The 57,269-nt window shown below is 51.3% G+C and carries 56 protein-coding genes (2 of these 56 only partly in view); 31 read left to right on the top strand and 25 right to left on the bottom strand.

Going from position 1 to position 57,269, the window contains the following annotated elements; translation table 11 throughout:
* The 4 genes in view from G482_RS0105565 to G482_RS0105580 are tightly spaced (at most 30 nt apart) and all read right to left on the bottom strand, a layout consistent with a single transcriptional unit that may run on beyond the window.
* On the bottom strand, positions 1 to 313 hold the 5' portion of the coding sequence (locus G482_RS0105565) for a YaiI/YqxD family protein (RefSeq protein WP_051258753.1). The gene continues 185 nt to the left of window position 1, outside the view; 313 of the gene's 498 nt are visible here — the first part of the coding sequence; the start codon lies at positions 311 to 313; the stop codon falls past the left edge of the window.
* Between the two features lie 9 nt (positions 314 to 322).
* Positions 323 to 1,207 (bottom strand): patatin-like phospholipase family protein, encoded by an 885-nt coding sequence (locus G482_RS17430; protein WP_034619066.1) that lies wholly within the window; start codon positions 1,205 to 1,207, stop codon positions 323 to 325.
* 14 nt (positions 1,208 to 1,221) lie between these two features.
* Positions 1,222 to 1,950: a tRNA (N6-threonylcarbamoyladenosine(37)-N6)-methyltransferase TrmO gene (gene tsaA, locus G482_RS0105575; protein ID WP_051258754.1), complete on the bottom strand. Its 729-nt coding sequence runs from the start codon at positions 1,948 to 1,950 to the stop codon at positions 1,222 to 1,224.
* 30 nt (positions 1,951 to 1,980) lie between these two features.
* Positions 1,981 to 3,300 carry a sodium-dependent transporter gene (locus G482_RS0105580; protein ID WP_028449215.1) on the bottom strand — a complete coding sequence of 440 codons (1,320 nt, stop codon included), beginning with the start codon at positions 3,298 to 3,300 and terminating at the stop codon, positions 1,981 to 1,983.
* A gap of 246 nt (positions 3,301 to 3,546) precedes the next feature.
* Between G482_RS0105580 and argJ the strand changes: the two genes are divergently transcribed.
* Together argJ and G482_RS19465 are read left to right on the top strand one after the other, a co-directional pair.
* Positions 3,547 to 4,788, top strand: coding sequence for a bifunctional glutamate N-acetyltransferase/amino-acid acetyltransferase ArgJ (gene argJ / locus G482_RS0105585; protein ID WP_028449216.1), 1,242 nt, complete (start codon positions 3,547 to 3,549; stop codon positions 4,786 to 4,788).
* A gap of 252 nt (positions 4,789 to 5,040) precedes the next feature.
* On the top strand, positions 5,041 to 7,440 hold the full coding sequence (locus tag G482_RS19465) for a GAF domain-containing sensor histidine kinase (protein WP_051258755.1): 2,400 nt from the start codon (positions 5,041 to 5,043) through the stop codon (positions 7,438 to 7,440).
* 465 nt (positions 7,441 to 7,905) lie between these two features.
* Here the strand turns inward: G482_RS19465 and G482_RS0105600 are convergent, their stop codons facing one another.
* The gene (locus G482_RS0105600; protein WP_028449218.1) at positions 7,906 to 8,334 is read right to left on the bottom strand and encodes a hypothetical protein; all 429 of its coding nucleotides are present in this window, start codon (positions 8,332 to 8,334) and stop codon (positions 7,906 to 7,908) included.
* A gap of 81 nt (positions 8,335 to 8,415) precedes the next feature.
* On the opposite strand from G482_RS0105600, the gene G482_RS0105605 reads away from it, so the two are divergent.
* From G482_RS0105605 to G482_RS0105615, 3 genes are read left to right on the top strand one after another with little or no spacing between them, the layout of a single operon-like run.
* Positions 8,416 to 9,372, top strand: coding sequence for a Nudix family hydrolase (locus tag G482_RS0105605; RefSeq protein WP_028449219.1), 957 nt, complete (start codon positions 8,416 to 8,418; stop codon positions 9,370 to 9,372).
* Positions 9,369 to 9,818 carry a hypothetical protein gene (locus tag G482_RS19470; RefSeq protein ID WP_051258757.1) on the top strand — a complete coding sequence of 150 codons (450 nt, stop codon included), beginning with the start codon at positions 9,369 to 9,371 and terminating at the stop codon, positions 9,816 to 9,818. Before G482_RS0105605 ends, G482_RS19470 begins: the two co-directional genes overlap by 4 nt.
* 38 nt (positions 9,819 to 9,856) lie before the next feature.
* A complete protein-coding gene (locus tag G482_RS0105615; RefSeq protein ID WP_028449220.1) occupies positions 9,857 to 10,333 on the top strand; it encodes a DUF4124 domain-containing protein in 477 nt (158 codons plus the stop codon).
* Between the two features lie 33 nt (positions 10,334 to 10,366).
* Here the strand turns inward: G482_RS0105615 and G482_RS0105620 are convergent, their stop codons facing one another.
* Positions 10,367 to 11,050 (bottom strand): lipid-binding SYLF domain-containing protein, encoded by a 684-nt coding sequence (locus G482_RS0105620; protein ID WP_169721052.1) that lies wholly within the window; start codon positions 11,048 to 11,050, stop codon positions 10,367 to 10,369.
* A gap of 195 nt (positions 11,051 to 11,245) precedes the next feature.
* Between G482_RS0105620 and xth the strand changes: the two genes are divergently transcribed.
* From xth to G482_RS0105635, 3 genes are all read left to right on the top strand, one after another.
* Positions 11,246 to 12,013, top strand: coding sequence for an exodeoxyribonuclease III (gene xth / locus G482_RS0105625; protein WP_028449222.1), 768 nt, complete (start codon positions 11,246 to 11,248; stop codon positions 12,011 to 12,013).
* Between the two features lie 7 nt (positions 12,014 to 12,020).
* The gene (locus G482_RS0105630; protein ID WP_028449223.1) at positions 12,021 to 12,689 is read left to right on the top strand and encodes a Crp/Fnr family transcriptional regulator; all 669 of its coding nucleotides are present in this window, start codon (positions 12,021 to 12,023) and stop codon (positions 12,687 to 12,689) included.
* Positions 12,690 to 13,011: 322 nt separating this feature from the next.
* A complete protein-coding gene (locus G482_RS0105635) occupies positions 13,012 to 13,494 on the top strand; it encodes a YHS domain-containing (seleno)protein (RefSeq protein WP_034619002.1) in 483 nt (160 codons plus the stop codon).
* Between the two features lie 6 nt (positions 13,495 to 13,500).
* Here the strand turns inward: G482_RS0105635 and glmS are convergent, their stop codons facing one another.
* Positions 13,501 to 15,336, bottom strand: coding sequence for a glutamine--fructose-6-phosphate transaminase (isomerizing) (gene glmS / locus G482_RS0105640; RefSeq protein WP_028449225.1), 1,836 nt, complete (start codon positions 15,334 to 15,336; stop codon positions 13,501 to 13,503).
* A gap of 189 nt (positions 15,337 to 15,525) precedes the next feature.
* Here glmS and G482_RS0105645 point away from each other — a divergent pair, with 189 nt between their 5' ends.
* A complete protein-coding gene (locus tag G482_RS0105645; RefSeq protein WP_028449226.1) occupies positions 15,526 to 15,825 on the top strand; it encodes a hypothetical protein in 300 nt (99 codons plus the stop codon).
* A gap of 108 nt (positions 15,826 to 15,933) precedes the next feature.
* Positions 15,934 to 17,043, top strand: coding sequence for an AI-2E family transporter (locus tag G482_RS0105650; RefSeq protein WP_051258759.1), 1,110 nt, complete (start codon positions 15,934 to 15,936; stop codon positions 17,041 to 17,043).
* A gap of 115 nt (positions 17,044 to 17,158) precedes the next feature.
* On the opposite strand, the gene G482_RS17445 is transcribed toward G482_RS0105650, so the two are convergent.
* Together G482_RS17445 and G482_RS0105660 are read right to left on the bottom strand one after the other, a co-directional pair.
* Positions 17,159 to 18,772, bottom strand: coding sequence for a methyl-accepting chemotaxis protein (locus G482_RS17445; RefSeq protein ID WP_051258760.1), 1,614 nt, complete (start codon positions 18,770 to 18,772; stop codon positions 17,159 to 17,161).
* Between the two features lie 344 nt (positions 18,773 to 19,116).
* Complete coding sequence (locus G482_RS0105660; protein ID WP_028449228.1) at positions 19,117 to 19,956, bottom strand: PhzF family phenazine biosynthesis protein; 840 nt, start codon at positions 19,954 to 19,956, stop codon at positions 19,117 to 19,119.
* Positions 19,957 to 20,062: 106 nt separating this feature from the next.
* On the opposite strand from G482_RS0105660, the gene ppc reads away from it, so the two are divergent.
* From ppc to G482_RS0105760, 21 genes are all read left to right on the top strand, one after another.
* Positions 20,063 to 22,819 carry a phosphoenolpyruvate carboxylase gene (ppc, locus tag G482_RS0105665; protein WP_034619003.1) on the top strand — a complete coding sequence of 919 codons (2,757 nt, stop codon included), beginning with the start codon at positions 20,063 to 20,065 and terminating at the stop codon, positions 22,817 to 22,819.
* A gap of 31 nt (positions 22,820 to 22,850) precedes the next feature.
* Positions 22,851 to 23,333: a hypothetical protein gene (locus G482_RS0105670; protein ID WP_156905353.1), complete on the top strand. Its 483-nt coding sequence runs from the start codon at positions 22,851 to 22,853 to the stop codon at positions 23,331 to 23,333.
* Between the two features lie 113 nt (positions 23,334 to 23,446).
* Positions 23,447 to 24,460, top strand: a complete 1,014-nt coding sequence (gene murB, locus G482_RS0105675; RefSeq protein ID WP_034619004.1) for a UDP-N-acetylmuramate dehydrogenase — start codon at positions 23,447 to 23,449, stop codon at positions 24,458 to 24,460.
* 142 nt (positions 24,461 to 24,602) lie between these two features.
* Positions 24,603 to 25,802, top strand: a complete 1,200-nt coding sequence (locus G482_RS0105680) for a porin family protein (protein WP_156905354.1) — start codon at positions 24,603 to 24,605, stop codon at positions 25,800 to 25,802.
* A gap of 72 nt (positions 25,803 to 25,874) precedes the next feature.
* Complete coding sequence (locus G482_RS17450) at positions 25,875 to 26,246, top strand: PEP-CTERM sorting domain-containing protein (RefSeq protein WP_034619005.1); 372 nt, start codon at positions 25,875 to 25,877, stop codon at positions 26,244 to 26,246.
* Between the two features lie 3 nt (positions 26,247 to 26,249).
* A complete protein-coding gene (locus G482_RS0105685) occupies positions 26,250 to 27,728 on the top strand; it encodes an undecaprenyl-phosphate glucose phosphotransferase (protein WP_276324777.1) in 1,479 nt (492 codons plus the stop codon).
* 14 nt (positions 27,729 to 27,742) lie between these two features.
* Positions 27,743 to 28,633, top strand: coding sequence for an EpsD family peptidyl-prolyl cis-trans isomerase (locus G482_RS0105690; RefSeq protein WP_028449234.1), 891 nt, complete (start codon positions 27,743 to 27,745; stop codon positions 28,631 to 28,633).
* Complete coding sequence (locus tag G482_RS0105695; protein ID WP_034619007.1) at positions 28,633 to 29,430, top strand: SLBB domain-containing protein; 798 nt, start codon at positions 28,633 to 28,635, stop codon at positions 29,428 to 29,430. Before G482_RS0105690 ends, G482_RS0105695 begins: the two co-directional genes overlap by 1 nt.
* Positions 29,431 to 29,442: 12 nt before the next feature.
* The gene (gene epsF, locus G482_RS17455; protein WP_084414468.1) at positions 29,443 to 30,825 is read left to right on the top strand and encodes a chain length determinant protein EpsF; all 1,383 of its coding nucleotides are present in this window, start codon (positions 29,443 to 29,445) and stop codon (positions 30,823 to 30,825) included.
* Complete coding sequence (locus tag G482_RS0105705) at positions 30,822 to 31,658, top strand: cyclic di-GMP-binding domain-containing protein, MshE-related (protein ID WP_028449236.1); 837 nt, start codon at positions 30,822 to 30,824, stop codon at positions 31,656 to 31,658. Before epsF ends, G482_RS0105705 begins: the two co-directional genes overlap by 4 nt.
* 6 nt (positions 31,659 to 31,664) lie before the next feature.
* Positions 31,665 to 32,528 carry an exosortase B gene (gene xrtB / locus G482_RS0105710; protein ID WP_028449237.1) on the top strand — a complete coding sequence of 288 codons (864 nt, stop codon included), beginning with the start codon at positions 31,665 to 31,667 and terminating at the stop codon, positions 32,526 to 32,528.
* Complete coding sequence (gene epsI, locus G482_RS0105715) at positions 32,525 to 33,217, top strand: exosortase-associated protein EpsI, B-type (protein ID WP_028449238.1); 693 nt, start codon at positions 32,525 to 32,527, stop codon at positions 33,215 to 33,217. Before xrtB ends, epsI begins: the two co-directional genes overlap by 4 nt.
* Positions 33,217 to 34,455, top strand: coding sequence for a hypothetical protein (locus G482_RS0105720; protein ID WP_028449239.1), 1,239 nt, complete (start codon positions 33,217 to 33,219; stop codon positions 34,453 to 34,455). The genes epsI and G482_RS0105720 overlap by 1 nt, the downstream gene beginning before the upstream one ends.
* Positions 34,448 to 35,767: a flippase gene (locus G482_RS0105725; RefSeq protein WP_028449240.1), complete on the top strand. Its 1,320-nt coding sequence runs from the start codon at positions 34,448 to 34,450 to the stop codon at positions 35,765 to 35,767. Before G482_RS0105720 ends, G482_RS0105725 begins: the two co-directional genes overlap by 8 nt.
* A 7-nt stretch (positions 35,768 to 35,774) precedes the next feature.
* Positions 35,775 to 36,728 carry a glycosyltransferase family 2 protein gene (locus tag G482_RS19475; RefSeq protein WP_051258762.1) on the top strand — a complete coding sequence of 318 codons (954 nt, stop codon included), beginning with the start codon at positions 35,775 to 35,777 and terminating at the stop codon, positions 36,726 to 36,728.
* 27 nt (positions 36,729 to 36,755) lie between these two features.
* On the top strand, positions 36,756 to 37,850 hold the full coding sequence (locus G482_RS20015) for a glycosyltransferase (protein ID WP_245575258.1): 1,095 nt from the start codon (positions 36,756 to 36,758) through the stop codon (positions 37,848 to 37,850).
* Between the two features lie 258 nt (positions 37,851 to 38,108).
* Positions 38,109 to 38,351: an LbetaH domain-containing protein gene (locus tag G482_RS20020; protein ID WP_084414473.1), complete on the top strand. Its 243-nt coding sequence runs from the start codon at positions 38,109 to 38,111 to the stop codon at positions 38,349 to 38,351.
* 108 nt (positions 38,352 to 38,459) lie between these two features.
* Entirely contained in the window at positions 38,460 to 39,509 is a 1,050-nt protein-coding gene (locus G482_RS0105750; protein ID WP_028449244.1) for a glycosyltransferase family 4 protein, read from the top strand.
* 39 nt (positions 39,510 to 39,548) lie between these two features.
* Positions 39,549 to 39,998: a glycosyltransferase family 28 protein gene (locus G482_RS20025; RefSeq protein ID WP_028449245.1), complete on the top strand. Its 450-nt coding sequence runs from the start codon at positions 39,549 to 39,551 to the stop codon at positions 39,996 to 39,998.
* A complete protein-coding gene (locus tag G482_RS20030) occupies positions 39,995 to 40,471 on the top strand; it encodes a glycosyltransferase (protein WP_084414475.1) in 477 nt (158 codons plus the stop codon). Before G482_RS20025 ends, G482_RS20030 begins: the two co-directional genes overlap by 4 nt.
* Before the next feature lie 39 nt (positions 40,472 to 40,510).
* Positions 40,511 to 41,677: a nucleotide sugar dehydrogenase gene (locus G482_RS0105760; RefSeq protein ID WP_028449246.1), complete on the top strand. Its 1,167-nt coding sequence runs from the start codon at positions 40,511 to 40,513 to the stop codon at positions 41,675 to 41,677.
* 44 nt (positions 41,678 to 41,721) lie between these two features.
* Here the strand turns inward: G482_RS0105760 and G482_RS20815 are convergent, their stop codons facing one another.
* The 16 genes from G482_RS20815 to G482_RS0105840 all read right to left on the bottom strand — a co-directional run.
* A complete protein-coding gene (locus tag G482_RS20815; RefSeq protein WP_156905356.1) occupies positions 41,722 to 42,174 on the bottom strand; it encodes an acyltransferase in 453 nt (150 codons plus the stop codon).
* 45 nt (positions 42,175 to 42,219) lie between these two features.
* The gene (locus tag G482_RS0105770) at positions 42,220 to 43,701 is read right to left on the bottom strand and encodes a heparin lyase I family protein (protein ID WP_028449247.1); all 1,482 of its coding nucleotides are present in this window, start codon (positions 43,699 to 43,701) and stop codon (positions 42,220 to 42,222) included.
* An 11-nt stretch (positions 43,702 to 43,712) separates the two neighbouring features.
* Positions 43,713 to 44,630 (bottom strand): hypothetical protein, encoded by a 918-nt coding sequence (locus tag G482_RS0105775; RefSeq protein WP_028449248.1) that lies wholly within the window; start codon positions 44,628 to 44,630, stop codon positions 43,713 to 43,715.
* Between the two features lie 175 nt (positions 44,631 to 44,805).
* A complete protein-coding gene (locus G482_RS0105780; RefSeq protein ID WP_028449249.1) occupies positions 44,806 to 45,297 on the bottom strand; it encodes a membrane protein in 492 nt (163 codons plus the stop codon).
* Positions 45,298 to 45,299: 2 nt separating this feature from the next.
* Complete coding sequence (locus G482_RS0105785) at positions 45,300 to 45,677, bottom strand: type II secretion system protein (RefSeq protein WP_028449250.1); 378 nt, start codon at positions 45,675 to 45,677, stop codon at positions 45,300 to 45,302.
* Complete coding sequence (locus tag G482_RS0105790) at positions 45,667 to 46,137, bottom strand: type II secretion system protein (RefSeq protein ID WP_028449251.1); 471 nt, start codon at positions 46,135 to 46,137, stop codon at positions 45,667 to 45,669. Before G482_RS0105790 ends, G482_RS0105785 begins: the two co-directional genes overlap by 11 nt.
* Complete coding sequence (locus G482_RS17465) at positions 46,137 to 48,125, bottom strand: secretin GspD/PilQ domain-containing protein (RefSeq protein WP_156905357.1); 1,989 nt, start codon at positions 48,123 to 48,125, stop codon at positions 46,137 to 46,139. Before G482_RS17465 ends, G482_RS0105790 begins: the two co-directional genes overlap by 1 nt.
* Complete coding sequence (locus tag G482_RS17470; RefSeq protein WP_034619012.1) at positions 48,122 to 48,673, bottom strand: hypothetical protein; 552 nt, start codon at positions 48,671 to 48,673, stop codon at positions 48,122 to 48,124. Before G482_RS17470 ends, G482_RS17465 begins: the two co-directional genes overlap by 4 nt.
* Positions 48,673 to 49,197 (bottom strand): hypothetical protein, encoded by a 525-nt coding sequence (locus G482_RS0105805; RefSeq protein WP_028449252.1) that lies wholly within the window; start codon positions 49,195 to 49,197, stop codon positions 48,673 to 48,675. Before G482_RS0105805 ends, G482_RS17470 begins: the two co-directional genes overlap by 1 nt.
* Complete coding sequence (locus G482_RS19480) at positions 49,194 to 49,772, bottom strand: hypothetical protein (RefSeq protein WP_028449253.1); 579 nt, start codon at positions 49,770 to 49,772, stop codon at positions 49,194 to 49,196. Before G482_RS19480 ends, G482_RS0105805 begins: the two co-directional genes overlap by 4 nt.
* A complete protein-coding gene (locus G482_RS0105815) occupies positions 49,769 to 50,560 on the bottom strand; it encodes a hypothetical protein (RefSeq protein ID WP_034619013.1) in 792 nt (263 codons plus the stop codon). Before G482_RS0105815 ends, G482_RS19480 begins: the two co-directional genes overlap by 4 nt.
* On the bottom strand, positions 50,541 to 52,199 hold the full coding sequence (locus tag G482_RS0105820) for a GspE/PulE family protein (RefSeq protein WP_028449255.1): 1,659 nt from the start codon (positions 52,197 to 52,199) through the stop codon (positions 50,541 to 50,543). The genes G482_RS0105815 and G482_RS0105820 overlap by 20 nt, the downstream gene beginning before the upstream one ends.
* On the bottom strand, positions 52,196 to 53,374 hold the full coding sequence (locus G482_RS0105825; RefSeq protein ID WP_028449256.1) for a type II secretion system F family protein: 1,179 nt from the start codon (positions 53,372 to 53,374) through the stop codon (positions 52,196 to 52,198). Before G482_RS0105825 ends, G482_RS0105820 begins: the two co-directional genes overlap by 4 nt.
* Before the next feature lie 9 nt (positions 53,375 to 53,383).
* Entirely contained in the window at positions 53,384 to 53,818 is a 435-nt protein-coding gene (gene gspG, locus G482_RS0105830) for a type II secretion system major pseudopilin GspG (protein ID WP_028449257.1), read from the bottom strand.
* 281 nt (positions 53,819 to 54,099) lie between these two features.
* Positions 54,100 to 56,142 (bottom strand): glycosyl hydrolase family 18 protein, encoded by a 2,043-nt coding sequence (locus tag G482_RS0105835; protein ID WP_156905358.1) that lies wholly within the window; start codon positions 56,140 to 56,142, stop codon positions 54,100 to 54,102.
* 585 nt (positions 56,143 to 56,727) lie between these two features.
* Positions 56,728 to 57,269 carry the 3' portion of a superoxide dismutase gene (locus tag G482_RS0105840; protein WP_028449259.1) on the bottom strand. Its footprint extends 52 nt past the window's final position, so the window shows 542 of its 594 coding nt (coding positions 53-594); the start codon falls outside the window, past its right edge; the stop codon is at positions 56,728 to 56,730.

Raw genomic sequence — 57,269 nt, forward strand, 5'->3', positions numbered from 1 at the left:
CCGCCACGCCATGGCCCACCACTTCGGCGGCTAGCGGAATATCGGCGGTAATCACCAAATCGCCGGGCAGGGCTTGGCTGGCGATCCAGTGGTCGGCCTCATCAAAGCCTTGCGCCACTTGCACCGCCCGAATCACTTTGGAAGGCGGTACCCGCAGCAGCTGATTGGCTACCAGCACCGTGGGCAATTGCAAGCGCTCGGCGGCGCGAAAGATGATTTCCTTGATCACCACCGGGCAGGCATCGGCATCGACCCACAGATGCGGTAGGCGAGTATCTGGCGCTAAGGTCTGATCAGTATGGTCTGCTGGCATATACCCTGCTTATTTTCCGGCTTGGCGCTCGGCGATTTTCTTGCGAATCAGCGGCAGGGCGGCCAGCGCCGCTTTTTCGCCTTCGAGAATGGCGACATTTTTCTGATCAAAATCGCTAGGGCCAATTTTGCCTACTTTCGGGGTAATCACCACATCGGCGCGGGCCAGCTCTTGCTCACCCAGTTTTTGCCCCATGATCACAATGGCCTGATTCATCATGCCCAGCGTGCTGGTGGATGATTTGCCGCTGGCTTTGGCCGAAATATCCACTGCAATCACCAGATTAGCACCCAGCTCGCGCGCGGCATCCACCGGCACCGGGCTGACCACGCCGCCATCGACAAATTTGCGGCTGCCAATCACGGTGGGCGCAAAAATACCGGGAATACTGCTGGAGGCGCGCACAGCCTGGCCCACATTGCCCCGGCTAAAGACCACTCGCGCGCCGGTATCCAGATCGGTGGCCACAGCGGCGAAGGGCTTGGGTAATTTTTCAAATGGGCGGTTGCCGATTTGCTGATTCACATAATCTTGCAGCTTTTGGCCTTTCACGAGGCCGCCGCCAAGTAAATTCACATCACGAATCTGGCTTTCATCCAGCGCCACGGCTTTTTCTTGCAGGGCAAAGGCATCCAGCCCGCTGGCATACAGGCTCCCCACCACACTACCGGCGCTAGTACCGGTCACAATATCGACCTTAATGCCATTGGCTTGCAGCATTTTAATCACGCCGATATGGGCAAAGCCCTTGGCTGCACCACCGCCGAGCGCGAGACCGATTTTCACGGGCGCCGGCGTAGGGGCCGGGCTGGGCGCGGGGGCTTTGTCATTGCTCGGGTTGGTGACGCAGGCGGCCAGAAGACCGACGCTGGCACACACGAAGCTACGGCGCATATAAATCAGGATGCTCACAAGGGGTTCTCCAGCAAATCTTGCAGATATTCAACCATGGCCAGCTGCCCATCGCAGCGCCATTTCACATCATATTGATACAACCGCACCCCATATAGCCGCGTCGGGTCGTCGGCATAGGCCGGGCGCGGGTCTTGCGCCAGCACTTCGGTGATCAGCGCGCGCAAATGCGGGAGGGTGCTGGCCGCCAGTTGGGCCTCGGCCTGCGGGCTAAAACTCACCTGCAGTTGCGGCGGCGGGCCGGCCACAAAGCCGCCACGGGCGGCGGGCTGGCTTTCTACAAACGGAATATACGGCTTAATGTCGACAATCGGGGTGCCATTCACCAGGTCGACCCCGGCAAAGCGCAAGGTGACGCCGGCGCTGCAGTCGATATCCACCAACTGCACTAGCGATAAACCCAGCGAATTGGGGCGAAACGGGCTGCGGCTGGCAAACACGCCAACCTTGGCATTGCCACCCAGCCGCGGTGGGCGCACGGTGGGCGACCATTGGCCGGCCACTTCGTGAAAAATAAAGCTCAGCCACACATGGGAAAAATCGGCGAGGCCGCGCACGCATTCGGCGCGGTTATACGGCGGCAACAGCGTGAGGCTGCCGATGGCATGAGGCGCCAAGCTGGGCTGACGCGGTATGCCGAATTTATCGGCAAACGGCGTCGCCAGATAGCCCAGCGGCGAAAGGGTAAAGGTAGTCACGCGCTCATTGTGCCAAACTGCCGGCATTTCAGACAGCGCAGTTTTACCGCTGTGGTGTTACAGACTGTGCCACCAGATAGCGCCGATCACCAGTGGCGAAACCCAAGCACACACCAGTTTGAAGACCGGCAAGATGCGCGCCGAGCCTTCGGCTTGCAGATCGCCCTGTATGCGGGACCAGATCGCCCAGCCGACAAACAGCGCCGACAGCAGCCCGCCGGCTGGCAGCATCAGATTGCTGGTGAGGTAATCCATCAGATCAAACACGGTTTTGCCAAACAGCAGCACATCTTTCATGGCGCCAAACGACAGCGCGGCCGGAATACTGAACACCCACACGCTCACGGCGCTCATCCAGGTGGCTTTGGGGCGGGCGAAGCCGAATTCATCCATCAGAAAGGCTACGATCGGCTCCAAAATCGATACCGATGATGTTAGTGCAGCAAAAATCAGCAACAGGAAAAACGCAATCGCAAAGCCTTGGCCAAACGGCATTTGCGCAAAAATCGCTGGCATGGTGATAAAGGTGAGCCCTGGCCCCGCACCCGGATTCACATTAAAGGCAAAGACTGCCGGCAACACCAACAGCCCGGCCAACAGGCAGGCCAGTGTGGCCAGGGTGGTGATCCACAACGAGGTTTTCGCCAGATTGGTGCCTGGCGCCACATATGAGCCGTAGGCAATCAGCAGCCCCAAGCCGACTGAAAGCGAAAACAGCGCCAGCCCCATCGCGTCGAGCACAATCGCGGCGGTGAGCTGCGAGAAATCGGGTTGCACAAAATAGCGCACGCCTTCCATCGCTCCCGGCAAGGTCAGCGAGCGGCCAATCAAGACCAGCAAGAGGAAAAACAGCATCGGCATCAGCACTTTACTCCAGCGCTCAATGCCTTTTTCCACCCCCAGCAAGACCACCCAGGTGGTGACGCCCAGAAACAGCGTTGTGTAAATGATGGCCTGCAGCGGGTCGGCAATAAAGCGGGTAAACAGCTGCTCTAGCACCGCCACATCGCGGGTAATGGCTTCGCCGGTGGCCGATTGATACAAGTAGGCAAAGGTCCAGCCGCCCACCACCGAATAAAACGACAAAATCAGAAACGAGCACAGCACCGACAAGCGGCCCGCCCACGGCCACAGGCCGCCTTTGAGATTACGAAAAGCGGTGGTCGCGGATTTTTGCGCCGCCCGGCCAATCAGCATTTCGGCCAGCAGCATGCCGATACCCACGGTAAACACGCAGGCTAGATACACCAGCAAAAAGGCGCCGCCGCCATTTTTGCCCGCCATATATGGAAACTTCCAGATCGCTCCCAGGCCCACGGCCGAGCCGGCGGTGGCCAGAATAAAGCCGAGTTTTGAACCCCAATTCGCACGAGACATACAGCACACATCCACAACAAAACAGCCACTTATCCGGCTGGCGGCACGCTTTTGCGCGCCCGATTGATCGGCAATAACTAAGCCCGAGTGTGCCGGATTTGGCGGCTGGCCTCTATTGCGAATAGTTCGTACAGCGAGCCGTGGCGGTGCTTGAGGCTGCACACTGTGTTTTCACGGGCTTTCTTAATTCTGTTAGCGGCTTCGGTTACAATGGCGGCTTTTCTTGCTTACCTTGCTGGAGTGCCCATGCCTGTGAATATCGCCCCCCTGGACCCCGCCGCACTGCATCCGGTTGCCGGTGTTGAAATCGGTATCGCTTCGGCAGGCATTAAAAAACCGGGCCGCAAGGATGTCACCGTGTTTCGCCTGGCGCCAGGCAGCAAAGTGGCCGGGGTGTTTACGCTGAACCGTTTCTGCGCTGCACCCGTACGGCTTTGCCAGCAATACCTGCAGCAGTATACGGCTGGGGGCAAGGAAATCCGGGCGCTGGTGGTCAATACCGGCAATGCCAATGCCGGCACCGGGGTCGATGGTTTGAATCGCGCCACCGCCATTTGCGCTGAGCTGGCCGCCAGCTGGGGCCTGGCCACCGAGCAGGTGTTGCCGTTTTCAACCGGCGTGATCCTAGAGCCACTGCCGAGCGAGAAAATCATCGCTGCACTGCCTGAGGCTACCGCCGATTTGTCGCCCAGCAACTGGGCCGCGGCGGCCAGCGCGATTATGACCACCGACATCGTGCCCAAAGCCAGCAGCAAACAAATCCAGATCGGCGACAAAACCGTCACGATTACTGGCATCGCCAAAGGCTCGGGCATGATTCACCCGAATATGGCCACCATGCTGGGTTATGTGGCAACCGATGCGGCGATTAGCCAGGCGTTGCTGCCGGGCTTACTCAAGCACGCAGCCGATGTATCGTTTAACAGCATTACCGTCGATGGCGATACCAGCACCAATGACTCGTTTATCCTGATCGCCACCGGCCAGGCCGGCCATGCCGAAATCACTGCGGCCGACAGCCCCGAATTTGCCGCGCTGCAGGCGGCAGTAGTGGAAGTGTCGCAGTTTCTGGCACAGGCCATCGTGCGCGATGGTGAGGGCGCCACCAAATTCATCAGCATTAATGTCAGCGGCGGCGCCAGCTACGACGAATGCAAGGCCGTGGGCTATGCGATTGGCCGCTCGCCCCTAGTGAAAACTGCGTTTTTTGCCTCTGACCCTAATCTGGGGCGGATTCTGGCGGCGATTGGCTACGCCGGTATTCAAGATCTGGATGTCGATCAGATCGAAGTGCGGCTCGATGATGTACTGGTGGCCAAAGATGGCGGCCGCCACCCCGATTACCGCGAAGAGCAGGGGCAAGCGGTGATGAACAAAGCCGAGATCGCAATCAATATCAATCTGCAGCGCGGAGCGCACAGCGCCACGGTGTGGAGCTGCGATTTCTCGTACGACTACGTGAAAATCAACGCCGAATATCGCAGCTAAGCTGGCCACGCTGAGTCGGCCTGCCGCCTTGCGTGAGTTGCTCTGCATGCGCTTGGCGGCTAGGCGCTAAGTCGTGCGCCGCGGTGTGATCAAGCAATGTGGATGGGCTTAGTAAAAAGGATACCCGGGTGGGTATCCTTTTTTATTGCTTATTGATGAATGCTTATCAGGCTATACCCCTCTAGGCCTGATTGGGCTGGCCGCTGGGGCGGGGCAGTTCTATAGTGAAGCATATTCTGCGAGATGCGGCGCATGACCCAGCCCACGATTTCATCCTTGCTGCAGCCCATGGTGGCGCAAATCCACCGGCGGGTATTTACCGATCGCTTTGAAGCGTTTAACGATTGCGAGGCCGGTTTTCGCCTCGCGCGGGCGATGCACGATCATGCCGCATTTATCGCCATCGCGATTGATTATGGCTTGGTGATTGATCAGCACGGCTATCCGGATGCCAGCATCAGTATTTTGTATGAAGCGCTACAACTGGCGCAGAGCTATCACCTATTTCATGACGAGGCGCGCCTGCTGAATGTGATTGGCCGCGCGGTCTATACCCGGGCGGAATACCGGCGCGCGATGCAGGCCTGGGCGCATTGCCTGGAAGTGGCGGCGCTGGCCGATGATCAGGTGAGCTGGACGTGGGCCAAGCTGGGCATCGCACAAATCTACGATGCGCTGAATGACAATCACACTGCCGTGATTTTGCTGCGCCAGGCTGAGGCCCGCGGCCGGCCGCTGGGCGACGATATGCTGTTGCTGAATATCTTGCTCAATCTTGGGGTGAATCTGTATCACATCGCCGATCTGCCGGCGGCATTGAGTGTGTATCAGGAATCTTTGCAGCTGGCGGAGCGCCTGCAACATCTGGATGATCTCGGCGAAATTTTATTCCGGATCGCCGAAGTCGAACTGGCGCAGCACAACATCGCTGCGGCTTTACAGAACCTAGATGAAGCGCAACGCATATGCGAGCAATCGCATCATATGTGGGCGCTGGCGAATATTCATGGCGTGCGCGCGCAGGCGCTGGCTGAGCAGGATAAGTTGCAGGAAGCACTGCTGGAAGTCGCGGTCGGGATTGATTACGCCACGCGCTCCGGCTCGGCGCATATTCAAATGCGCTTGCTGGAATTGCAATCCACTTTGGCCGAGCGTAATCAAGACGCCAGCCTCACCTTGGCGGCGTACAAAGCTGCGATGGCGCTGCGCGAGCAGATTAGCCCACATGATTACCGGCAGCAACTCACCGAGCTGGAAGACCTGGCCGGGCTGCGCCCCAGCCCGGGGCGGATCTTGCTGGAGCTGGCCAATCACCCGCAGCTCGAGCATTGCGAGCTAGCGGCGCTGGCGCAGCTCTTGTGCGAAACCGCCTGCCAAATCATGCCCAAGGTCCTGGCCCGCTATGCGGCTTTTGAGCCGGATTTGCAGCAATTTTCGGTGATTTTTGGCCAAGCCGAGTTAGAGCGGCTAGCCTTACCGTCGCGGCTACTCAATAGCCTGCGGCAGGGGGAAATGACGGTGGCACATAATGCGCAACACCATCAGCTGACCTGGGAATGCTATGAGCGTTTGTTTCAGGCACGGCAGGTGTTGTCGGTATTAATCGTGCCCTTGCGGCTGAACGAAAGCCTATATGGCGCGCTGCTGATTGAGCATCCGGGTAGTATTAAAAACTGGTCGGTGGATGAAGTGCAGCAGGCCAATCAGCTGGCGATAATCGGCACCCGGGCGCTGGCCAATATCGAGCGGCAGATTTTTCAGGCCGATATTGCCCGCCTGAATGCCAAGCTGCAGCAGAGCAACACCGAGCTTGAGCAACGGGTGGTGGAGCGCACGCTGGAGTTGCAAAAAGCCATGGCCCACTTGGTTGAGTCTGAAAAATTGGCCTCGCTGGGTAATTTGGTGGCCGGTTTTGCGCATGAACTGAACACCCCCCTGGGCACGACGCTAACCGCTGCGAGTACCTTGCTGGAGAAAAACCGCGAAATTCTGGGGGCGGTGAATGAGGGCGCGATGAAACGCTCGCTGCTGATGCAATATCTGGATGAAAGCAGCATGATCGCTGAGCTGGTTGAGCGCAACGCCCGCCGTGCCAGTAATCTGATTGCCAATCTGAAACAGGTGGCGGTGGATACCGCTTCTAGCAAGCGGCGCGATTTCGATTTGCGCCAAGTGATCGAGGAAACGATCGCCGCGCAGGCCGTTAATTTGCGACATAAAAATGTGCGGATTGAAAATCGGATTCCGGCCGGGCTACAGTTGCTGAGCTACCCCGGCGCGCTAGAGCAAATTATCAGTAACTTTATTCATAACTCCTTGGTGCATGCCTTTACCCCGGAACAGGAAGGGCAGATTGTGCTGGATGGCCGGATGCTGAATGCTCAGCAAATTGAGCTGAGTTATCGCGACAATGGTTGCGGCATCCCCGACGCCATCAAAAAACGGGTGTTTGACCCCTTTTTTACTACCCGTTTTGGACACGGCGGCAGTGGTCTGGGCTTGTATCTGGTGTATTCGCTGGTCAATGGCACTTTGGGTGGCGTGCTAGAGCTGCAAGATGCACCCGCTGGTGGGGTATGGTTTAGCTTGCGCCTGCCGGTGGAAGCTCCGGCCGAGCAAGGGGCGCATGGCAGCCTGTATAGCGGTAGCTGATGCAGTGCTAGCGCTGCAAATGAAAACGGAGCCTCGCGGCTCCGTTGTTACTTCAATCATTCAGGGCTTGTTTTGGCCATACCTACCGATAAGGTTCCGCGATCTCCAATGCGAGATTTCTCTCGTCGTCGTGGTCTAATTTGGCAGGGTTTTTAAAGGCCCGGAACAAGTTCATCAACGCATCGTTGACCGTACTCGCTAAGCCTTCCATGAAGTTGATTCGCATAACGAACTCCTTGAAGGTTTCACTATCTACGTCGCTGATTTTGCTGACAGGTGCCGCCCCGTGTTTCCAACGGGCAGCTCGTTGCAGGAGTGTCGTCTCCTGCCTCGCCAGCACTGCGGTGCCGGCCTGTTGGCACAACCGTACGTGCTGCCGTAACCCCATTGTCACGGCAACGAAACCAATTTAGCACTTCGCCGCAGAGTTATACAAGTAGGGTTTACAGAAAAAACGGCCTTACATCATGCGTTTAGCGGCATGAGCCTAACTGGCGTGCCCTGTAGTGGGCAGCCTAGCGCTTGCAGGCGGGTGCGATTTTCATCGCTGAGTAAACTGGGGGGGAGGCGGACCAAATAATCGGCAAAATTCTGGGCGCTATGCTCGCTCAGGTGAGGAATCAGGTGATCAATAAAAAAGATGCGTGGTGCATCGCACAGACGAGGTGAGAGCTGATTAAGCAAGGTAATCGGGGCGTCGCGCAGAAGATACCAATCCTGTTCATGTACAATCAGCGCATGCAGCAGCGCGCCCCAGCCAAGCTGGCCCACCACCGTTTGTGGTGATACCGCAATAATGCCGCAAACCAGCTCGGGTGCATGCAGCAAGGTATTAAGCTGCGTGAGAGTGCGCTGGCAATTGCTGTGCTGAATTTCAATCAGGTGCCGAAGCATGGCAGGCGTAAAGCTGACGAATTGATACGATCAAAGCATTGCTTATGGTTGGTATTTTGCAAGTTAAATCAGAGATTTTTGATGATGAGCGTTAAGAAAGTCACTCGCGTCGCTGCCGGGATATTAGTACGCCCAGATGGACAGTTTCTACTCTCCAGCCGACCCGCCGGCAAAGTGTACGCAGGCTACTGGGAATTCCCCGGTGGCAAGCTTGAAGAAAACGAAAGCGCTTTGGCTGCGCTACAACGCGAATTGCATGAAGAGCTAGGTATTCGTGTGACTGCTGCGCGCCCCTGGATTTGCCAGCGATTTGAATATCCGCATGCCACGGTGGAATTACGCTTTTTTATCGTCACGGCTTGGGAAGGCGAGTTGCATAGCCGCGAGGCGCAACAGTTTGCTTGGCAGCGGGTAGGGCAGCTGACGCAGTCGCCGATTTTGCCGGCCAATGGCCCAATCCTGCGCGGCTTAGCACTGCCCCAACGTTTGCTGATTTCGCCGGGGGCTACCCTGCCAGCGGCGCAGTGGCTGACGAAGATGGCGCATTATTGGCAAACCGAGCCGGCTTGGCTGGTGCTGCGCGAACCGCAATGCTCGGAGGAAGAGTATCGAGCCTTGTTTACACAACTGCTACAGATACCGCGGCCGCATGGCGGAAAGCTGCTGGTGCACGGCCCGCATGGTGCGAGTTATGCAGGTGAAGCAGATGGTTGGCATTTAACGTCGACACAATTAAGTGCGCTGGATCAGCGCCCGCGTGGCTTTGATTGGATTGGCGCCTCTTGCCACAATGAGTCGCAGCTGGCGGCAGCGAACCAATTAGGGCTTGATTACACCCTTCTTGGGCATGTGGCGAGTACCGCTAGCCACCCGCAGCAGCCTCCACTCGGATGGGAAGAGTTCACTCGCTTACTGGCCTTGGGCTGGGCGGCGCCGTGTTACGCGATTGGTGGGCAAAGAGTGAGCACGCTACCGCAAGCTCACGCAGCCGGCGCGCATGGGGTTGCGGTGCTGCGTGATGCTTGGATTAGCGAATGACAACGCGTAAGCAATGGTTGGCGTTGCTAGTGGCTGCACTGGGCATGATTGGGCTTTATACCTGGCTTGGGCCGCGTAACGTGGCGGCTACGCCATCGATACGCGTGGATTGCCCCAGTCTGGCTAAGGCGTGTGAGGTGCAACGACCCAACTTGCCCCCGATCCGCTTGCAGGTTGTTGGCGGCGTGCCTGCGCAGGGGCAGTTTACTTTGCAACTTTCCGGCGCCCAGCAGGCCGCGAGTGCCAGCTGGCAGATGAGTGGCATGGAAATGGGTCCCAATCGCTATCAGCTACAAGCTCAAAGTGACGGCAGCTTTCGCGCGAGTATGGCTTTACCCATGTGCACCCAGCAGCGCCACGATTGGGTACTGCAGCTGAATATTGATGGGCAGCTCATTGAAGTGCTGACCAGTGTGCCGGGCACTGGGCAAGGCGCAGCAAAATGAGCCACAATCAAGCCTAGGTGTGGATTGGAGTGGGCAAGATGAAACGTGCACTACTACTGTGTTTGCTGGCAGCACCCGCGTTGGCGGGCAAAGTTTACCAATGGCGGGATGCCGATGGCCGGGTGTTTTATTCCGATCAGCCGCCGCCCAGTGTGCAATACACCGAGCGCAAAATCCGCCCCAATACGGTCGGGCAGGCAAGCCGGGCGAGCAGTGTTGATCAGGCTAACAATGAAACACAGGTGGTGTTGTGGGTGAGTGCGAGCTGTGAACCCGCCTGTTCACAAGCGCTAGAACTGCTGGATCGGCGTGGTGTGCAATATGATGTCCGCAATGTGGATCCGGCCAATGAAAAAAGTATGCTGGCTTTTTTCAACGTGGTCGGCACGATGCAGGCCCGCCCGCCTGTGCTGCAATTGGGTAAGGAAGTTTTGAAAGAATTTAATAGCCCGCTCTGGCAAGCCGCCCTGTCCAAGGCGGGCTATGGCATCAAAAATACACCAGCCAAAAAATAAGCCGGGCGCTGAGTGTCAATCCCGGCTAATGGTTTACTGCTGATTTAGCTCTTTGCTCACCGAGTATTTAGACCCTGCGACCGTCGCTTCGGCCATCAAGCCATTTTCGGTAATCTGATAGATATAAATTCCATCCGCGATGCGTTTTGCTCCCGCAATCCCTGCGCCTTTATCGTGCGCTTTGGCGGCTGCCGTCGCGGTTGCATCTGCTGCCCACCCTTGCGTTATGAATTGCTCATAGGTTTTGGCATCGGTAAAGACCAGCACTTCACGGGTTTCTTTGCCACCCAATCCCAGACCGACTTTACCTTGCAACATGGTCATATAAGTCGCTTTGCCTTGCCGATAAGCGGCGCCTTCACCGCCGCCGGCCCCCAAGAAAAAGACCGTGACGCCACCGGTTTTAAAAACTGCATAACCCGCGGCTTTTGCAATTTGAGCTTTGGCTTGCGGGTACTTTTGATAAATCAACTTGAGCGTACTTTGCGTATTGCGATCAATATTGGCCCGCCGCTCAGCGGGCGTCGCCTGTTTGGCGCTGGTGCTGCTTGGGTTGGTAGGCTGTTCGGCGGCATACAGCGGGGTGATCAGGCTGACTGCAACTAGGGGAAGGCACATGCGCTTTAACATGGAGGATCTCCTGTTAGTCGGTGAATAGTGAGTATCGTTAGCAAGCTTGGCTAAACCAACTGGAATATTCACATCATCGCTGCGCAATAAAACAAATCCATGACAAACTGACAAGACTGACACTGGTTTTACGATGAAACTGAGGGTGTAGTGTGAAGCGAATCATGCTTGCTGTCAGCCCAACTCCCCTTGGGAGGCATATTTCATGCACAATAAGGGGATTTTGTAATTAAACCCGCGTGTCATGAACTGAAGGCGCGGGTAAAGCTGGGTAATCACGGAATGAAAATTGCATGCTGGAATGTGAACTCACTCAAAGTTCGCTTACCGCAGGTCTTGGATTGGTTACAAGCCAATCCGGAGGTGACTGCGCTCTGCCTGCAGGAAACCAAAATGGATGATCCGGTCTTTCCGGCCGAAGAAATTCGTGCGGCGGGATTTGAGGTCGCTTTTGCGGGGCAAAAAACCTATAACGGCGTGGCGATTATTGCCCGCGCACCGATTGAAGATGTGGTGATCAATATCCCCGGCTTTGATGATCCGCAAAAACGCGTGATCACGGCCACGGTCAATGGGGTGCGGCTGGTTGGGGCGTATATTCCTAATGGCCAGGATCTGGAATCGGATAAATACCCCTACAAACTGGCTTGGCTGAACGCGCTTACCGATTGGCTAGCCCAAGAATTACAGCAATATCCCCAGCTCGCTTTGCTAGGCGATTACAACATCGCGCCGGAAGATCGGGATGTGCATGATATAAAGAAATGGGCGGGTGGCGTGTTGGTGTCGCCTGCCGAGCGCGAAGCCTTTCAACGCCTGCTCGATCTTGGGCTGGTAGATAGTTTCCGTCTGTTTGAACAAGCCGAGAAAGCCTTTAGCTGGTGGGATTACCGGGGCTTTTCCTTTAAGAAAAATGCGGGCTTGCGGATTGATCACATTTTGTTATCGACCGCCCTGGCCCCGCGCTGTACCGCCTGTGTGATCGATGTTGAGCCACGCAAGCATGAGCGTCCATCCGATCACACGCCGGTCGTGGCGACTTTAAACTGAGTACCCCATGGATAAAGCAAGATTACTTTCCGGCAGCAGCCTGTTCTGCCAACTGAGCTATCAAGAACTGGCCGAGCTGGCCGAGCACGCTCAGTCGCGCCATGTTCGCACCCGCCAGATCGTGCTGGCACAAGGTGAGCGCAGTGATGAAATGTATGCCGTACTGCACGGCCGGCTGAAAGTCACGCGCAGTAACACTGAAGGCCGCGAGCTGACGCTGGCCATTTTGGAAGCGGGTGAAGTGTTTGGTGAGCTGGCCATGCTGGATGGCGGCGTACGCACCGCCACCGTCGAGGCGCTCGAAGATTGCGAATTGCTGGTGCTGCAACGCGCAGTGGTGGATCAGTATCTGAACGCCCACCCGCTGGTGATGCGCTCTCTGATTCAGACATTGTGCGAACGTTTGCGGGCTGCGGATGAGCTGGTGCAAGACACTTTATTCCTGCCTTTGCCGCAGCGTCTGGCCAAAGTGCTGCGCCATCTGGCGCACAATCACGGTGATACCACTGAAGATGGCATTCGCATTGATTTGAAACTCACCCAGCAAGAATTGGCTAATTTTGTTGGCGCCACCCGTGAGAGTGTCAATAAACAGCTGAGCGCCTGGGAGACCCAGGGTTGGCTCTCTATGCGCGGGGGGTATATCTTGCTAAGCAAGATGGATCAACTGCCTTAAGCTCATACCATGCAGGGTATCTTGCTGGCTGAGGCGCTGTGACACCCCTCACATCCAGCCAGTGGCCCTTGCCGTAGTCTAGCGTCCGCTGCCAACTTTCTGCGTTGGCCCGGGCGCTTTTTTACGCCCCTCGCTGGCTGATCAGCGGTCTAAAATTGGTCTTTATTAGGTATTAACCCTAATATGTCTTGGCTTTGTGTTGTAGTAATGCAGCAGTTTTGATTTGTAATCTACGTAAGTTGACTACGAAAAACCGTCTCTGGCTAAATCTGCGCTGTAAGCAATATTGCTGAATTATTAAAAAATAAACAAGGGGATAAACATGGTAGGTCGATCTGTATCACGTGCTTTGCTGACAGCAGTCTTGGTAATGGGTGTTGCTCACCCAGCGGCACAGGCTTTTAACCCAAGCTCAGGTGCGCCAGTGAATATTGATGACAACGGGGTAGCGCTGCGTGGCTATGATCCAATGTCGTATTTCAGCGGCAAGCCGCAAGCCGGCGATAGCAGCCTGAAATTCAGCTACGAAGGTGCGACGTATTACTTTGCTAATCGCGACAATCTGAATAAATTCAAAGCCAACCCAGCGCAATACGCGCCGCGCTTTGGTGGTTTCTGCGCGCAAGCGGTCGCCAAAGAAAAGAAAGTCGATAGCGATCCACTGTCGTACAAAATTGTGGACGGCTATCTCTTTCTGACCGCAAAAAACGTGTACAAAGATTGGGTGGTGAATGTGGACGGCTACGTGAAGCAGGCCTATGTGCGCTGGCCTGACATCAAAAACGTACCGCCCAAAGGCCTTTAAGCCGCTTTACTCTACGGTCACCGATTTCGCCAGGTTACGTGGCTTGTCGACATCGGTGCCTTTGCGATGGGCCGTATGATAGGCCAGCAGTTGCAAAGGAATCGTGAATACGATCGGCGCCAACGGGCCGCAGTGCCCGTTGAGCGTGATCATCGATTTCACATACGGCAGCGCGGCTTCGCAGCCGGGCTCTGCCAGCAAATACACTTGCCCCCCGCGTGCCTGCACTTCACGCAAATTCGACATCAGCTTATCAAATAGCTCATCGCGCGCCGCGCAGACAATCACCGGCATTTCCTCATCCACCAGCGCCAGTGGGCCGTGTTTCAGCTCACCTGCGGCATAGCCTTCGGCATGAATATAGGCGATTTCCTTGAGCTTTAGCGCGCCTTCCAGCGCAATCGGGAACAAGGTATTGCGCCCCAAAAACAAGGCATGCTGATGATGGCTGAGCGCTTGCGCCCATTGCTCGATCTGGCTTTCCTGCTGCAATACGCCGCTGATCATGCCGGGCAGGCGGGGCAGATAGTGCGCCAGCTCATTGAGTTCGTCCGCGGCCAGCGTTTGCCGCTGCTTGGCCAGCGTGACGGCTAGCACGTACAGCGCCGCCAGCTGGGTGGTAAAGGCTTTGGTGGAGGCGACGCCGATTTCGAGCCCGGCTTGCGTCAGCATGGCCAGATCGGCTTCGCGAGTCAGCGTGGCGTGGGCCACATTGCAGATGGCCAAGACTTTCACTTCGCCGCGCTGTTTGGCGCTGCGTACGGCGGCCAACAGATCGGCGGTTTCACCCGATTGCGAGATGGCCACAATCAGCGTGCCGGGCATTTCGCGCGAATCGCGATAGCGGTATTCACTGGCGATGTCCACACTGACTGGCACGCCAGCCAACGCCTCCACCCAGTATCTAGCCACAAGCCCTGCGTGATAGCTCGAGCCACACGCAATAATCCGGATGTGGTTGGCCGCTTGCAGCACCTCGGCGGCGCCGGGGCCAAACAGCGCCGGATTAAACTGCTGGGCCAGCGCGCTGCTCATGGTGTTGGCCAGCGCTTCGGGCTGCTCGAAGATTTCTTTTTGCATGTAATGGCGATAAGGCCCCAGCTCGGCCGATTGCGCGCAGACATCCAGCATTTTGCTGGCCCGCTCAACCTGCTGCCCATCGCGATCGAAAATCTGCAGAGCCTGAGCGCTGATGAGGGCCAGATCGCCCTCTTCGAGATAAATCATTTTTTGCGTTAAGGGCAGTAGCGCGGCGATGTCGGAAGCAAAGAAATACTCCTGAAACCCCAGCCCCAAGACCAGCGGGCTGCCTTGCCGGGCGCAGATCACTTGCTCGGGGTGATCTAAATGCAAAACGCCAATTGCAAACGCGCCGTGCAGGCGGGCAATCGCGGCTTGCACCGCAGCCAGAAAATCTGGCTGGCGCTGATGTTCGGCATCGATCAGATGGGCAATCACTTCGGTGTCGGTTTCAGATACAAAGCGGTAGCCTTGGGCGATCAGCTCGGTTTTTAGCTCGGCAAAATTCTCAATAATGCCGTTGTGCACCACCATCACCTTCTCGCCGCCTTGATGCGGATGGGCGTTGGCTTCGCTGGGGCCGCCGTGCGTAGCCCAGCGTGTATGGGCGATCCCGACCAGGCCGCACAGGGTATGCACTTTTTTCGCTAAATCGGCTACGCGGCCGGCGACCCGGGCACGGGCAAATTGGGCGCTGGCGCCTAATTGATGAATCATGGCCACGCCGCTGGAGTCATAGCCGCGATATTCCAGCCGCGACAACCCCTCCATCAGCATAGGGACGACATTCCGGCTTGAGAGAGCGCCAACGATACCGCACATACTTCCTTACTCCTGAGAAAATGTTGCATTGCACGAGCGAACTGTAGGGGAGACGTCGGCAACTGTCGCTAAATCAATCACCTTATGCCGAACGGCAGGCTGGTGCGCCGTTTGACGGATGGCGCTTTGCAATGCTTGGGCGCTCACTAGAGTGAAATCAAGCAAGTGTTTTCGCGGGGTAGCAAGAAGATGGCCATTCAATTACTCAGTTTGGGCGTTATTGGCGTTCGCCTGCTTGATCGCATCCTGACTAGCTCAGCCACCTATCCAGAAGAGCTGGCCGACCAGATCGTGGATGAAATCAATGTCTATCTGGGCCGGGCGCGCGAGGAAGAAAAAAGCCTGTTGTTTAATCTCTGTTGCGAAGTGCACGAGGCGCTGGCCGATCGCTTTGGCCGCGTCGATAGCCCGCAGGCGCGGCAAGATGTGGCGCAGATGATGGGCTTGCTGATTTATCGTGCCAAAGTCAGTAGCGGCCCCGCCCGCTAGTGCTACCACTTACCTCGCTGCAACAAGGCCGGCGTGCGCGCCGGCTTTTTTTCGTCTTACAGACTGATTCACGTTATCCTAGCGCATCCTGAATGAAGGCTAAATACCATGAAAATCAAAGCTTCCGAGCTGGTTGAGCCGCTGATTGCGCTGGCGGCTTTACTTCTACTGTGCCTCACCGTTTATGCCGTGGTGAAACCGTTTCTGGCCGCTTCGCTGTGGGCGGCAATGCTGGTGCTCACTACCTGGAAGCCTTACCTCTGGCTGGTGGAGCGGATGCGGGGTCAGCGCGCGCTGGCGGCGGTGGTGATGTTGCTGGGGCTGTGCTTGTTTTTCTTGCTGCCGATTGTGCTGGCGGCCAGCGATTTTGCTGATGTGGGTCTCGATTTTATTGCGCGGATTCGGGCGAGTTTTGAGGCTGGCTGGCCAGCGCTGCCGGAATGGCTGGTGGCATTGCCGCTGGTGGGTGAGCCGATCGGCGAATTCTGGCAAGGCTTGGGCGCGCATGATGCCAAAACCATGTCGATGATCCGCAGCCTGATTGGCCCCGCCACGCAATGGCTACTGGTGGTGGGCGGGCATATTGGCGGCGGCTTGGTGCTGTTGATGATGAGCCTGTTTATCGCGTTTTTCCTCTACCAAGATGGCGAGCACATCCGCGATTGGGTGCGAGGCTTGTTGACTCGGGTGGCCGGCGAGCGCAGCACAGAGCTCTTGGCGGTATCGGTGAGCTCGACCAAGGGCGTGGTGTACGGCTTTATTGGTACCGCGCTGGCGCAAGCGGTGTTGTCGTGGTTTGCCTATGCGATTTCTGGCGTGCCTAATGCCATGTCGCTGGGCTTTGCCAGCTTTATTCTGGCCTTACTGCCGGGCGGGCCGGTCTTGCTGGGTTTGCCGGCGGCGGCGTGGTTGTTCCATCAGGGGGATACCGGCTGGGCAATCTTTATGGCTGCCTGGATGCTGTTGGTGGTGAGTTCGGCCGACAATGTGATCAAACCCTTATTGATCGGCAAAGGCAGCAATCTGCCGTTTATTTTGATCCTGTTCGGGGTCTTGGGCGGGGCCTTGGCTTTTGGCATGTTGGGCGTGTTTATTGGCCCGGTGCTGCTGACAGTGTTTTACGAAATCGCCCGCTCATGGATTTTACGCTCGGATGCCCAGCCGGGGGATGAAGTGCTGGCCGAAGCGGAAAGCGTGATTATCACGCAGCCGGATTAAGCTATACCCATATTGTGTATATCTCGATATGCCTTGATCCGAAATGTTTATGGGGATATACCCCTAAATAAAAACGGGCCTCACGGCCCGTTTTTATTTGCTTCGCCTTCTCGCGCTACACTTTATAGCGTCCGATCGCTGCATCCAGCTCATCGCTTAACTGCCTCAGGCGGCTGCCTTCGTTGGCGGTATTGTTGGCCACCGAGCTGCTTTCTTCCGACATTTGCGCCACGCGCTCAACTTGTTGCGCCATCATCGCACTGGCCGAGCTTTGCTCGCGCATCGAGGCGGTAATTTCGCTCACCTGCGCCACCACGGCATCGGCATTATGGCGAATACGCTGGATCGCATCGCTAGCCGCATGTGCGCCTTGTACGCCGTCATCCACTTGTTGCACCGAGCGCTGCATGGTGGCGACGGTGTTGTTGGCTTCCTGCTGAATGGCGCTGACGGTGCCGATAATTTCCTGCGTCGAGTTGCCGGTGCGCTCGGCCAGTTTACGCACTTCATCGGCTACCACCGCAAAGCCACGGCCTTGCTCACCAGCGCGGGCGGCTTCAATCGCGGCATTGAGCGCCAGCAGATTGGTTTGATCGGCAATTTCTTTAATTACATTCACCACCGCATTGATGCTGCCAGTGCGATCTTTCAGCGATTCGATTTGCGCCGCGGCCACGCGCACTTGCTCGGCAATGGCATTGATATTGTGAATGGTGGTTTCGATCACCTCGCCGCCAGTGGCCGCCATTTGGCCGGCTTCGCGGGCGGTGCTGTCACACTCGCCAGCCCGATCGGCCACATGCGTGATGCTGACCGTGACTTCTTCTACCCCGGCCGCCATGCTGGAAGCTGATTGGCTCACTTGCTGCGAGGTTTCCGAAAGCTCTCGGCTGGCGTTTGAGAGCGAGCTGGCCGTGCTGGTGACATCGCGGCCAATGCGGTTGAGTTGTTGCAGGCTTTGTTGCAGCGAATTGAGCAGGCCATTGAGGGCCTGTAGCGATTCGCCGATTTCATCCTGCGTAGTGACGGTTACGCGTTGGGTGAAATCGTAATCGCTACCCAAACGCACCACAAATTCACGCATCCGCTGCAGCGGAGTAATGATACTGCGGCCGATGAAAAAGCCCAGCGCGACCACCAGCCCGATAATGATCACACTGATGGTGATCGAAGCCGAAATGGCCGTGAGCACGTCTTGTTTAAGCTCTTCGCCCGCTTTTTTGGCGAGGGCTTCGTTATAACTGCTAACGGCCTCGAAAGAGTCAAACACCTGCTTGGCCTGGGGTGAAACCTTGCTGCGTACGAATTCCCTCGCTTCTTCGGGCTGATCCGCGCTAGATAGGCGCAAGGCTTCTTTGGCTAATGGGTGCCAGGCCTCAAGCCCCTGTTTGAGCCGGGCAAAATTCTGCCGATCCTGTTCTTCGCTGATAAAGCGCTCGTAGTCCTTCAGGTGGCTATCCATCTTGGCTTTTTCAGCGTCAAACTCACGCTCAATGGCCTGCATTTTGGCCTGATCTTTTTCAATAATGTGGCTCAGGGTTTCGCGCCGCAGGATGGCAAATTCCAGTTCAGCATGCTGAATCGCCGTGATAGAAGGCACGATTTCATCGGTGACATCGAGCGCGTTGGTTTTTACTGCGGCAAATTTGCTGTAGTTAACGGCGGTGAGGGTGATCAACCCGAGCGCGGCGAGTAAAACCAGGGCAATCAGTTTGTGAGTGATTTTCATGGCACGTTATCCAGTCGTGGCGAAGATACGCTGTTTCTTAGAATAGTAAGGATTGCGGGGCGAACAAGCTAAAAACCCTATTTGTAGCAGTGGCTTATGCAATCAGTGTGTTTAATGTAATCAAAGTGCAGAGCAATGCTGCGCCTCAGGGGGGCTGCTGAGCAAGAGTGCACACAGTTTTAATGATTTGCCAGAGGGTATAGGCTGGATAGGCTTGTTGATATTAGTGTTACAGCCAATACCCATGAGCGTATTTGCAACGCCAGCGCGATTGATTGCTTGCAACGGGTAGCGGGCGCACCGACCAGTGGCGGTGCGCCAGATTGAAAAAACCACACCACGACTTACAAATTCACCACGCCCTGACCGAGTAATTGCACTTTCCCGCTGAGGGTAAGTTGGGCCTGGCTATCAATCTGTAAGTGCAGATGGCTGAGCCGGCTGAACAACCGCTGGATGGTATGGCCTTGTTCCAGCTTGAGTTGCTGCGGCGGGCGCTGGCCGGTGGCCAGCAAGTAGCTGCCGATATTCAGTGCTGCCGAGCCGGCGCCAAAATCTTCATACACGCTAAAGTGGTCGGCCATAAAGCAGCGCATGGTGATCAAATCATGTTCGCGATGCCAGATCACTGCCTGCGCCACCGGCTCGCCATGGTCGGCGTATTCGGCCAGCAAGGCCGGATGCGGCCGCGCCTGTAATACGGTTTGGCGGGAGCGCACCGGGATCAGCAGTTGCTCTAGCCCGGTATAGATTAGCTGCAGCGGCGGCAGGATTTCGTGGCTTTCAATCCCTAGCGCATGCGCCAGCTGCACCTGGCCATGATTTGGCGCCCGACTGCGTCCGGCCGGCAACCGCAACGCCCAGGCTTCGCCCATCGTCTCCACGGCAAATTCGCCCTGAGTGCAGCGCCAACGCCGTGGCGCCTCTGGGCAATGCGCCTGATAGACAGCTGCCGCCGCCAGATAGCCGCGTGCCGAGAATGGCAGCGCAAATTGCGGGTAATGAAAAGCCAGCTGGGCTGGCTGGCGACCGGCAAACACGACTTCGCTGCCATTAAAGGTATAGGCCAGCTGTTGGCGCTGACTTTCCAGCGGTAAATCATCGCTAAGCACCACCACGCAGGGCTCGCCAGACGGTGTTTTTTCGCTGAATACACTAGTCAGAAAGAAAGGGAATTGGGGCATGTTCTTATCGGTGCAAGTTTCTGTGTCAAATCAGCGGCAGAGATCGGGTTTCTTTGCTAAAATGTACGGGATTTTTCTGTCTTGAATTCGCCGAAATTGGATTGCCATGTCTGTGCTCGAACCTATTGCTGAAAAGGATTTGCCGCTCAAGCGGGATTTGGATCTGCTTGCTGCCTTGTTGTCTGACACCATTCGCGAACAGGCCGGTGCGGCCACTGCTGAGCAGATCGAGTCGATTCGAGAACTGGCTATTCGTTACGTACAGGGCCACGACCCTGATGCGGGCAAAGCGCTGGCCCGCTCGCTCTCGACGCTGGATATGCCAGCGACGATGGCCTTGGTGCGCGCATTTAGCTATTTTTCGCATCTGTCCAATATAGCAGAGGATTTGCACCACAATCGTCGCCGCCGGGCGCACAAAGTGGCGGGCTCCAACCCGCAACGCGGCAGCATTGCCGCGGTGCTGGATACCCTGCGCGAGCGTGGCGTGAAGCCGTTTGAGATTCTCAGCCTGCTGAACGACACGCTGATCGCCCCAGTCATGACCGCGCACCCGACCGAGGTGAAACGCAAGACCATTCTGGAATGCCACCGCGCGCTGGGCGATTTGCTCACGCAACGTGATCGCAAGCAAATGACGCCGGATGAGCTGGAAGCCAACCAAGAAGCACTAGAACGCGTGATGATCACGCTATGGCAAACCCGCGAAATCCGTACGGTGAAGCTCACCGTGCAAGACGAGATCGAGAATGGTGCGACGCATTTCCGCAATACTTTCCTGCACGAAATCCCACGTCTGTATCAAGACATGGAAGATCGCCTGTCAGCATTGACCAATGAACAAGTAACGCTGCCAAACTTTATTCAGGTGGGCAGCTGGATCGGCGGCGACCGCGACGGTAATCCGTTTGTGACCGCCGATGTCATGCGCTATGCCGTATCGCGCCAAGCTGGCGTAGCGCTGGATTATTACTACCAGCAATGTTTGAAGCTCGAAAGCGAGCTATCGATGTCAACGCGCCTGGTGCAAATCGACCAAGATTTGTCGGCGCTGGCGGCGCAAGCCACCGACGACATCGCGCGTAAATCGGAAGAGCCTTATCGCTTGGCGGTAACCGCCATTGCTTCGCGTATTTTCGCAACAGCGATCGAAATTGGCACGTTCCATCATCAACTGCATGATGTGGCACGGGCGCAGCCTTATGCCAGTGCGGACGAATTGGCCGCTGATCTGGCCGTGATTGCCCGCTCACTGAAAGCGCATGGCGCTGCCAAGCTGGCCAATGGCCGTCTGCGCCGCCTGCAGCGCGCGGTATCGGTATTTGGCTTCTATCTGGCGCCAATCGATATGCGCCAGTTTGCCGGCATGCATGAAAAAATGATCAGCGAGTTGTTTAACCGCGCGGGTCTGGAAGAATATCTGGCGCTGGATGAGCAAAGCCGCCGCGTAGTGCTGCTGCGCGAGCTGGCCAGCCCACGTCCGCTGATCTGTCCGCATGATGTGGCCTATAGCCCGGATGTGCAGCAAGAGTTGGATATCTTAAAAGCTGCGGCGGAAATTCAGGCGCGCTATGGCGAGGCGGTGCTGCCGAACTATATTATTTCCAACTGTGCGTCGGTTTCCGACATGCTGGAAGTGGCTGTATTGCTGAACGATGTGGGCTTGGTGTCACTGGCCCCAACCGTACGCAGCAAAGTCAATATCATTCCATTGTTTGAAACCACCGGTGACCTGCGCGCCAGCGGCGAAATCATGACCGAGCTGTTTGCGATCCCGCAATGGCGTCAGTTGCTGACCTGTCGCGGTGATGTGCAGGAAGTGATGCTGGGTTATTCGGATTCGAATAAAGACGGCGGCTACCTGACTTCGAACTGGGAGCTGTACAAAGCCGAATTGACGCTGGTGGATGTATTTAAAGAAGCCGGTATCAAACTGCGCCTGTTCCACGGCCGTGGTGGTACGGTTGGTCGCGGTGGCGGCCCAGCTTATGATGCGATCTTGGCGCAGCCAGCCGGTTCGGTAAATGGCCAGATCCGGATTACCGAACAAGGTGAAGTGATCACCGCCAAGTACGCTGACCGTGAAGTGGGTCGCCGTAACCTGGAAATCTTGGTGGCCGCTACGCTGGACGCGAGCTTCCCGGGCGAGCAAACCATCGATCCAACCGCGCGCCGCAGTTTGATGGAGCGCCTGTCGAATTCGGCTTACCGCTTCTACCGCGATCTGGTCTATGCAACGCCAGACTTCATCACTTACTTCCTCGAAGCAACGCCGATCAAGGAAATTCCGAATCTGAACATTGGTTCACGCCCATCGGCGCGGAAAAACACCAATAGCATTTCAGATCTGCGCGCGATTCCGTGGGTATTCTCATGGTCGCAATGCCGTTTGATGTTGCCGGGCTGGTATGGTTTTGGCCATGCTATCAGCGAATATCTGGCTGAATCTGGCGACGAAGGCCTGAAAAACCTGCAAGAGCTGTATGCGACGTGGCCGTTCTTCCAGACTACGATTTCCAATATGGAAATGGTATTAGCCAAATCGGATATCGCCATTGCGGCGCGCTATTCTGAGCTGGTGCAAGATCAGGACGTGGCCAAGCGCATCTTCGGTCGGATTAAAGATGAATGGCAACGCGCGGTGAGCGCTGTGCTGGCAATCACCGGCCATGAAGAATTACTGGGTGACAACCCGATGCTGGCCCGTAGCCTGAATAACCGCCTGCCGTATCTGGATCCGCTTAATCACCTGCAAGTAGAATTGCTCAAACGCATTCGCGCCGGCGACGACAGCGAAGAACTGCGCCACGCGGTGCATTTGACCATCAACGGGGTAGCGGCTGGCCTGCGTAATAGCGGCTAAGCACTCGCGCTGCAGCAAAAAAGGAGCCACCATGGCCAGGATGAAATCACCGATTTTATTCGCCGCCCTGGTGGCTTTATGCTTTCTGGTGTCGCCAGCGGCGCAAGCCTTGCCGAGCCATTTTGGCGACAAGGTGGAAAACGCGCTGGCCTGCCGCAGCGAATGGTCCACGGCATTCTGGCGGACCTATTTTCGCCAGCATCTGAATGCCCCCATTCGGATCTGGGGCGAGGCCGAATGGTTTGGTGGGCAGCAGGCCACCATGGCGGGCAATCAGGTCGAAGAGTTTTTTGTGAACGTCCCTGAGTCGGGCGCTTTAATGGTGGGCGCGCTCATCAATAAACCGCTGGAGCAGGTGAAAAAAAACGTCGAAGAGAAAATGGGCTTTGCCTTTGTGGAGTTACCCGGGCCGTATCCACGCTGGCTGTCCAAGTTTGGTAGCGTGCTGGTGGCCAGCGGGCCAGAGCAAACCAAGTGGTATTGTGCCCGTTGGCACCTGGGCAATCGCCCCTGATGGGTATTGCCAGCTAAGCCTTAATTGAATTAGGCCCTGAACCATTACCTGGTCAGGGTATTTTTATTTGAGCTTCTTTAAGCTATTTGCTGTGCGCCGCACTGAGGTATGTGATGCAAATTATTGCCGATTATCCGCTCGATAAACTCAATACGTTCGGATTGCGTTCGCGCGCCGAGCAATTTGTAGCGATTGATTCGCTAGCTACATTACAGGCGTGTATTGCGAGCCCGGAACTACGTGCTTTACATTGGCATGTATTAGGCGGCGGCTCCAATCTGGTGCTACCTGAAGTCGTGCCAGGCTTGGTGCTAAAAATGGCGCTCATGGGGCGCAGCCTGCACGCGGAAGACGCCGATGCCTGGTATGTCAGCGGCGCGGGCGGTGAAAACTGGCACGAATTTGTGCAATGGACGCTGGCCATGGGTTGGGCCGGGTTGGAAAACCTGTCGCTGATTCCTGGCACCGTCGGAGCCGCTCCAGTGCAAAACATTGGCGCCTATGGCGTGGAAGTGAAAGATGTATTGCATAGCCTGACTGCGGTCCACCTAGAAACCGGTGAAGTGCGTGAGTTTAGCCGCGCGGAGTGCCAGTTTGCCTATCGGGATAGTTTTTTTAAGCAGGCCGCCGGCCGAGCGTGGTGCATTGTGGCGGTGACGTTCCGGCTACCGAAAGTGGCGCAGCTGAAAACCAGTTATGGCGATATCGAGCAAGAGTTAGCGCGGCAGCAATTGTCCGTTTCCGCCGCGAATATCGCTGCGGCGGTGATCGCGGTGCGCCAGCGCAAATTGCCCGATCCAGCCGTAATCGGTAATGCGGGCAGTTACTTCAAAAACCCGATCGTACCGACTGAGCAAGCGCAGGCGCTAAAGCAGCAATGGCCGGCACTGGTCTCATTTGCGGTGGATGATAAACACAACAAGCTTGCGGCAGGCTGGCTGATTGATCAGGCTGGCTGGAAAGGTAAACAGCTCGGCCCAGTTGGGATGTATGCCCAGCAAGCGCTGGTGATGGTGAACCACGGCGGGGCGAGTCAGCAAGATGTAAAAAAGTTAGAGTTTAATATTCAGGCAGCAATTGCCGCGCAATATGGCGTAAAACTTGAGGCCGAGCCAATTTTTTGGTGAGTGAGAGCTATATCACCATCTGCGAATATGCTGTTTTTGTGTTGTATCAGCAAATTAACATTAATGATGTTAAAATCCGCCGTCATAAAGGCCGAGTAAGGCTAGTAAGCTTGGCGATGAATACAAGAAAGCCAAGATTGAAATGGATTCAATAGCGGGATGGGTGATGGCGCGAAAGAAGTTGGCAGTGGTCTTAGGGTGTGCAATTGGGTTAGCGCATGGCGCATATGATGCAGACGATACGCTCAAACTCAATGCCGAAGTGGGCTATGGCTACGATGACAATGTATTTCGCTTAAGCGAACAAGGCAGTAATAGCATTACCCGCAAGCATGGCCAGCAGGGTGATAGCAAACTAGATGTGGCGCTCGGCGGCCGCATTGATGTGCCGGTATCTCGGCAAAATTTCAGTGCCAGCGCGCGGGTTAATCGCCAGCAATACATGGATTTTAGCGAGCTGAATTACACCGGCTGGCAAGCAGATCTTGGCTGGGCTTGGCAGGCGGGCAGTTTGTTGTCGGGGCAATTGAATGCTGGCACTAGCCGCAGCATGAGTAGCTTTGAAGATACGCGTGATGGCCGTATTGATATGGTACGTCAGAGCAATGTGCAATGGCAGGGCGCTTATTTAATATTGAGCAACTGGGCCTTGGTCGCTGATGTGGGCTATAGCAAACAAACCCATGACGTTCGCACTTTGGAAGACGCCAAAAACCTGACATATGGTCTTGGCATGCGCTATCGCACTGAATATGGTTCAAGCCTGACAGTGCGCCAGCAGTGGCAAGATTACGATTATTTACGCAATTTAGCTTTCATTCCTGCTGATCGTCGCGGGTATGAAGAACGGCTAACCCAGCTGGTATTGCAATGGCCGTACAGTGAAAAGCTGAACATCAGCGCGACTGGCGGGGTGAGTAGCTGGAAATCAAAGTTAACTGGTGAGCGTTCTTCTAGCACACCGCAAGGCAACCTTGACCTCACGTGGCAGGCAACAGGTAAAACAAAGTTGCGGGTAGGTTATGGCCAGAACTTTGATCAGTTCTCTAGTGGGGCAGGGCGCGATTTGCAGCGCAGCAGTTACTTAGGCTCCACTTGGGCTATGTCCGAAAAATGGCTTTGGGATCTGGAGCTGCGACTACGTGATCGAAAAACTGAAACGGTTTCTGGTGCCTTAGTCAGGGATGAAGAATATCGGTCAGTCAAAGGTAGCGTTGTGTTTAAGCCTCTTAGAAACTGGTCGGTTAGGTCATATTTTCAAATTGAAGATCGAAATGATCGACGCGGTTCAGCAGATTATGACTCGCTACAAGCGGGGCTGAGTTCGAAATACGATTTCTAAGCAAGTGACGATACCCATATACAAAAAAAAGAGGTGGTGCGAATGTGGCGAGTAGCAGTAGTTGGAGTATTGATGTCGGCATATACAAACGCAGAATCGATACAACCCGTAACGGCGCTAGATGCGCCTGCGGTCTTTGTAAGCGCAGGTGAACAGGACAACGGTTATTTAGCAATTGACCAAGTAGATACCAACGTAACATTGAATTTGAATGGTTCGAGTTTCGGTGCGATTGCTGCGAGAGCTAATATCATTGATGCCATTAGTGGCCCAAATCTCAATGGTGTGTCAGTCACGACGACATCGGGCGCAAAATCGCCTACCGGGGGGCAGGTAAGTCCACCAGAAAAACCGATTACCCCGCCTGTACCCGAGCCAGCGGCAGTCGCCTTGTTGTCAATAGGTTTGTTAGTGCTTTTAAGTCAGAAGAAACATAAGGAGTAATCAGTGCATCAGGACGTGGCAGAACATTTGAATCGTGAAGAAACCCTAAACCAAGTTCGGTTTAGCGGGCGACCTAGCCTGCTTGGCGATCGCTTTCGCGAGTTTTCAAATGCGGCGCCCATGGTTAGCTTTTTCAAGCTGTTTCTGGATCCCGTCTTGGTCGTGGTGACATTGTTTGCACTGGCTATCCCGTTTGAAGTGGCTACGGATGGGCATGAAATCATCCTAGGAGCGTTAGCTTTTCTGCTCTCGGCTTTGATGCTTGATGGGGTGTTTTTATTCGTACCGGGCTACTCACGCCCCTTATTAGGTTTAGGACGCTTTGCTTTTGAATGGCTAGTGGTGGTGACGGCCTTGGTGCTACTTGGTCGAATCTCTGGGTTTGATCAGTACTTTTATCCTCCTTACATGCTCACGTGGTTTGTGGTTGCGCCTTTGGTGCTGATTGCGGCGCATGGCTTATTTCGCTGGTTTGTCTTGCGCCCAGATCTTGATCGTGCCACCAAGCAACGCGTGGTCGTAATTGGGGCCAATCAGCCAGGCGCGACCTTGGCCCGCAACATGCAATCCCACCCATTCCTTAATAAAGAGTTTGTTGGTTTTTTTGATGATCGTACTGAAGACCGTTTAATTCTAGATCACCCCGAGCAACTCTTGGGGGGACTGAAAGATGTGGCTGAATATGTAAAGGCTAATCATATTCAGCAAATCTATATTTCATTGCCGATGACAGCTCAGCCACGAGTGATGGATTTGCTCGATGAGTTGCGCGATAGCACCGCTTCGGTATATTTCGTACCCGATCTATTTGTCTTTGATTTAATTAATGCCCGTTTTGACAACATTGCCGGTGTGCCAGTAGTGGCAATCTGCGAAAGTCCATTTGTCGGGATGAATGGAGTGGTGAAGCGGATCAGCGATATCGTATTGTCGAGTCTAATCCTTTTAATGATTTGGCCAATATTGCTAGGCGTTGCGATTGCGGTAAAGCTTACCTCCAAAGGGCCTGTTTTCTTCAAGCAGAAGCGGTATGGTGAAGATGGTCAAAGTGTGCTGGTGTATAAATTCCGTTCGATGAATGTCATGGAAAACGGCGATAAAGTGGTGCAGGCTACCCGCAATGATAATCGCCTCACTCCCATCGGTGGCTTTATCCGCAAAACCTCACTCGATGAGTTGCCACAATTCATAAATGTGTTGCAAGGACGGATGAGTATTGTGGGTCCGCGTCCGCACGCAAATGCGCACAATGAACAATACCGCAAGTTGATTTCGGGCTACATGATGCGCCACAAAGTTCGGCCTGGTATTACGGGCTGGGCACAGGTGAATGGCTATCGCGGCGAAACCGATACATTAGATAAAATGCAGCGCCGCGTAGAATACGATTTGGATTATCTGCGCAGCTGGTCAGTCTGGCTTGACCTCAAGATTATTTGGAAAACCGCCACCATGATGTTCCGTGACCGGAACGCGTTTTAAAGCAAGGAAACACAATGAACGTAAAACCTCTGGTACTGGCTGTATTAATTGCAACCACCCTCACGGCATGTGGTGAGAAAGACGATAAGAAATCACCAAGTCAGGTCTTGGCCAAGGTCAACGATAGTGAAATCACCGTACATCAGCTCAATTTTGTGCTGGCCCAAGTGCCAAATGCTCAGCCTGAACAAAAGCAGCAGGTGCTCGAGCAACTGGTTGACCAAGAATTGCTAGTGCAAAAAGCGACTGAGTTAAAACTGGATCGCGAACCGAATGTGGTACAAGCAATTGAAAATGCGAAACGGCAGATTTTGGCGCAGTCAGCTGCTGAGCGTGTAATTGGCAAGCCGGGTGAACCAAACAAAACAGCTGTCGACGAGTTCTATGCCAAAAATCCAGCACTTTTTGCCGAACGCAAAAACTATGAATTCACCACTTTTGTCATTGATAAAACGGCTTACAACGACAGCCTCAATGCTGCATTGAATAACGCAACCAGCCCAATGGCGGTAAAAGCGGTCTTAGATGCTGCAGCAATCAAATTTAATACCAATGAGGCGACTCGCACTGCCGAACAGCTACCAATGCCAATGTTAGTCAAATTTGCGCAGATGAATGTGGGTGACATCATTGCCATGTCCGAAGGCGATAAAACAGTCTTGCTACAACTGAAAGCTACTCAAGCTGCACCGGTTAGCGCGGCAGAAGCGGAGCCAATGATTAAGCGTTACTTAGCCAATAACGAAGCCCAAACCCAAGCTGCACAAAAAATGAAAGGCCTGCGTGATGCGGCCAAGATTCAGTATCTGCAAAAATTTGCTTCAGCACCCGCACAGCAATTGCCGAAACAAGAGTCAACAGCCGCTGACGATAGCGTAAAAGCAGGGTTGAAAGGACTTAAATAATGACAGTACGAAAATTAATAATTGCTTTGTTTCTGGCGATTTGGATCGCTCCGATCTCATTCGCAAAGTCTGGTAAAGAGGCATTAGGCGATTATCTGCTAGGGCCCGGCGATGTAGTTAAAATCCAGGTTTATGACCATGAGGATTTAACGACAGAAGCGCAACTGAATAATGATGGCTTACTCACTTTCCCATTGCTGGGAGAAGTAAAACTTGGTGGCCTAGCCTATACAGAAGCTGAAGCGCTGGTGGCAAAGAAACTTGCTGCGGGTGGTTTTATTAAAAAACCAAATGTGAATGTATTGATTACACAGTACAGAAGCCAGCGAGTAGCCGTGCTGGGTGAAATAAATAAACCAGGGCGCTATGCGCTAGATAGTAATACCGATTTAATTGATTTGGTTGCTATTGCTGGTGGAGTGGGGCCATCGGGCGGGGATGTAATCGTTATTCTTCGTGGTGAAGAGCGATATGAATATCGACTCAGCAAACTAACCCAGCTAGCAAACTCGGAAAAACGCAGTATTTCTGTCCAATCCGGGGATACGGTTTATGTTCCACGCGCTGAATTGATATACGTCTTTGGCGAAGTAAATCGACCAGGTTCATTCCGATTGGAGCCAAAAATGACAGTAATGCAAGCATTGGCAACAGCGGGTGGATATAATCAGCGGGCTTCTAGCAAAGGAATTTTGATCCATCGAGTAATCGATGGTGAGGTTAAAGAAATTCCAGCTAAGCCTATTGATTTATTGCAGGCTGGCGATACAGTTTATATTAAAGAAAGCTTTTTCTAATTGGGGCAATGAATGTTAAGTGTGAGAACGCTGCTTCGGGTTTTTGTGGGCCGCATAAAGCTTTTTACTTTGATCGTGCTCTCAGTTCTGGTTGCCGGTTTTGCGATTGCTTTGATCCAATCGAAACAGTACACCGCAACAGCACAAGTGTCCATTGATGTAAAGGCAAATGATCCTATTACAGGTATGCCTGTTTCTGGTTTGTTGGCGCCTAGCTATTTGTTTACACAAGCGGATATTATTTATAGTCAGAATACAGCACTCAAAGTTGTTGATAAAATTGGCATCACAACTTTACCTGAGGCAATCGCACAGTATGAGGAAGCCAAAGTCGGAAGTGCTACAATTCGCGATTGGTATGCAGAGCTTTTTTTAAAGAGTCTAGAAGTCGTGCCTAGTCGGCAAAGCAATGTGATCAGTTTAAGCTATACAGCAACAGATCCAGTATTTGCCGCGCAAGTCGCAAATCAATTCATGAAGGCATATATCGACATGAATATTGAAATGCGGACTCAAGCTGCGCAAAGCACCTCTGAATTCTTTCAACAGCAATTGAAAGTGCTAAAAAAACGGGTTGAAGATGCGCAGGCTGAGCTTTCCAAATATCAGCAAGAAACAGGAATTGTTGCATCAGACGAACGGCTGGATGTTGAAACGCAGCGTTTAAATGAACTGAGTAGTAGTTTAGTGCAAGCGCAATCACATACATATGATGCGAAATCCCGCGCGCAAGCTGGTACGAACGCCCCTGATGTGCTTAACAATCCGCTCATCCAGCAATTAAAAGCTCAGTTATCACAAAAGTCAGCCAAATTGCACGAGGTCGAGGAAAAGTTAGGGCCAAACCATCCGCAGTACCAACAAGCCCAGGCCGATTATTTAGAAACAAAAAATCAACTCAATCAGTTGCAGGCGCAGTACTCGCAGGGGCTCGGTGCTACAGCTAATAATTCAGCCGCAACTCAAGCATCGCTGAAAGCCGCTCTGCAGGAACAACGTGAAAGAATTTTTGCTTTGAAGAAGGATCGTGCACAGTTATCAGTGCTACAGCAAAATTTAGATAACGCACAGAAAACGTATGATGCAGCACTATCACGGCAAGCACAGTCAACGCTAGAAGGTGCCATGAGTGGTCAGACGAATATTTTCCCATTGAAATATGCCTCTCCACCAAAAAGCCATTCGGCGCCCGTTCTGCGCAATTATGCTGCGGTGGCGTTGCTACTCGGTCTAGTACTGGCCAGTTTAATTGTCTTGGTTGTGGAATATTTCAATCGACGCGTACGCAGTGCAGATGACTTGTCTGATTTTTTGGGTGTTCCATTGTTGGTAACAATGCCATCTTTGGATCAAAGAAAAAGCGTGCTCACTAAGTTGAAGGGGCGTGGTAAATGACTATCGTGAGTAATTCAAGCAATATCGGAAAATTATTGCTTGATAAAAAAATTATTACGCTGGCCCAGGCTGAAGCTGTAATGCAATTTCAGCGCGAGCATAATTTGCGTTTTGGCGAGGCTGCAATTCAGTTAGGCTATCTAACAGAACAAGATGTGCAGCAGGCCTTGGCTAGTCAATATAATTATGCGGTTTTGCAAAAAGGCAAATCAAAACTAAGCGAGAACCTAGTTCAGGCATATCAGCCGAGTAGTGAATTTGCAGAGTCTGTGCGTACACTGCGTAGCCAACTCATGCTCCGCTGGTTAAGTGAAGGCAAAAAGAATATTGCGATCGTTGGCTTGAGCGAATCTGCCACAACGCTGGTGGCCAATCTAGCGATTGCCTTTGCTCAATCAAATGAAAAAACATTACTCGTCGATGCTAATTTGCGTGAGCCTAGATTGCATCAGCTAATGGGCATGCAAAATAAGGTCGGCTTAGTCGAAGTATTGGCCAGTCGGGCTGACCTAGCGACTGCCGTGCAAGTGGTGGAAGGGGTTCCTAGTTTATATATCCTGAGTGCAGGAGCTGTACTGCCGAATGCACAAGAAATTATTGCATCTCGGTTTACCAGTGAATTCATGAATCAACTGGAGGGGGGCTATGATGCTGTGCTTTATGATTTAGCACCCGCAGCTCTGTTTGATGATGCTTATTTGATTGCAGCCAAAGTACGCGGTGTTGTCATCGCCGTTGAGCGTGACCGTGCATTCACCGCACAAGTACTTGAATGCATCGAGCGATGCAAAGCGATCGATGTAGAAGTCGTGGGCACTGTTCTAATCGAGTAAAACAGTATGCAATCAAATTCACTAGCCAAAACGCAAAATCTGGCGCTACTCAAAGAATATCCTTTACTAATATTAGGCTTTCTCGCCTTATTGCTCCCTAGCATATACAGTTTGTCGAATACTCTGTGGCAAGGTGAAGAGCAAGGGCAGGGTCCTCTGTTATTAGCGGTAATAGGTTTTTTATTTTGGCGGGAGTTTGTGACGGAAAAACCCCATGCAGAGCCAATGGCATCACCTTTGGCTGCATTGAGTTTCTTGCTGGTTGCATGTCTTTCTTATGTAGTTGGGCGCTCGCAAGAAATTTTTGCTCTTGAAATTGGGGCCTTTATTCCATTGGTTATTGCTGTGATCCTTGCAACTAAAGGATGGGTTGGAGTGAAGCGATATGCATTTCCAATCTTTTTTATTTGCTTCTTAATTCCATTGCCTGCATTCATCATTGATGGACTAACTAGCGGATTAAAAAACCATATCTCACATGCAGCAGAGGTGATTCTTTATCAACTCGGCTATCCAGTAGCCCGTGCCGGTGTGGTCTTAACCGTAGGCCAATACCAACTTTTAGTTGCCGATGCATGTTCGGGGATGAATTCATTGTTTAGTTTGATTTCCCTGGGGTTTTTGTACGTGCACCTCAACGGTAAGATTTTCACAACCAAATCAATCATCCTGCTTTTGGCCATCGTACCAATTGCGATTGTGGCGAACGTGATCAGAGTCTTAATTTTAATTCTTGTTACATATTATTTTGGCGATGAGGCAGGACAGGGCTTTATTCATGGGTTTGCCGGTATTTTTGTTTTTGCCATGTCATTGCTGCTGTTATTTATACTTGATGGCGTTTTGAAGAGAGTTTGGGGGCGCAAATGAAACGTTTATATAGTCAATCGTTTTTTGCCTTAATCATGATAGGAGCAGCAGTAGCTGCTTTTTTTCTGACTCCAACGAAACGCATGGCGGATGAAAAGAACATCAATCTTGAAAATTTGATTCCCTCTGCGTTTGGTGGCTGGAAAGCACTCCCACAGGAAAATTCATCGATAGTGCAGGCCCCTGATGTTGAAAAAACGCTGAGCAAGCTATATACAGGCTTGCTGATGCGTACCTATGTCAATGCGTCAGGGGAGCGGATGATGCTCGCGATCGCCTACGGACCAGATCAGCGAGACAATATTGGCAAGCAAGTACACAAGCCTGAAATTTGCTATCCGGCGCAAGGTTTTATAATTAAAAATCCTAAAAGTGGCCATATTCAAATTGCCCAGAGTGAAGTGCCTGTGAGGCGGATGGTTGCGAGCTATGGCGAGCGCGTCGAGCCATTGACATATTGGCTAACAATAGGAAATAAAGCAGTTAATAACAATAAAGACTTTAAATTAAACCAAGTGCGATATGGTTTAGCGGGCTGGGTGGCAGATGGAATGATAGTACGAGTTTCTACAATTGATAATAATGTGGAAGCTGCATATGAGAAGCAGGCATATTTTCTTTCGGCCTTGTTGCTCGCTATGCCAGCAGATAAGAGAAAATATCTTGGCATTGTTGCCGGTGGTGCTTGATGAGTTCGATTGTAATGCCGCCATTTGGCCCACTAAAGAACAGTGAGCGCACAATTCTTAATATACAAAGTTTTGTCACTGGTCTAGCCCTTCTGCTCGTTTCTCTTGGTAATGCCATGTTCAGTAAAAAAGCAGTAGTGCTCTTTTTTGTGCTGAATTTATTTCTCATGATCTGGTATGCTAATTATACGATTTTCACTCGCTTTTTCAATTGGGTCTCTATTTTTGCTTTGCTTGCCTGGTGTGGGCTGAGTTATACTTGGTCACAATTTCCACAGGATACACTCGATGGGTTTTATTGGCAGTGTGTATTTGTATTTACGGTTCTTTTATTCGGGATTCTGTCTGGTCGATTGAATGTCGAGTTGGTGGTAAAGAATGCATTTATTGCTGCTTTGGTATTAAATGTTGCATATATTCTGCTCTTCCCCGGCGCTAGTCTGAGCGAAAATGGCTTGCGATCAATGTATTACACTAAGAACTCATTGGGATTTGTGTGTGCATATGCGTTCTTGATGCTAGTTTTTTTAAATCAGCCAAGACGAATTGACTATATATTTGCCGCCATTGCTGTTTTTTTATTGCTGCTGTCGTTGTCGAAAACAAGTATGGCATTGGTCGTCGTTGTCTCGATCCTGTTGCTTGCGAAAAATTATTGCTTTGGACGGGGGCGAATTTTTTTTCCGCAAGATAGTTATTTGCTGATCGTATTGGCCACGCTGCTGGTCACTGCACTGTTGATTGCGGGAATCTCTTTTTTTTATAAAGAAATTCTTAACTATGTTTTTTTAAATCTTGATAGTCACGCCTTAACAGGGCGTGGACAGATCTGGATCGAGCTGCTACGTAATGCTGAGTCAAAGATCGTATATGGCTTAGGCTTCAATGCTGTGTGGGGTATGGACCACCTGAACGAGATATATCTAACTGAGCTGGGCCGCAACAATCCGTTGTGGGCCACTAAATTGGCCGCAGCTGATGGCGGTTATGTCGATGTGGTGGTGGCGATAGGCTTAGTGGGCCTCGTTGTATTAGGGCTAGTGGTCGTGCAACTTTTCTTGAATATTCTCCGCAGTCAATATGTCAACATAGGCTTGGTCGTGCTAGCCGTGGTACTTATTCATAATTTGACTGAAACCACATTCTTAATGGGCTTTAATCTGAATTGGTTTTTACTGATGTTTGTTGCCGGGCTGGCGCTATCTCGGTCATCTAGCGCTGAGGCGGCTTATGAGTAAGAAAAAAAACCTGCTGTCGATTATATGGTTTGCGGTAGAAAATCTCAGCACGATCGCATTCGGTTTAGTTAGTGTATTTTTAATTGCCCGACATTTTGGACCTGAGAATCTAGGCAAATTAAGTGTTGTGCAATCAGCTTCAGCCTTATTAATGTTTCTGGCAACGCTTGGCCTCGATCATTTTATTGTCAGAGATCTGACTCGAAATCCCTATGATGGTAAATACATCGGCACGGTGATGGGAATGCAAATGGCCGGTTGGCTTTTATATAGCCTAGGCGTGTTGGTGTTGCTATTTACGCTGGGCAAGCTGGCGACATTAGAAATGTGGCTGATTGCTTCGTTTGTGATCATGACGACACTGTTTACCCGCTGCACCTTAGGCCGCTTGTATTTTCAGGCAATTAATTTGCCCAAGGCGATTGCGGCATCGGCATTGGTTTCGCGAATAGCTGCAATACTTTATGTAGTTATTTCCATTTATCTTGGGCTGTCTTATTTATGGTGTTTGCTCTATTTGCCGCTGCAAGCCGCAATTCAATGTCTGATGCTGTGGCTACGGTATAAGGCTCATCTTGCCGGTGAACGTTTGGGCTGGGCGTGCGATTTGACTCGCGCGATTCGTTTGCTTAAAGAATCTTTACCAGCATTAGTCGCCGCTGCAATTTTCCCCATCTTTATGCAGTCGGATGTGCTGATAATTTCTCACTTGCTATCTGATCATGCTGCCGGTATTTATTCTGCGGCCAGTCGCCTAGTTGTCCAATTCAATTTTGTTGGCCCTATTATCGTTATGTCTTTTTATGTGGCCCTGAGCCGCAAGCTGGAACATCGACCAGATTTTGAGATGATGATTACGGGTTTAGTTACGATATTCTTATTGATCTCCCTTCCTTTGGCACTTATTACCTCGCTGTGTGCTCCATGGATCGTCCACCTACTTTATGGTGCTAAGTTTGAAGGTACCGATCAAGTTCTCGCTGCTTTGGCTTGGGTGTGGTTATTTGTAATTCCTGCCTCATTGTATTCACGCTTGTTGATTTTGCGGGGGCAGGTGCGATATGAGTTGATCAAATCACTGCTTGTGGCTTTCATGAGCGTGTCACTCAATCTTGTTTTAATTCCACGCTATGGGGTGGTTGCGGCCGCTTGGGTTTCGGTGTTTTCTTATGCGGTTGCTGATTTTCTGATTTATGCTTTTTTTAGAGATACACGTGATGTCTTTAAAATTGCTATTTCTTCCATGGTAAATGTTTTGTTGAGGCCTCGCTTGGCATTTGATTCAGTTGTTTATGTTTTGAACTCGAAATAATTTTCAAATGAAATTATCTATCATAGTCCCTGTTTATAATGTCGAGAAGTATGTGGTGCAATGTATCTCTTCACTGCTGCAATATAAAACGGCACAAGTTGAGATTATCGTTGTAAACGATGGTAGCCCCGATCAATCCGGTGCGCTGATTCAGTTCGAATTTATGAAAGAAATTCAGGCTGGTGATTTGGTCTATCTGGAACAGTGCAACCAGGGTGTCAGTGTTGCCCGCAATCACGGCATTGCCCATGCCCAAGGCGATTATATTGGGTTTGTAGATGCGGATGATTATGTTGCAGAGAGTTATTTTTACGAAGTTCTTCATGCAATTGATGAAGGTAAAACAGACATCATCGAGTTTGGCTGGTTCTGCTTCTCGGACGAGCACACTGAAGATATAAAAGTGCCGATGTATGTGCATCAAAATTTTGGGCTACTAAATGCAAAGGAAGTTTTAGAGCCCATATTTGCAGCATCAATCTGGTACTCATGTTGCCGAGTGATAAAGCGCGAGCTAATTGGCGCTACTTCGTTTCCGCCTGGTGTTCGTTTTTGTGAAGATATGATGTTCCTGTACGACATTTATGATCGCGCAGCATCAATCTTCCACATCAAGATGCCACTCTATGCGTATCGGCAGAATACTGTAGGCGCTACTGCATTAGCTAAACCCGAGTATATACAGCCGATGTTTGATTTATATCGGAGCATCTTGGATCGGGATGAAAAGCACTTTGATTATTTAAAAGCATCCATCGTCTATGTCGTCTTTAGTTGTAGTCTGAAAATAGGATGTGCCTTTGCTTGGCCTGCAGATTTGTATGCTGATCTACTTCGTTTACGATTGAGGTTCCTCTCGTTGAAAATGTTGAGTGTGAGGAAAATGTTGATTTTAATTGCGCCTGGCTTGTTATTGAAGTGGAAGTCAAGAAAAGCTAAAAATTCAAATAGAAGTCTATAGCTGATAATGGAGTACGTTTTGAAGATTGTGTTTCGGATTTCACGCTTGGGCTCTGGTGGTGCTGAGCGTGTTTTTATCTCACTGGCTGAGTATATTCGCCTGCAATATCGGTGCGCGATTGTTTTTGTAGTTGATTCGCCGGATGGGGAGGGGGTAAAAATTGCTGCCCAGAAGGGGTTTAAAGTCCATTCTTTAGATGCAAAACGAACGATTACTTCGGTTTGGCCGTTTAAACGCTATCTGGAAAACGAAAAGCCTGATGTTGTACTTTCGGCCTATCCGGATACGAATGGCGCAGCTTTATTGTCGCGAGCGCTATCAAGGCATAAGTGCAAAACCATTGTTTCAGAACATGCGTCTATTGCCAAGCATTGGTCACAACATTCGAGATTTATTCAACTACGTGTTCAGACAATTATCAAATATTTATATCCCAAGGCAGATGCGATTGTTTGTGTTTCACATGGTTTACGCCAAGAGCTTCTATCTTTAATTGGTTCAAATGTAAATGCCTTAACTATTCATAACCCCATCCGTTTTAGTGGTGGCTCTTTTTCAAATGCAGAGTGGAAGCGTGCCACAATTGATCAGCCGGCAAAGATACTTGCAGTCGGGCGCATATCAGTGCAGAAAGATTACTCTACACTTCTACGTGCGATTGCACTGCTAAAACAAAGAAAATTCATTTTGCAGATTGTCGGCGGTATTTATGAGCAGGAAGAGCATGATCGCTTGCTAGCCTTAACTCATTCTCTACAAATTGAAGACAAGGTCCAGTTTATTGGCTTTACTGATGCGCCAGAGCAGTATTATGCCGAGGCTGATTTATTTGTATTGTCCTCAGCCTGGGAAGGTTTTGGTAATGTAATTGTTGAGGCTTTGGCTTTTGGTGTGCCTGTAGTAAGTACCAATTGTGAATCTGGGCCTGCTGAGATTTTAGACGATGGGCAATATGGTGAGTTGGTGCCTGTGGGAGATTTTGAAGAGTTGGCGAGGCGGATTGATGAAATTTTGTCTGGTGAGAAAAAAATCTCTACCGCGGCCTTGCAAGCTAGAGCGCAATGTTTCTCAGAGCGGATTATTGGCGAGCAATATTGGAAGTTGATTAAAGAGGTGATGTGATGTGTCTTTCTTTGAGTTGATAATATCCGATCTGTATCAGAATAACTAGCCGATCGATTTTGCAGGGAATGTTCGCTTTTTGGGAGTGGAGAGAGATTAGATTTAAAAGCCTTATCTTATATACACATCATGTAAATCTTCGCGCCTCGATTCGTACGGGGTTAGAGATTGGTAATGTTTCTGTGTTCCTAGGGGCTAAGATTTTTTTGGTAAACATGTGTTGGTGGCACATAATGTTGCAATGGCAGGGGAAGTGGCATGTTTCCTGGTTTTAGCAATAATGTCGATATTGGATGCGACTCGGTTCTGCTTGGTGGCATTCCTGTCGTGACCAATGTTGTTATTGGTGCCAACTCAGTTGTGATAAAGGATGCTCCTGATAAATCAATTGGTACTGGGAATCTTGCTCAAATTATCTCCTCAAATAATAATCAGCCACTTATAAAGCACGGTTTGTTTGATTTTCACTCGCACAAGTTATTTGGTGCTAAATATTTTTGAATTTAAATCCATTGAGCTTTGTCTTTGCAAATTAATTTTTCGAATGGCGTGATGACGAGTGCTTGTTTTTTTTAGTTTCGGATTTTGTTTTTATCTTTGAGAGAATAGATGTTCATAATTAACGTGGGTACTAAGTCAAACGGAGGAATTAAGTCTGTTATCGAGGGCTATTTTTCTGACGGCCTTTATCAAAATGATGACGATATTCATGGAGCGTGTTTTATCCCAACACATGGCGCTGGCTCTAAGTTTGGTGATGTTATTCTTTTTGCGATGGCGCTTGTGAAAGTCTTTTTTTTGTTACTCTCAAAAAAGAATGCAGTTATCCATGCTCATATGTCAATGAATGGCAGTTTTTGGCGTAAGCTTTTGATGTGTTTGATATCGAAGGTTTTTTTTGCAAAATTTGTCTTGCATTTACATGGCTCAGAATTTAAGGTTTTCTTTACAACGTCTTCATTTTTTACTAGATGTTTAGTGATTTTTCTATTTAGAAGATCAAGTGCTGTTATCGTCCTTTCAGAAAATTGGGCCGATTACATTCGAGAATCAATGGGTATTCAGCCTGTAGTTGTTAATAACTACGTAGATGTACGACGGCAGTTGTTAAATAGAAAGGCTGGTCATATTTTGTTTTTGGGTGCTTTCATTAAGCGTAAAGGGATATATGACCTACTTCAAGCCGTAAAAGTATTATCCCAAAAAACTTGCGTTCATTTGCATCTTTGTGGTGGTGGCGAAGATGAAAAAGTACAGTCCCTTATCAAGGAGATGCAACTTGAATCTCTCGTGACAATTCATGGTTGGGTTGGACCTGAGAAAAAAAGCATCTTACTCGCAGAGTGTTCAGCGTTAGTTTTACCCTCATACAACGAGGGTTTGCCTATGGTCATCATTGAAGCTTTAGGTTCAGAAATACCATTAATTACAACCCCAGTAGGGGGTATTCCCGATGTGATAAACGATGGTCATAATGGCTTGTTAGTTAATCCCGGTGAAATCGATGCATTGAGTGAAGCTTTATATCGTGTTTTGACCGATAGCAAGCTATCCGCCAAGTTGGCTCAGGAAGGTTCTGCCTTGTATTTTAATTTTTTTACATCAGGTGTTGTTTTTCCTAAGGTCAGGAGAATTTATTCCGATGTAATTCGTCGTTAATTGTTTTGTTTTTTAATGTATTCTAATTGGGTTTCTTGTATGGAAAACAAAAAAATATTGGCAGTCGCTTCTGGTGGAGGGCATTGGGTACAGTTGCTTCGACTTCAGCCTGCTTTTGACGGCTGTGATGTTCAGTATCTATCTACAAACTCTGGTTATGCTGCCGAAGTTAAATCAAAGCTTCATGTTGTCACTGATGCAAATCTATGGAATAAGCTTAAGTTGTTTTTTATGTTTTTACAGGTTTTAGTTGTAATTCTGAAAGTGAGACCAGATGTCGTAGTGACAACAGGGGCGGCACCTGGTTTTGCTGCTATAGTATTTGGCCGCCTTCTTGGGGCAAAAACAATTTGGATCGATAGTATTGCTAATTCAGAAGTACTTTCCAGCTCGGGAATGCATGCAGGCAAATTTGCCCATGCGTGGTTAACCCAGTGGGAGCATTTAGCAACACCTAATGGCCCATACTATTGGGGGAGTGTGCTGTGATATATGTTACTGTAGGTACACAATTACCATTTGATCGGCTTATTTCTGTTATTAATGAATGGGCAGCAATAAATACGAAGACTCACATTATTGCTCAGGTTGGTCCAACTTCAACTGAATTTGAAAGTTTGGAGTGTTTAAATTTTGTATCTCCAAGCCAGTCAAATACTTACTTTAAAGAAGCAGATTTGATTGTCGCGCACGCTGGTATGGGGTCGGTTCTTACTGCCTTAAAATATCGTAAACCCATTATTATTTTCCCGCGCAAAGCGAGTTTAGGAGAGCATCGCAATGAGCACCAATTGGCAACCGCACGATGGTTAGAGGGGAAAGTGTCTGTTTATGTAGCATGGGACGAGACAACTTTGCTTTCTATGCTTGATTGTGGCGTTGTAGCAAGCGAAGAATTGTTAGTTTCAGATTATGCAAATGAAGAATTAATCAGAAATTTGAAAAAATTTATTAACGGTTAATGTACGAATTTTATCTTAAATCGCACTGGGATTTGACTTATGAAAATAGTTGTGGCAGGTACTGGTTATGTCGGTTTGTCTAATGCTATTTTGTTGGCGCAAAATAATCAGGTTGTTGCATTGGATATCGATTCAGAGAAAGTGAGACTGATAAATGAAAAAATAAGTCCAATTGCTGATTCTGAGATTGAGTATTATCTTCGGAATAAAAATTTGGATTTGCATGCGACGTTAGATAAGAATAGTGCATATGAAAGTGCCGAATTTGTTATTGTCGCGACCCCCACAAATTATGATCCTGTAACGAATTATTTTAATACCAGTTCTGTTGAATCTGTGATCGCAGATGCACTTAAATTTGCACCTTCGGCAACTATTGTCATTAAATCAACTGTGCCAGTTGGGTTTACTGATCGTATGCGCGATTCTTTTGGGGTCGAGAATATATTCTTTTCACCTGAGTTCTTGCGAGAGGGAAAAGCTCTTTATGACAACCTTCATCCGTCACGCATTGTAGTTGGATCTCATTCTGAATCCGCTGTTCGTTTTGCTTCTCTTCTGCAGGCGGGGGCAATAAAACGTTATATTCCTGTTCTTCACACTGGCTCAACAGAGGCAGAAGCAATTAAGCTTTTTGCTAATACCTACTTAGCTATGCGGGTGGCGTATTTTAATGAGCTCGATAGTTATGCAATTAGCCATGGTTTAGATTCTATGCAAATTATCGAAGGTGTTGGCTTAGATCCTCGTATTGGTAATCATTATAATAATCCTTCTTTTGGTTATGGTGGATATTGCTTGCCTAAAGATACTAAGCAATTGCTAGCCAATTACCAAGAGGTGCCGAATAACATTATTCGCGCCATTGTTGACTCCAATACAACACGCAAGGATTTTATTGCTAACGAGATTATTAAGCGAGCCCCAAAAGTTGTTGGGATTTATCGCTTGGTGATGAAAGCAGGTTCTGATAATTTTAGATCTTCGGCCATTCAGGGGATTATGAAAAGAATCAAGGCTAAGGGTATTGAGGTCGTGGTGTATGAGCCGACCTTGGGGCAAGATTTGTTCTTTAACTCTAAGGTTTATTCTGATTTGGCAGCGTTCAAAGCTTGTTCAGATGTAATTATTACAAATCGTATCTCTGATGAGTTGGTTGATGTAAGTGCGAAGGTATTTACACGTGATTTGTACGGTAGGGATTGATTTTATAGTAAAGGCAGCCCTTTTAGTGGGCTGCTTCACTCTGTTTATTTAATGATTTTTCCATATCTTTCTGTTTTAATTCCTGTTCGTATTATTTTTGCAGGGTTTCCTGCTGCAATACAATTGTCAGGTACATTTGAAACAACAACAGATCCTGCCCCAATGATACATTGATTACCAATTTTTACTCCTGGCATGATGATCGCATGTGCGCCTATGAAGCAAGACTCACCAATGAAGGTGGATGTATGGAATCTTCTGCACATGTCATGAGTTAGGACTACCGAGCCAAAAGCAAGATATGTATATTTGCCGATATTTACTCCTCTAGGATTAGTTTTGTCTAATTTAGTACTCATTGAGAACTTTGCGGTTGGGTGTATATTCATTCTGTAGCATGCTCTGTAAAAATAGCAGCGACTAGATAGAATTATGTCTCTAAATTTAAGATATATTTTTTTAATTGGTCCATATTTAGGCTCAAAGCGCTCACTCATTTTCTTACCTCGTCGTGCAAAATACTCATCGTATCATCGTATCAGCTACGGAGCAATTGTTTCGCTGAGTTTACCAAATGAGTATCCTTTGTTTGTTAGCCATTCAATTATTTTTTTGAAATTGTTGAATCGTTCATCTGTCCATTCTTGAGGGTGCCCCTGTAAGGCAACGTACTGGAGATGGTTTGATTTGCTAGTGAAATTCGTTTTGAATTGCTCAAAATCTGGATTCAGCGTTGGATATTCCATTTCTATACTACGATCAACTATTCTTTTAGACGAGCTTTCACCTGTTTCTGCTTGAAAGAACCAGACATATTTTATTTCAGGAAATAACTGCAATGCCTGGAATGTATTGTTGTCTGTTCCGCTGTAGTGGGGTCCAAAACTGTTGAATTTAAAACCTAACTTTGATTGTGCTAAATTTTGTGACAAAGTCAGTAGGCGAATTTGCTCTGCTAGCGTCGTCCCCGAAAAGGCATTATTTGCAATCCCTTCTGGTGATTTGTAGTTTATATTGTGACCATGATTCCAAAACTCGATAAGGCCATCTTGTTTTGTTTTCTTTATCCAGTTGAAATAATTTTGGTGTGTCTCGTTGTCTAGCGATTCGGTGAGGATGCCGATGTTGGCTTTGATTTTGTAATGGTAAATTAAATCGATTACTCTTTGCCAGTTGGCGCTAATGGTATATATAGGGCGATCTTTGTGGGCGTACATGAGGTCATCAAGTTTTAGTAGAATGATCGGTTTTCCTGCGCCACTTGAGCCGCCTACATTATTAGCTGCTTGTCGAAACATGCTTGGTCTTGTGATGCTTACATTTCTGAAGCTAACATCATTTGCTGTTTTAATGTTAGGGTTTCTATACTGACCTATTTTTAAATAGTGAAAGTAAGGCGTATTCATATTGGCCCCGTAGAGGCTAATTTTGACTGGTTTGCTTCCCTGATTGGCAATTTCAAATGTGCTAACACCGGTTGATTTCGTGCTCCACGCAATTGTTGATCTAATTGTAATCCATTCATCTAGCGGTAGATTGATTTGTTGTGTTTTTCCGGTTAACTCATTGCGGAATACAAGTAGTGGTTTTTCAGATCTTTTCTCGATCAAAATGGCGATTGGAGGGGATTTGCCAGGGAAGTTCGCCCAAGTCTCGCCTATTTTAGGGTTGGGTTGATCATGCCATTGCGCTATTAGCCACCAGCGGTTCAATGAGTCAAATGCAAAATCTTTGGGGATTTTGAAATCAAATTGATAATTAACGACTTCGCCTTCTAGGTAGGGGTAGTTGATCGCAAGTTCCGACCGTATTCCGCCATAGACTTTGGGGTCTGCGCCACTCAGTTTAAAATCAACTTGATCATTGTTAATGGCAATACTCGTTTCGTTCGCCACTTCCAGTGTAATTGGAATGTTGGGCAGGCTGATTGATAGCGCATTTTTTACATCGTTTACCGATGGTGGTGCGGCCATGCTCAGTGCAGAAGTCATAAGCAGCATTGCAATGCGAGCTAGGTTTTTCATTTTAAAATCCTTTATTCTTTGAGGCTGCCACCGGATAATATTTCTAGATTGTGTACGGCAGATGTCGTCTCAAGTGTATCTACTGAGATGAATACAATCAGGCCTGCTTTTGGAGCGGTGATAAAATTTGAACCAATTTGCAATTCGGTGCTGTTTTCAATCATCGTGTTGAATTCGTTTTCATCCACTATAGCGATTTGTCCTCTTGAAGCTGTGGCCGCGTTTGCTATGTGGTATGCCATGATAACTGGCTCGCCAGCATTGACCCAATAGCCGGTTGAATAGACAGCCGGAGCTTGTATTTTTTTTGTTATCGCTGGGTCAATTGTTTCGTGCGATCCGAATTGAAATACCCGCAGGTTCGTGTTTGGTTTGCCTATACCGCTGTTATTCGGCGTTGGGCTTGGTGTTGCTCCTGCTTGGCTGGTAGGTGCTGGTGTCGGCTTAGTTGTGCTGATTGGAGTTGGGGCTGCTGTTGTCATCGGCGCTGGCGTTGGAGTGGCGTTTGCTGGCTTATCGGCCAAACGTTCCCAAGCTACGTAAGGTTGACCAGGTCTTTCACCTTTACTTATCCAGCGCGCAAACCATCTCGTATTATTGTAGAGCACAATTACATCTGCATCATATTGTGTGTTGGTATTCCACCAAGACAGCGATGTGTTGGTTAGCTGATCGATTCTGATCCAGCCGCTCTGCTCAGTCCCTGGTCGTCTGCCTAGATTTTTGCTCAGCGCATACCACTGCGTATTGTTGTACAAAATGACTTTGCCAAGTGGATACTCGGTTGTACTGTTCCACCACGCTAGATCTTTGTTCTCTATCGCTGATGCTGTTTGCGAAGTTACGAAAATTGCAAGCACTGTGCTTGCAAAAAATAACAGTTTTTTAGTAAGGCTTAGCATTTTATGCCTTTCTTTTTTAGTAAACATAAGCAAATGCTAATACAGATTGCCGGCTGACTCAAGCCCGCCCATCGGAATGATTAGTAAATACTAATATTGAGGTGGGGTAGGTTTCAAAGTATATAACGAGACTGTTTAGGTTTTATGTGCATAGCTAAACAACTTACGGCATAGATGCTTCGCTGTAATCTACACCATACGTTTATCGGCGGCCGCCACCGCGGTTTGGCCATTGTGCAAAGCGCCAATCTTGGTAGCTTTTCGCTTCATTAAAACCGGAATAATCTTCGGTGAAATTTGCGGTTTTGAGCGGTTTGGCGGTGGATTTGCTCATTACCCCCAAAAAGCCACCACCGGGGGCGTTGATGTAGAGCCAGTCTTCGCCGGTGATGGGATCTTTGTAGGCTTTGCGCAGATAGCGCTTCGGAAATTGCACCCGCGGGTCTTGCACGAGGTCTTGCAAGGTTTTGGGGTAGGCGGTTTGCGGATTGTCGCCAATATTATTTTCGGTATAGCGTTTGATGGCGATTTTAATTTCCAGGCCCACCCGCAGTAGCTCCGCCTCTTTGGCCCGCTGAATACGGTTTTGCCAGGTTTCGCCCACTTTTGCCAGATAAACGCTCATGATGAGCACCATGGTCAGCGCCCACAGGTAGGCGTAGCCTTGTTGTCGGCTAGGTGAGCGCTTGGCCATCATTACCAGCTGTTATAGCGTGAGCCGTCTTTGGCGGTAGCATCCGATCCGCTGCGGATGTCATATACACCGCCATTGCCCTCGGGGTTGATAATCACCCAGGTATCTCGGCTGTTAGTAATCGGGTCGAGCGGGACTTCGCGCAGGTATTTGCGATCGACTAGCTCTTGCAGGGTGGCGGGATAACGGCCGGTGTCGGCAAAAAACTTATCAATCCCTTCGCGGACTGCGACCAGATTGTGTTTCAGTACGGTTTCTTGCGCGCGATCGGTTTGCTGGAAGTAGCGGGGCACGACTAAGGTCAGCAGACTGGCCATGATTGCCAGTACTACCAAGAGTTCAATCAAGGTAAAGCCCAGACGGTGGGGATTACCAGTCACGGTAGGGAACACCATTCAATCCTACGTTGCTTGAGAGGGAGTACACATCATACACGTCCCGCCCTTCGGCTGGCGCGTCGGGTGGGCTGGCATAGCTACGTAGGCCCCAGGTTTGCGCATTATTTTTGCTTGGGCAATCGCAGAATGGATCGCGAGGCATGCGACGCAAGAAATAGATCTTGCGCCCACCGGGGTCTTTCAGGTCTTTTACGCCATCCACCAATACATCCAGAGTAGGGGGGTAGCCGCTGTCTTCCAGAGATTTATTGACCTTGCCGGCTTCGACCGCGAGTTTGTACTGATCGATTGCATCGCGGATTTGCGTTAAAGAGCGGCGTAACTCGTCTTCACGATTACGCGTAGCCGCGACTTGCGACAGCGGCAAAGCCACTGTCGCCAGCACGGCCAGAATGGTTAAGGTAACCATCAGCTCGATCAGCGTAAACCCGTACTGACGCATTAGCGACCTCGCATCCCCGCGCCACGGCTCACCTGACCCTGCGGCTGTTCAGCTTGGGGCTGTGGTGGCTGCTGTGGTTGCGGCGCCGGCTGCGGTTCTGGAGCCGGAGCTGGTGCAGGTGGTACATACGGTAGCGCGCCGCCTTGCGAGTTGATGCTGAAGGTGGAGGATGGCCGCAGGCGCAATGGGTCAGTGCTAATTGCGCCCTCAGTGCCGCTATCAAAGCTAGTGATATGCGACGATGGCAGTGGCAATGAGCGCACCACACGTGGCGTAATCATCAGGATAATCTCGGTCTTGTTCGCTTCGGATTTTTTAGTGCCAAAGATGCGATCCAGAACCGGGATCGTGCTAATAAACGGCAAGCCTTGGCCGGTATCGGTTTCGCTACGGCTCAGCAAGCCTGCCAGCACCTGAGTTTCGCCATCACGGGCCGTCATATTGGTTTCGGCGCGGCGGGTACCAATCTGGTAAACCACCAGGCCCGATTTGGTGGTGATCTGGCGTGCGATATTCGAAACTTCGAGGTTCACCTTCACGCTGATCTCGTTGTCGACAGTCATGACTGGTTCAACATTCAAGGTCAGGCCCACGTCTTGGTAGTTCACCGATTCGGTGCTCACGCCATTCGAGGTCGTGGTGGTTACCACTGGTACGCGATCCCCGATCAGCACTTTGGCTTTTTCACGGTTTTTCACCCGGATTTTCGGGTTGGCCAGTACATTGGTATTGCCGCGTTGCTGCAAGAAATTGGCGGTGATCGTTGGGCTGCCCAGATTTATCAGTACATCGGATTTATTGATGTTTTTAATCTGATCAAGCGTCACCTGACCCGCCACTTTGGTTGGTGTGGTGGTGGTTTTCGTGCCATCCGTATTGGTGGTGGTCACGGGTACTGCTCCGATCGCGTTGCCGTATACGGTGCCGGTGACACTACCCGGGTAGAGTATACCCAGATCAAGCACGTCACTATTCGAAACTTCGAGGATCTCCACATCCATCAGCACTTCTGACTGGGGAATATCCTGAGCGGCAATCAGGCGCTCGGCCACGGCAATCGCATCGGGTGTATCGCGCATCACCAGCATCGAAAGCCGCTCGTCGATATACACGTCACGGGTTTTTACCATCTGCTTGATCATGGCCAGCACTTGCTTCGGATCGGCGTTAGATAGATAGAAGGTGCGCATCACCATATCTTTGTAATCGCGATCTTTATCCGGGCGCTTTGGATAAATCAGAATGGTGTTGTCATTCAGAATTTTTTTATCCAGCTGATTGGTGGCCAGAATCAGATTGATGACGTCTTCCACCGTGGTATCGCGGGCATAGATCGTGGTTTTCAGATTAGGGGGAACGTCTTTATCAAAGATAAAGTTCACCTTGCCAATGCGCGACACAATATCAAACACGCTCATCATGCTCTGATCGCGAAACTGCAGCGAGATCGGGCTTTTCAGGGCTTGTGCCAGGCTGGGGCGCAGGCTGACTTCACGCGCTTTGCGGTTTTCAATATCGTTTTTAATCAGCTGGGCTTGCGTATTGCGCGGGTTATCCATCAGGATTTGCTGCACGATACCCAATACTTCATCCGGCCGGCTATCTTTGTTTTCCCGTGCGTATTTCAGCATTGAATCATGCCGTACGCCCATCTCAATCAGCCGCACGCCTTCTTGCGCCCGGAAATTGGTCGGATCCCAGACTAGCACTTGCTGATAGCTGCTGATGGCCAGCGCACTATTGCCTTGCGCACGGGCCTGATCTGCCTGCACCAAGAGGTTATTCACAAAGCGGCTCACGCTGCTTTGATAAGCCGCGCGCAATTTGATGTCATTGGGCGAGCTGGCAATCTGCTGCTTCAGGATTTTCAGCGCCGCTTCTGGGTTGCCGGCATCTTGCTGGGTTTCTGCTTGATAACGGGCCATATCGGCGGCACAGCCGGCCAGGAAAGCCAGCGAAATCATTGAGGTCATTAACGCACGTTTCACGGCGTTCCTCCTGTCGGCAGCGATTGCTGCTGATTGAGTGGTAAATAAGTGAAGGTGATTGCATCGCGGCTCAGGCGATCAAGGCGGTACACGCCCAAGAAAGTCTCGCCCGGGCGGATGCGGCCCATGGTGTCACAGCTTGAGCACAACACCAGTGATTGGCCTTGTCCTTCCAGCACGTAATAATCGCTGCTCTTATCGTGCCAAGTGGCCGTGAGCTGCAAAGGAAATGGTGGTGCCACCGGTACCGGGGTTGGAGTCGGCTTCGGTGTGGGTGTTGGTTTTGGCGGTGGCGGCGCCCAATTCTGTTTCGGGAATAAATCCGACAGGCTGCTGGGCTCATGCGAGCCTGGCGCCACGGCAGCCATGCTGGCCACTGAAGCGCCCGATGCCACCGCTTTGGCTACGCTGCTGGCGACACTGGCGCGTTGCGCACGTGGCGCCGCTGTGTCGAGTTCTGGCGCTTCTTGTTGTGAATCCTGCCAGAAGGTATAAGCAGTCAGCGCTAAAGTGCCACCGAGAATAATCTGCATGGGACGGGAGAGCATTAATGCACCTCCGTCAGATAAGAGAGCTGCACCTGAATCGACAAGCGCTCCTCGCCAATGGTGCTACGTTGCAAATTGGCAGCCTCCACACGTACGCCCGGAATCTGATGCAGGGCGGCCATAAAGCGACGGAACTGAATATAGCGCGCCGTAGCAGGAAACTGCATGCTATAGCGTTTCAATTTGCCATCCGCTTCAAGCTGCGATTTGTAATCCACCTGATCCATCACCACCTGATTCGCGCTGGCCACTTCATTCACGCGGCGCAAGAAAAAGGTGAAGGTATCTGCTTGATTCAGTTTCACCGTGGCTGCGGCCGCTTCACTGGCCATCGCTGTGCTGCGCAGCAGCTTGAATTTGCGTTCAAGTTCAGCTTCGCGTTTGGCTAGATCAGCCTGGTATGGCTTTAAATCTTGGGTATACAGCATCAGCGCAAAGCCCAATAGTGCAAGCCCTGCCAAGCCAAGCACGCCGGCGTACTTGGGTAGCTGACGCAAATACCACATCAATTGGGCTTTTTTCATCGTGTGGCCCCCGTTACTTGTGAGGCGACATTCGAGGCTTTCAGCGCATCGGCTTTGGCATCTTTCCAGAAGAACTCGATGGAGGCCACCGCCGGTTTGAATGGATCACCCGACTTAATCGCATTGCGCGCCAGCGATACGTTGCGCACGGCTGGGTGGGCATTTAAGCGATCTACCAGCAGTAGCACGTCGTTCAGGGTTTTTGCTTCCAGCTCCAGCTTGATGTCTTGCTCCACCGTAGCAATATCGATGCGGGTAAAGGCAATTTCGGGGCGCCAGACTTCTTCCAGAATGCCCATGCCGATTTCGTTTTGTACCAGCTGCGCTTGCGTTACTTTGGCCACTTTGCCAGAAACCGGTGAGGCTTTTTGCTCAGCGAGACGGCGTGCCTCCTGCTGGCGCAGGCGTAAGGCCACTTCATCTTCGCGAATTTCGAGCTGGTTACGATTTTCTTTGGCGACATCCAGCTGGGTCATCACCCATAACACCGCGACAATACCGATGACGGTCAGTAGCAGCCCCAGCCAAGGTACGACCGACGGGTTACGATGAAAGTCGAGTTGCAGGCGTTTCATGCATGCACCTCGCCGGGAATAAATTGCGGATGTGCGGTGCCCAGCCATTCAAAATCAAAATCGGCGGCTTTTAAGCTCTGCAAAGACACATCACAAGAGGTGAGATAAACATGCTCAGGCAAAAACTGGCCCGACAAGACTGCCGCTTCGCGCAAAATCGCAGAGAGTGAGTTGCTTAGCTCGTCGGTATCGAGCTGAATAGGCATGGCAATCACGCCTTGCCAGGCTTTTTCCCGATAAAAACCGACAATCGCATGCGAGGTTTCGACCACCATCAGCGCATGTTCATTGCCTTTCAGTGCGCGGTGATGCTGGTTCACCGCGGTGGTGAATAACGGCTCGACCTCGGCGAGTTTGAGCTTGCTGGAACGGCACAGCTCGGCAATCGTCTGGTACAGGCCTTCTTCAATGGCTGCGGCAATCCGCGGCTGGCCAAATGAGCCGGCCGAAACGCGAATCCGCCAGCTATCGGTGCTCACACCGTATTGCTGCGAGAGCAGAATGCGGGCGTAATTTTCCCAATCAGCTTCGGTGGCAAGGGCATCTTGCCAGGGCAGGCAAGCATAACGCACCCAGGGTGAACCAAAGATCAGCTTGATCTGGTCTTGTCCCAAACTGCCGCGTGGCGTGTTGGTCAGCAAATCTTGCAGGCGGGACACCAGCACATCCGGCGAGGGGTCGATCGTGCCGCGCCGGCGGCTGAGCACTTCTTTGCTCAGGCTCAGGCTAGCCAGCCGCACCCGCTGTTTGCCAAAGCAGGCGTGATGATTAATCAACAAAGGTGACACGATTGATTTCCTGCAAAGTTGTTTCACCACGTGACACCGCATTGGCGGCGATTTGGCGCATCGAGACAAAGCCTTTGGCTAGGGCCAACCGTTTGAGCTCTACAGCCGGGGCATGGCTGGCGATGGCTTGCTTCATATCATCATCTAGCCGCAGCACTTCAGCGATGGCTTTTCGACCAAGGTAACCGGTATTGCGGCAGGCGGTGCAGCCTTTACCTTTGCGGAAAGTCCAGCCGCGAACTTGTTCGCGCGTGAGGCCCGAGTTATGCAGCAGTGCGTCATCCGGCTCGTCCGGCCCCACGCAGTGTGGGCAGACTTTACGGATCAGCCGCTGGGCCACTACGCCAATCAGCGCATCCACAAAGCTATTAGGCTCTACGCCCATATGAATAAAGCGGTCGATCACCGAAAAAGCATTATTCGCGTGCACCGAGGTCAGTACCAAGTGACCGGTGAGGGCCGCTTGCACGGCGATATTGGCAGTTTCACCGTCACGAATCTCACCGACCAGGATTTTGTCCGGGTCATGCCGCAAGATGGAGCGCAGACCGCGGGCGAAAGTAAGGCCTTTTTTATCGTTGACCGGAATCTGCAATACGCCGGGCAGCTGGTATTCCACCGGGTCTTCAATGGTGATGATTTTTTCTTCGCCATTATTAATTTCCGACAGGGTGGCATACAGCGTGGTGGATTTACCCGAACCGGTGGGGCCGGTGACCAGCAGTAAGCCATATGGCTCGTGCGACAGACTACGAATCGCCGCCATGGTTTGCGCTTCATGGCCAAGGGTATCGAGGCGCAATTGCTTGAATGAATCGCCACCGCCTTGCTTATCCAAAATCCGCAGTACGGCATCTTCGCCGTGAATCGACGGCATGATCGAGACCCGGAAATCAATATCGCGATTATTGATCAGCGCTTTAAAACGGCCGTCTTGTGGAATGCGGTGTTCAGAAATATCCAGCTCGGCTAGTACTTTCAGGCGGGAAATAATCTGTTCGGCTTTATCCGCGCCATTGGTGCCGCCAGCATGCAATAGCACGCCGTCAATCCGGTATTTGATGGTCATCCCGCTTGGGGTGGTTTCCATGTGAATATCGGAGGCTTTGGCTTTGAGCGCGTCGTAGAGCGTGGAGTTAACCAGCTTGACCACGGGGTTGGCGTCTTGCGAGAGCGTGGAGAGGGAAATCTCGGTTACGCCCGCTTGCAAGGTTTCGCCACCTTCACCGCCGCCAAACTGCTCCATGGCACGGTGCGAGGTTTCGTATTCGTTGAAATAATGCTGCAGGACTTCGTAGTGGGCGAAGGTGGTGCGATAGGCGACGGTAATCCGGTGCTGCGCCCAATTGCGCACCACCGGATTAAATGGGTCGGCCATCACCAGAATCGTGCCCAGTTGGCTGCTTTCAGCCAAGAAACACTGATGCGCCGCGGCATCGGTGAAGGAGAGCAGATCATACCGCGGCTTGAGCTGGTATAACTCCTCCTGGGTAATGGCTGGAACGCCAAGATAGGCGCTGACTTCGGCGCAATACCCCTCGATATTCAGCCCAAGCGACTGCTGAATCAGCATCGGTAACGGTTGGCTGCCGCCGTTGCTGCGCAAATGCTGAATCAGATCCAGAGTCAGTTCGCTCATTGCATATTCCCGGCCAACTCAAAGATCGGCATATAGAGCAAAAATACAATCCCGCCGATCAAAACACCGATCAGCAACATCAAAATGGGTTCGAACAGGCGGGTGAACATCTCGATCGCCCGATCCAGTTCTTCATCGCAAAACTGCGCGGCCCGCTCGCACATGGTGGCCAGCTCACCACTTTGTTCGCCGACCCGCAATAGGCGCTCGGCTACGGGGGTGGTTAAGCCGTATTTAGGCAAGGTGGCCGACACTTGCTGGCCGGATTTAATGTCCACCAACGCCTGTGAGAGCGCCAAACGCATTTGTACCGGCAGCAACTGCGCGGCCAGATCCATCGCGGCCACAATCGATAAGCCGCCTGAGAGCAAGAGGCCTAGCGTGCGGTAAAACCGAGTTAGCGAAAACAAGCGGCGATAGCCGTCGAGTTTGGGCAGCTTCCAGAAGATTTCCTGCAGCATGGTTTGCGCGGCTTCCGTGCGCACCAGCAAATAACCGCCCACCAAGGTAGCGACAATGCTACCGAAGATAATCTGCCCATGCTGGTGAACCAGATCACCCCACCACAGCATCACTTGGGCTGCGAAGGGCAGGTTACGCATCGAGGCGTAAATCTGGCTGAATTTCGGAATCACATAAAACAGCAGGAACAGCATAATGCTGCCGCCAATCCCGATCACTACCAGCGGATACACCAGCGAAGCGACGATCTTCTTTCTGACCGCAGCTAAGCGAGTTTCATAGTGGTGATAGCGTTTCAACGCGTCGGCCAAATGGCCGGTTTTTTCGGCTGAGCCCACGGTCGCCACATACAGCGGCGGAAAAAGCTCCGGCATCTGGCTGAGAACTTTGGAGAGCGGGAAACCCTGGTACAGCCCTTCGATCATGCGGGTTAGCACCGTGCGGTTCTGGTCTTGGCCGCTTTTTTCTTTTAGCGTTTCCATCGCCTCGACCAAGGTCAGCCCAGCTTCTAGCAGCGCGATCAGCTCTTGCGTGAAGAGTGAAACCTGGAATTCGTTTTTACCAAACGAAAAGCCGAATTTGCGTTCAGCTTCGAAACTGACTAGCTGCAGGCCTTTGGCGCTGAGCTGGGCGCGCAACTCATCCGTGTTGGCGGCATCCAGCTCTAGCTCCTGCATTACGCCGGCAGCGAGGGCTTTGACTTTGTAGTGCATGGCGCAGGCTTATTGCCAGTAGCTAACGTCGGCGTCTTCGCCGCTACCGCCGGCTTTGCCATCGAGGCCATAAGTCAGCAGATCATAGTCGTGGCCATTTTCGCCCGGCACTCGATAGATGTAGGGCTTATCCCATGGATCGTTCGGGACATCCTTCATCAGGTAGGGGCCGTTCCATTTGCTTTCGTCATTTGGCCGTTTGACCAATGCATCCAGCCCCTGCTCATTGCTGGGGTAGCGGCCAGTGTCTAGGCGGTAATGATCCAGCGCATCAGCAATGGATTTCATCTGGCTGGCTGCGGTTTTGGTTTTGGCTTTGCCCACCTCACCAAACAGCTTCGGCCCGACGTAGCCGGCCAGCAGGGCAATAATCAGCAGTACGACCAGCAGTTCCAGCAGGGTGAAGCCGGCTTGTGCTGAGCGTGAAATATCTTGCTTAGTCATGTTAACTCTCGTGTAGAAATCTTTTTGTCGAGACGTTAGTTTATTCCATCCTCTAGCTGACATGCTAACTGCCTTTTAACCGGTAAATCAAGGCTTTTTACTGCGTTGTGCGGGCTGCAAATCCAGTATTTTTGCGGGTTCTGTGATGTGCATCCTTTTTTGCTTGTGGCGGGGTTTTTCTTTCGATTGACGTTATTTTTTGGTCAATCTGGCTTAAATTTAAATGCGTTATGCATAAAAAAACCCCCTCCAAGGGAGGGGGTTGCAACAAGCGCTAAAAATTACTTGTTGATGTGAGTCATTGCATCAACCAGTTCGCCAGTGGCAGTGTCGCCATCGGCTTCCCAGCTGAAGATACCGCCCATGCCCATTGATTTCGCGTAATCAGCTTTCAGTTTGATATCGCGTGGGGTGTCATACGACCAGAAAGTTGAACCATCAAACTTGTAGGTTTGTTTGGTTACTGGGTGAATGTACTCAGTACCTGGTGCGTTCTTCAGTACTTTGTAGTCCTCGATCCCTTTCTCGTAAGTGCCGGCTGCGCCGCCAGTGGCAGCTTGATACAGACCGTTATTTACGTTGGTCACACCAGTCCAGCCGCGGCCGTAGAATGGTACGCCAATGTGCAGTTTCGCTGCTGGTACACCACGTGCGATCAGGTCTTTCACTGCTGCATCGGTGTAGTAGCTGGTGATCTTGCCAGTTTTCGGATCTTTGTAGCGTGGGCTAGCCGGATCTGCATACAGTGCTGACTGGAAGTCGGTTGGACCTTGAGCATCCCATGCGCCATTGAAGTCGTATGACATGATGTTGATCCAATCCAAGTACTTGCTGTATTCGCCTGGAACGGTAGCGGCAATTTTCTCATCGCCAGCACCGATCGCTACGGTCAGCAGGTAGCGCTTGTTGTTTTGCGCGCCGATTGCATCCAGTTGGGCGCGGAATTCTTTCATCAGCAGCGTGTAGTTTTCTTTGTCGCTGGCAGATACGGTGTTGGTGCCGATACCTTGTACGCCTGGGTATTCCCAATCGATATCGATACCATCAAATACACCAGCACCTACGCCTGGACCACCAGCGTTCGAGCCTGAATCAAATGGCAGGTTACCTTTGATCCACACGTCGATACACGAAGAAACCAGCGTTTTACGCAGTGCATCGGTTGAAGCGGCTGCAGAGAACCATTTCGACCAAGTCCAGCCACCCAGAGAAATCAGTACTTTCAGGTTCGGGTTTTTGGCTTTCAGTTTTTTCAGCTGGTTCCAGTTGCCTTTCAGTGGACCTGATACGCCGTTGCGTGGATCATCCCATGTTGGCCAGCCGTAAGCGTCAGCTACGCCATCCACTGATTCGTTCGCAGCAAAGCCTTTTTGGTACAGAGCCCAAGCATCGCCACCATCTTGGTTGCCGGTTTCAGCTTTGTTCACGTTAGCTTGACACTGGTAAGTGCCATCAGCTTGTTTGTAAACGTTACCGAATGAGTAGTTCAGGAAGGTCAGCTTGGCTGCTTGGCCGCTGTCTTGAACGTTTTTCAGGTAGAACTTACGACCGTAGATTGACCACTCGGCAAAGTAAGTACCGATTTGTTTCGCACCAGTGCTTGGTGGTACGGTTGGCGTAACGGTCGGTGCTGGTGTTGCGGTAACCACTGGGGTTGCGGTTGGCGCTGCAGTGACTACTGGCGTTGCCGTTGGGGTTGCCGTCACAACTGGTGTTGCAGTTGGCGTAGCAGTTGGTTTTGGTGTTGCGGTAACCACTGGTGTCGCGGTTGGCGCAGCAGTCACAACTGGTGTGGCCGTCGGAGCCGCAGTTACCACTGGGGTGGCTGTTGGTGCTGCAGTGGCAGTGCCGCCGCTGCAAGCGCCCAGATCTTTCCAAGGTTTGCCTGAGCCGGTGTTCAGATCTGGCTGATCACCGCTGGTCCACCATTGCGCTTGGTATGAACGACCGTTGTAGCTAACTTTCTGGCCGCCGGTGTAGGCGGTGCTGCTGCTCCATGCGGCATCAACACATGCGCCTGGGGCCGTGCTTGGTGCAGTAGTTGGCGCCAAGGTTGGTGCATTAGTTGGCGCAGCAGTCGGTACTGAAGTTGGTGCGGTGGTTGGCGCTGCAGTGGCGCTGCCGCTTACCAGTTCCCATGGGCCCCATTGCTCAGCGCCTGGTACGTTGTTTTGTGTCCACCATTTTGCTTTGTAATCTTTACCTTGGTAAGTAACGACTTCACCACCGGTGTAGATGGTGGTGCTGTTCCAAGCTGGGGCAGCAAATGCAGCCGATGATGCGAAGGCTACTACCGCAGAAATTGCAGTCAAACGGAAGTTCATTCTGATTCCTCTCATCCTGTAAATTGGAGTGTCCTGACTCCGGGGCGCAGCTTAGCAAAATGCAACTGACTCCCAGTATCACGACGGTCACAACCAGTGGAGGTAGTCGCTATGTCGACGTTTTGCGCACGATCGAGCGTCCGGCCGGTTGTTTAAGCTCAACAGAAAGTTTTTGTGATACCACTTTCTGGCAACTCGCATGCAGCTTCTGCTTGGGTAAAGGGCTGTTGTGCGTGGTGCTGTAGTGGTAATTTTTCACACTACATCGGGGCTGTCAACACCGCTTAACCGCGACAAATGGCGTAAAACCTAGGTATGAATTAGTTTGTAAGTTTGGGTTTGGCTTTGAAAAAGATAAGGTAAAACCACTACGCATGACGAGCGGATAAATTTGTCACCGGTGCCTGCGATATAACCAGTTGTGATGTGTGTTGATACCAGTTTGTTTACAAGGGTTTGGTCTGTAAGTGGTATCTTTTTGAGGTAAGCAAAAAACACAAAGGCAGCCACCGGGGCTGCCTTCGATTTTTCCGTCTTTGCGACGAAACTGGCTGCTGTGAGCAAGGTCACAGCTTGGTGCGGTATTTACGCCGCAAAGCGCTCAGCAACCACAGCCCAGTTCACCAGCTTCCAAAAGCCTTCCAGATAGTTTGGACGGCTATTGCGATAGTCGATGTAGTAGGCGTGTTCCCAAACGTCACAGGTCAGCAACGCAGTGTCCGCGGTGGTCAGTGGGGTGCCAGCGGCGCCAGTGTTAACGATATCAACGCTGCCATCGGCTTTTTTCACCAGCCAGGTCCAGCCTGAGCCGAAGTTGCCAGCGGCTGAAGCGTTGAAGGCTGTCTTGAATTCGTCAAACGAACCCCATTTGGCGTTGATGGCATCGGCCAGGGCGCCTACAGGTGCGCGCTCTTCGCCATTTGGGTTTGGTGCAAAGCCCAGCCAGAAGAAAGTGTGGTTCCAGGTTTGCGCGGCGTTGTTGTACAGGCCACCCGCTGGAGCGGTTTTAACGATCTCTTCTAGCGATTTGCTTTCGTTCTCGGTGCCTTTGATCAGGTTGTTCAGGTTGGTGATGTAAGTCTGATGATGTTTGCCATAGTGGTAAGACAGGGTTTCGGCCGACATGT

Source organism: Chitinibacter tainanensis DSM 15459 (genome assembly GCF_000429785.1).
Classification (GTDB): domain Bacteria; phylum Pseudomonadota; class Gammaproteobacteria; order Burkholderiales; family Chitinibacteraceae; genus Chitinibacter; species Chitinibacter tainanensis.

Excerpts from the sequence above, each read along its gene's own strand:
- G482_RS17430 (WP_034619066.1), bottom strand. The coding sequence starts at position 1,207 with ATGCGCCGTAGCTTCGTGTGTGCCAGCGTCGGTCTTCTGGCCGCCTGC.
- tsaA (WP_051258754.1), bottom strand. The coding sequence starts at position 1,950 with ATGCCGGCAGTTTGGCACAATGAGCGCGTGACTACCTTTACCCTTTCG.
- G482_RS0105580 (WP_028449215.1), bottom strand. The coding sequence starts at position 3,300 with ATGTCTCGTGCGAATTGGGGTTCAAAACTCGGCTTTATTCTGGCCACC.
- argJ (WP_028449216.1), top strand. The coding sequence starts at position 3,547 with ATGCCTGTGAATATCGCCCCCCTGGACCCCGCCGCACTGCATCCGGTT.
- G482_RS19465 (WP_051258755.1), top strand. The coding sequence starts at position 5,041 with ATGACCCAGCCCACGATTTCATCCTTGCTGCAGCCCATGGTGGCGCAA.
- G482_RS0105600 (WP_028449218.1), bottom strand. The coding sequence starts at position 8,334 with ATGCTTCGGCACCTGATTGAAATTCAGCACAGCAATTGCCAGCGCACT.
- G482_RS0105605 (WP_028449219.1), top strand. The coding sequence starts at position 8,416 with ATGATGAGCGTTAAGAAAGTCACTCGCGTCGCTGCCGGGATATTAGTA.
- G482_RS19470 (WP_051258757.1), top strand. The coding sequence starts at position 9,369 with ATGACAACGCGTAAGCAATGGTTGGCGTTGCTAGTGGCTGCACTGGGC.
- G482_RS0105615 (WP_028449220.1), top strand. The coding sequence starts at position 9,857 with ATGAAACGTGCACTACTACTGTGTTTGCTGGCAGCACCCGCGTTGGCG.
- xth (WP_028449222.1), top strand. The coding sequence starts at position 11,246 with ATGAAAATTGCATGCTGGAATGTGAACTCACTCAAAGTTCGCTTACCG.
- G482_RS0105630 (WP_028449223.1), top strand. The coding sequence starts at position 12,021 with ATGGATAAAGCAAGATTACTTTCCGGCAGCAGCCTGTTCTGCCAACTG.
- G482_RS0105635 (WP_034619002.1), top strand. The coding sequence starts at position 13,012 with ATGGTAGGTCGATCTGTATCACGTGCTTTGCTGACAGCAGTCTTGGTA.
- glmS (WP_028449225.1), bottom strand. The coding sequence starts at position 15,336 with ATGTGCGGTATCGTTGGCGCTCTCTCAAGCCGGAATGTCGTCCCTATG.
- G482_RS0105645 (WP_028449226.1), top strand. The coding sequence starts at position 15,526 with ATGGCCATTCAATTACTCAGTTTGGGCGTTATTGGCGTTCGCCTGCTT.
- G482_RS0105650 (WP_051258759.1), top strand. The coding sequence starts at position 15,934 with ATGAAAATCAAAGCTTCCGAGCTGGTTGAGCCGCTGATTGCGCTGGCG.
- G482_RS17445 (WP_051258760.1), bottom strand. The coding sequence starts at position 18,772 with ATGAAAATCACTCACAAACTGATTGCCCTGGTTTTACTCGCCGCGCTC.
- G482_RS0105660 (WP_028449228.1), bottom strand. The coding sequence starts at position 19,956 with ATGCCCCAATTCCCTTTCTTTCTGACTAGTGTATTCAGCGAAAAAACA.
- ppc (WP_034619003.1), top strand. The coding sequence starts at position 20,063 with ATGTCTGTGCTCGAACCTATTGCTGAAAAGGATTTGCCGCTCAAGCGG.
- G482_RS0105670 (WP_156905353.1), top strand. The coding sequence starts at position 22,851 with ATGGCCAGGATGAAATCACCGATTTTATTCGCCGCCCTGGTGGCTTTA.
- murB (WP_034619004.1), top strand. The coding sequence starts at position 23,447 with ATGCAAATTATTGCCGATTATCCGCTCGATAAACTCAATACGTTCGGA.
- G482_RS0105680 (WP_156905354.1), top strand. The coding sequence starts at position 24,603 with ATGGATTCAATAGCGGGATGGGTGATGGCGCGAAAGAAGTTGGCAGTG.
- G482_RS17450 (WP_034619005.1), top strand. The coding sequence starts at position 25,875 with ATGTCGGCATATACAAACGCAGAATCGATACAACCCGTAACGGCGCTA.
- G482_RS0105690 (WP_028449234.1), top strand. The coding sequence starts at position 27,743 with ATGAACGTAAAACCTCTGGTACTGGCTGTATTAATTGCAACCACCCTC.
- G482_RS0105695 (WP_034619007.1), top strand. The coding sequence starts at position 28,633 with ATGACAGTACGAAAATTAATAATTGCTTTGTTTCTGGCGATTTGGATC.
- epsF (WP_084414468.1), top strand. The coding sequence starts at position 29,443 with ATGTTAAGTGTGAGAACGCTGCTTCGGGTTTTTGTGGGCCGCATAAAG.
- G482_RS0105705 (WP_028449236.1), top strand. The coding sequence starts at position 30,822 with ATGACTATCGTGAGTAATTCAAGCAATATCGGAAAATTATTGCTTGAT.
- xrtB (WP_028449237.1), top strand. The coding sequence starts at position 31,665 with ATGCAATCAAATTCACTAGCCAAAACGCAAAATCTGGCGCTACTCAAA.
- epsI (WP_028449238.1), top strand. The coding sequence starts at position 32,525 with ATGAAACGTTTATATAGTCAATCGTTTTTTGCCTTAATCATGATAGGA.
- G482_RS0105720 (WP_028449239.1), top strand. The coding sequence starts at position 33,217 with ATGAGTTCGATTGTAATGCCGCCATTTGGCCCACTAAAGAACAGTGAG.
- G482_RS0105725 (WP_028449240.1), top strand. The coding sequence starts at position 34,448 with ATGAGTAAGAAAAAAAACCTGCTGTCGATTATATGGTTTGCGGTAGAA.
- G482_RS19475 (WP_051258762.1), top strand. The coding sequence starts at position 35,775 with ATGAAATTATCTATCATAGTCCCTGTTTATAATGTCGAGAAGTATGTG.
- G482_RS20020 (WP_084414473.1), top strand. The coding sequence starts at position 38,109 with ATGTTTCCTGGTTTTAGCAATAATGTCGATATTGGATGCGACTCGGTT.
- G482_RS0105750 (WP_028449244.1), top strand. The coding sequence starts at position 38,460 with ATGTTCATAATTAACGTGGGTACTAAGTCAAACGGAGGAATTAAGTCT.
- G482_RS20025 (WP_028449245.1), top strand. The coding sequence starts at position 39,549 with ATGGAAAACAAAAAAATATTGGCAGTCGCTTCTGGTGGAGGGCATTGG.
- G482_RS0105760 (WP_028449246.1), top strand. The coding sequence starts at position 40,511 with ATGAAAATAGTTGTGGCAGGTACTGGTTATGTCGGTTTGTCTAATGCT.
- G482_RS20815 (WP_156905356.1), bottom strand. The coding sequence starts at position 42,174 with ATGAGTGAGCGCTTTGAGCCTAAATATGGACCAATTAAAAAAATATAT.
- G482_RS0105770 (WP_028449247.1), bottom strand. The coding sequence starts at position 43,701 with ATGAAAAACCTAGCTCGCATTGCAATGCTGCTTATGACTTCTGCACTG.
- G482_RS0105775 (WP_028449248.1), bottom strand. The coding sequence starts at position 44,630 with ATGTTTACTAAAAAAGAAAGGCATAAAATGCTAAGCCTTACTAAAAAA.
- G482_RS0105780 (WP_028449249.1), bottom strand. The coding sequence starts at position 45,297 with ATGGCCAAGCGCTCACCTAGCCGACAACAAGGCTACGCCTACCTGTGG.
- G482_RS0105790 (WP_028449251.1), bottom strand. The coding sequence starts at position 46,137 with ATGCGTCAGTACGGGTTTACGCTGATCGAGCTGATGGTTACCTTAACC.
- G482_RS17470 (WP_034619012.1), bottom strand. The coding sequence starts at position 48,673 with ATGCTCTCCCGTCCCATGCAGATTATTCTCGGTGGCACTTTAGCGCTG.
- G482_RS0105805 (WP_028449252.1), bottom strand. The coding sequence starts at position 49,197 with ATGAAAAAAGCCCAATTGATGTGGTATTTGCGTCAGCTACCCAAGTAC.
- G482_RS19480 (WP_028449253.1), bottom strand. The coding sequence starts at position 49,772 with ATGAAACGCCTGCAACTCGACTTTCATCGTAACCCGTCGGTCGTACCT.
- G482_RS0105820 (WP_028449255.1), bottom strand. The coding sequence starts at position 52,199 with ATGAGCGAACTGACTCTGGATCTGATTCAGCATTTGCGCAGCAACGGC.
- G482_RS0105825 (WP_028449256.1), bottom strand. The coding sequence starts at position 53,374 with ATGCACTACAAAGTCAAAGCCCTCGCTGCCGGCGTAATGCAGGAGCTA.
- gspG (WP_028449257.1), bottom strand. The coding sequence starts at position 53,818 with ATGACTAAGCAAGATATTTCACGCTCAGCACAAGCCGGCTTCACCCTG.
- G482_RS0105835 (WP_156905358.1), bottom strand. The coding sequence starts at position 56,142 with ATGAACTTCCGTTTGACTGCAATTTCTGCGGTAGTAGCCTTCGCATCA.